Source organism: Cryobacterium sp. M91, assembly GCF_002929615.1.
GTDB lineage: Bacteria > Actinomycetota > Actinomycetes > Actinomycetales > Microbacteriaceae > Cryobacterium > Cryobacterium levicorallinum.
In genome coordinates this window covers 284,329-341,999 of sequence record NZ_PJJT01000090.1, presented here as the reverse complement: position 1 = coordinate 341,999, position 57,671 = coordinate 284,329, and the positions used below count along the sequence as shown (strand labels likewise).

Annotated in this window: 54 protein-coding genes and 2 tRNA genes (2 of these 56 only partly in view); 4 read left to right on the top strand and 52 right to left on the bottom strand. The window is 64.7% G+C overall.

From position 1 onward, the window contains the following. The 14 genes from CXY80_RS17280 to CXY80_RS17215 form a co-directional block, all read right to left on the bottom strand. Positions 1-796, bottom strand: partial view of a fumarylacetoacetate hydrolase family protein gene (locus CXY80_RS17280; protein WP_104133187.1) — the 5' portion only. Its footprint begins 62 nt before the window's first position; the window shows 796 of its 858 coding nt (coding positions 1-796); the start codon lies at positions 794-796; the stop codon falls past the left edge of the window. A 20-nt stretch (positions 797-816) separates the two neighbouring features. Further along, positions 817-1,998, bottom strand: a complete 1,182-nt coding sequence (rhmD, locus tag CXY80_RS17275; protein WP_104133186.1) for an L-rhamnonate dehydratase — start codon at positions 1,996-1,998, stop codon at positions 817-819. A 34-nt stretch (positions 1,999-2,032) separates the two neighbouring features. After that, positions 2,033-3,061, bottom strand: coding sequence for a zinc-binding dehydrogenase (locus CXY80_RS17270; protein WP_104133185.1), 1,029 nt, complete (start codon positions 3,059-3,061; stop codon positions 2,033-2,035). 6 nt (positions 3,062-3,067) lie between these two features. Further along, complete coding sequence (locus CXY80_RS17265; protein WP_104133184.1) at positions 3,068-4,417, bottom strand: MFS transporter; 1,350 nt, start codon at positions 4,415-4,417, stop codon at positions 3,068-3,070. A gap of 148 nt (positions 4,418-4,565) precedes the next feature. Further along, on the bottom strand, positions 4,566-5,348 hold the full coding sequence (locus CXY80_RS17260; protein WP_104133183.1) for an IclR family transcriptional regulator: 783 nt from the start codon (positions 5,346-5,348) through the stop codon (positions 4,566-4,568). Positions 5,349-5,517: 169 nt separating this feature from the next. Continuing rightward, positions 5,518-6,036 (bottom strand): DUF6578 domain-containing protein, encoded by a 519-nt coding sequence (locus CXY80_RS17255; protein ID WP_104133182.1) that lies wholly within the window; start codon positions 6,034-6,036, stop codon positions 5,518-5,520. Positions 6,037-6,113: 77 nt separating this feature from the next. After that, positions 6,114-6,473, bottom strand: a complete 360-nt coding sequence (locus tag CXY80_RS17250) for an SdpI family protein (protein WP_146070761.1) — start codon at positions 6,471-6,473, stop codon at positions 6,114-6,116. A gap of 5 nt (positions 6,474-6,478) precedes the next feature. After that, the gene (locus tag CXY80_RS17245; protein WP_104133181.1) at positions 6,479-7,285 is read right to left on the bottom strand and encodes a GIY-YIG nuclease family protein; all 807 of its coding nucleotides are present in this window, start codon (positions 7,283-7,285) and stop codon (positions 6,479-6,481) included. A 67-nt stretch (positions 7,286-7,352) separates the two neighbouring features. Continuing rightward, positions 7,353-8,231, bottom strand: coding sequence for a phospholipid scramblase-related protein (locus CXY80_RS17240; protein ID WP_104133180.1), 879 nt, complete (start codon positions 8,229-8,231; stop codon positions 7,353-7,355). Between the two features lie 69 nt (positions 8,232-8,300). After that, positions 8,301-9,836 (bottom strand): hypothetical protein, encoded by a 1,536-nt coding sequence (locus CXY80_RS20850; RefSeq protein ID WP_104133179.1) that lies wholly within the window; start codon positions 9,834-9,836, stop codon positions 8,301-8,303. Then, positions 9,836-10,072 (bottom strand): AlpA family transcriptional regulator, encoded by a 237-nt coding sequence (locus CXY80_RS17230; RefSeq protein WP_104126671.1) that lies wholly within the window; start codon positions 10,070-10,072, stop codon positions 9,836-9,838. The genes CXY80_RS20850 and CXY80_RS17230 overlap by 1 nt, the downstream gene beginning before the upstream one ends. Before the next feature lie 171 nt (positions 10,073-10,243). Further along, positions 10,244-10,317, bottom strand: a tRNA-Ile gene (locus CXY80_RS17225). Positions 10,318-10,355: 38 nt separating this feature from the next. Next, the gene (locus CXY80_RS17220; RefSeq protein WP_369828716.1) at positions 10,356-11,627 is read right to left on the bottom strand and encodes a glycosyltransferase; all 1,272 of its coding nucleotides are present in this window, start codon (positions 11,625-11,627) and stop codon (positions 10,356-10,358) included. Between the two features lie 159 nt (positions 11,628-11,786). Then, positions 11,787-12,701 (bottom strand): DMT family transporter, encoded by a 915-nt coding sequence (locus CXY80_RS17215; RefSeq protein ID WP_104133178.1) that lies wholly within the window; start codon positions 12,699-12,701, stop codon positions 11,787-11,789. A 40-nt stretch (positions 12,702-12,741) separates the two neighbouring features. Between CXY80_RS17215 and def the strand changes: the two genes are divergently transcribed. Next, a complete protein-coding gene (gene def, locus CXY80_RS17210; RefSeq protein WP_104133177.1) occupies positions 12,742-13,314 on the top strand; it encodes a peptide deformylase in 573 nt (190 codons plus the stop codon). Here def and CXY80_RS17205 read toward each other — a convergent pair. From CXY80_RS17205 to CXY80_RS17060, 29 genes are all read right to left on the bottom strand, one after another. Further along, complete coding sequence (locus CXY80_RS17205) at positions 13,311-13,616, bottom strand: AzlD domain-containing protein (protein ID WP_092449078.1); 306 nt, start codon at positions 13,614-13,616, stop codon at positions 13,311-13,313. The two genes, def and CXY80_RS17205, sit on opposite strands and share 4 nt — an antisense overlap. Beyond that, on the bottom strand, positions 13,613-14,377 hold the full coding sequence (locus tag CXY80_RS17200; protein WP_092449079.1) for an AzlC family ABC transporter permease: 765 nt from the start codon (positions 14,375-14,377) through the stop codon (positions 13,613-13,615). Before CXY80_RS17200 ends, CXY80_RS17205 begins: the two co-directional genes overlap by 4 nt. A 9-nt stretch (positions 14,378-14,386) precedes the next feature. Next, positions 14,387-15,262, bottom strand: a complete 876-nt coding sequence (locus CXY80_RS17195; RefSeq protein WP_092449080.1) for a sensor histidine kinase — start codon at positions 15,260-15,262, stop codon at positions 14,387-14,389. A 124-nt stretch (positions 15,263-15,386) separates the two neighbouring features. Further along, positions 15,387-15,459 (bottom strand) — tRNA-Asn (locus CXY80_RS17190). A gap of 230 nt (positions 15,460-15,689) precedes the next feature. After that, positions 15,690-16,604: an ATP-binding cassette domain-containing protein gene (locus CXY80_RS17185; RefSeq protein WP_104133176.1), complete on the bottom strand. Its 915-nt coding sequence runs from the start codon at positions 16,602-16,604 to the stop codon at positions 15,690-15,692. 5 nt (positions 16,605-16,609) lie between these two features. Further along, complete coding sequence (locus tag CXY80_RS17180) at positions 16,610-18,313, bottom strand: ABC transporter ATP-binding protein (RefSeq protein WP_104133175.1); 1,704 nt, start codon at positions 18,311-18,313, stop codon at positions 16,610-16,612. Next, positions 18,313-19,395: an ABC transporter permease gene (locus tag CXY80_RS17175; protein ID WP_092449083.1), complete on the bottom strand. Its 1,083-nt coding sequence runs from the start codon at positions 19,393-19,395 to the stop codon at positions 18,313-18,315. The genes CXY80_RS17180 and CXY80_RS17175 overlap by 1 nt, the downstream gene beginning before the upstream one ends. Positions 19,396-19,397: 2 nt before the next feature. After that, positions 19,398-20,471 carry an ABC transporter permease gene (locus CXY80_RS17170; protein ID WP_369828720.1) on the bottom strand — a complete coding sequence of 358 codons (1,074 nt, stop codon included), beginning with the start codon at positions 20,469-20,471 and terminating at the stop codon, positions 19,398-19,400. A gap of 114 nt (positions 20,472-20,585) precedes the next feature. Next, the gene (locus CXY80_RS17165) at positions 20,586-22,220 is read right to left on the bottom strand and encodes an ABC transporter substrate-binding protein (protein ID WP_104133174.1); all 1,635 of its coding nucleotides are present in this window, start codon (positions 22,218-22,220) and stop codon (positions 20,586-20,588) included. A gap of 182 nt (positions 22,221-22,402) precedes the next feature. Then, positions 22,403-24,268 (bottom strand): DNA primase, encoded by a 1,866-nt coding sequence (gene dnaG, locus CXY80_RS17160; RefSeq protein ID WP_104133173.1) that lies wholly within the window; start codon positions 24,266-24,268, stop codon positions 22,403-22,405. A gap of 42 nt (positions 24,269-24,310) precedes the next feature. Then, entirely contained in the window at positions 24,311-25,807 is a 1,497-nt protein-coding gene (locus CXY80_RS17155; protein WP_092449087.1) for an RsmB/NOP family class I SAM-dependent RNA methyltransferase, read from the bottom strand. Beyond that, positions 25,804-26,721: a methionyl-tRNA formyltransferase gene (fmt, locus tag CXY80_RS17150; protein WP_104133172.1), complete on the bottom strand. Its 918-nt coding sequence runs from the start codon at positions 26,719-26,721 to the stop codon at positions 25,804-25,806. The genes CXY80_RS17155 and fmt overlap by 4 nt, the downstream gene beginning before the upstream one ends. Beyond that, positions 26,722-28,893 (bottom strand): primosomal protein N', encoded by a 2,172-nt coding sequence (locus tag CXY80_RS17145; RefSeq protein WP_158251697.1) that lies wholly within the window; start codon positions 28,891-28,893, stop codon positions 26,722-26,724. A gap of 14 nt (positions 28,894-28,907) precedes the next feature. After that, on the bottom strand, positions 28,908-30,101 hold the full coding sequence (metK, locus tag CXY80_RS17140) for a methionine adenosyltransferase (RefSeq protein ID WP_092449089.1): 1,194 nt from the start codon (positions 30,099-30,101) through the stop codon (positions 28,908-28,910). A gap of 82 nt (positions 30,102-30,183) precedes the next feature. After that, positions 30,184-31,410, bottom strand: coding sequence for a bifunctional phosphopantothenoylcysteine decarboxylase/phosphopantothenate--cysteine ligase CoaBC (coaBC, locus tag CXY80_RS17135; RefSeq protein ID WP_092449090.1), 1,227 nt, complete (start codon positions 31,408-31,410; stop codon positions 30,184-30,186). Between the two features lie 24 nt (positions 31,411-31,434). After that, positions 31,435-31,695, bottom strand: coding sequence for a DNA-directed RNA polymerase subunit omega (gene rpoZ, locus CXY80_RS17130; protein ID WP_092107764.1), 261 nt, complete (start codon positions 31,693-31,695; stop codon positions 31,435-31,437). Positions 31,696-31,789: 94 nt separating this feature from the next. Beyond that, positions 31,790-32,710 (bottom strand): guanylate kinase, encoded by a 921-nt coding sequence (gmk, locus tag CXY80_RS17125; RefSeq protein WP_104133209.1) that lies wholly within the window; start codon positions 32,708-32,710, stop codon positions 31,790-31,792. Then, positions 32,703-33,596 (bottom strand): orotidine-5'-phosphate decarboxylase, encoded by an 894-nt coding sequence (gene pyrF, locus CXY80_RS17120; protein WP_233195437.1) that lies wholly within the window; start codon positions 33,594-33,596, stop codon positions 32,703-32,705. The genes gmk and pyrF overlap by 8 nt, the downstream gene beginning before the upstream one ends. A gap of 14 nt (positions 33,597-33,610) precedes the next feature. Next, entirely contained in the window at positions 33,611-36,898 is a 3,288-nt protein-coding gene (gene carB / locus CXY80_RS17115; RefSeq protein ID WP_104133171.1) for a carbamoyl-phosphate synthase large subunit, read from the bottom strand. Further along, positions 36,898-38,031: a glutamine-hydrolyzing carbamoyl-phosphate synthase small subunit gene (gene carA, locus CXY80_RS17110; protein WP_104133207.1), complete on the bottom strand. Its 1,134-nt coding sequence runs from the start codon at positions 38,029-38,031 to the stop codon at positions 36,898-36,900. Before carA ends, carB begins: the two co-directional genes overlap by 1 nt. 88 nt (positions 38,032-38,119) lie before the next feature. Continuing rightward, positions 38,120-38,653 (bottom strand): hypothetical protein, encoded by a 534-nt coding sequence (locus CXY80_RS17105; RefSeq protein WP_104133170.1) that lies wholly within the window; start codon positions 38,651-38,653, stop codon positions 38,120-38,122. Beyond that, positions 38,646-39,998 carry a dihydroorotase gene (locus CXY80_RS17100; RefSeq protein WP_092449187.1) on the bottom strand — a complete coding sequence of 451 codons (1,353 nt, stop codon included), beginning with the start codon at positions 39,996-39,998 and terminating at the stop codon, positions 38,646-38,648. Before CXY80_RS17100 ends, CXY80_RS17105 begins: the two co-directional genes overlap by 8 nt. A 4-nt stretch (positions 39,999-40,002) precedes the next feature. Next, positions 40,003-40,965 (bottom strand): aspartate carbamoyltransferase catalytic subunit, encoded by a 963-nt coding sequence (locus CXY80_RS17095; RefSeq protein WP_092449093.1) that lies wholly within the window; start codon positions 40,963-40,965, stop codon positions 40,003-40,005. After that, positions 40,962-41,504, bottom strand: a complete 543-nt coding sequence (gene pyrR, locus CXY80_RS17090; RefSeq protein ID WP_104133169.1) for a bifunctional pyr operon transcriptional regulator/uracil phosphoribosyltransferase PyrR — start codon at positions 41,502-41,504, stop codon at positions 40,962-40,964. Before pyrR ends, CXY80_RS17095 begins: the two co-directional genes overlap by 4 nt. A 105-nt stretch (positions 41,505-41,609) precedes the next feature. After that, positions 41,610-42,548, bottom strand: coding sequence for a thioredoxin domain-containing protein (locus tag CXY80_RS17085; RefSeq protein ID WP_158251696.1), 939 nt, complete (start codon positions 42,546-42,548; stop codon positions 41,610-41,612). Between the two features lie 49 nt (positions 42,549-42,597). Beyond that, positions 42,598-43,017, bottom strand: a complete 420-nt coding sequence (gene nusB, locus CXY80_RS17080; RefSeq protein WP_092107754.1) for a transcription antitermination factor NusB — start codon at positions 43,015-43,017, stop codon at positions 42,598-42,600. Continuing rightward, on the bottom strand, positions 43,014-43,577 hold the full coding sequence (gene efp, locus CXY80_RS17075) for an elongation factor P (protein ID WP_092107753.1): 564 nt from the start codon (positions 43,575-43,577) through the stop codon (positions 43,014-43,016). The genes nusB and efp overlap by 4 nt, the downstream gene beginning before the upstream one ends. Before the next feature lie 228 nt (positions 43,578-43,805). Then, entirely contained in the window at positions 43,806-44,240 is a 435-nt protein-coding gene (locus CXY80_RS17065; RefSeq protein WP_092449097.1) for a type II 3-dehydroquinate dehydratase, read from the bottom strand. Between the two features lie 9 nt (positions 44,241-44,249). Further along, positions 44,250-44,654: a hypothetical protein gene (locus CXY80_RS17060; protein WP_134441007.1), complete on the bottom strand. Its 405-nt coding sequence runs from the start codon at positions 44,652-44,654 to the stop codon at positions 44,250-44,252. Positions 44,655-44,949: 295 nt separating this feature from the next. Here CXY80_RS17060 and CXY80_RS17055 point away from each other — a divergent pair, with 295 nt between their 5' ends. The 3 genes from CXY80_RS17055 to CXY80_RS17045 all read left to right on the top strand — a co-directional run bounded on the left by CXY80_RS17055 (position 44,950) and on the right by CXY80_RS17045 (position 48,506). Beyond that, positions 44,950-46,302 (top strand): GAF domain-containing protein, encoded by a 1,353-nt coding sequence (locus tag CXY80_RS17055; RefSeq protein WP_233195436.1) that lies wholly within the window; start codon positions 44,950-44,952, stop codon positions 46,300-46,302. A gap of 58 nt (positions 46,303-46,360) precedes the next feature. Next, a complete protein-coding gene (locus tag CXY80_RS17050; protein ID WP_092449099.1) occupies positions 46,361-47,884 on the top strand; it encodes an aldehyde dehydrogenase family protein in 1,524 nt (507 codons plus the stop codon). Between the two features lie 142 nt (positions 47,885-48,026). Further along, entirely contained in the window at positions 48,027-48,506 is a 480-nt protein-coding gene (locus CXY80_RS17045) for a DUF779 domain-containing protein (protein ID WP_104133166.1), read from the top strand. A 3-nt stretch (positions 48,507-48,509) separates the two neighbouring features. Here the strand turns inward: CXY80_RS17045 and aroB are convergent, their stop codons facing one another. The 9 genes from aroB to CXY80_RS17000 all read right to left on the bottom strand — a co-directional run. Then, entirely contained in the window at positions 48,510-49,598 is a 1,089-nt protein-coding gene (gene aroB / locus CXY80_RS17040) for a 3-dehydroquinate synthase (protein ID WP_092449101.1), read from the bottom strand. A gap of 19 nt (positions 49,599-49,617) precedes the next feature. Continuing rightward, entirely contained in the window at positions 49,618-50,139 is a 522-nt protein-coding gene (locus CXY80_RS17035) for a shikimate kinase (protein ID WP_199182285.1), read from the bottom strand. Positions 50,140-50,146: 7 nt separating this feature from the next. Then, positions 50,147-51,355 (bottom strand): chorismate synthase, encoded by a 1,209-nt coding sequence (gene aroC, locus CXY80_RS17030; RefSeq protein WP_092449103.1) that lies wholly within the window; start codon positions 51,353-51,355, stop codon positions 50,147-50,149. A gap of 5 nt (positions 51,356-51,360) precedes the next feature. Then, on the bottom strand, positions 51,361-52,269 hold the full coding sequence (locus CXY80_RS17025; protein ID WP_104133165.1) for a shikimate dehydrogenase: 909 nt from the start codon (positions 52,267-52,269) through the stop codon (positions 51,361-51,363). Further along, positions 52,262-53,650, bottom strand: coding sequence for an endolytic transglycosylase MltG (gene mltG / locus CXY80_RS17020; protein WP_104133164.1), 1,389 nt, complete (start codon positions 53,648-53,650; stop codon positions 52,262-52,264). The genes CXY80_RS17025 and mltG overlap by 8 nt, the downstream gene beginning before the upstream one ends. A gap of 2 nt (positions 53,651-53,652) precedes the next feature. Then, complete coding sequence (ruvX, locus tag CXY80_RS17015; protein WP_092449189.1) at positions 53,653-54,123, bottom strand: Holliday junction resolvase RuvX; 471 nt, start codon at positions 54,121-54,123, stop codon at positions 53,653-53,655. Between the two features lie 101 nt (positions 54,124-54,224). After that, positions 54,225-56,879, bottom strand: a complete 2,655-nt coding sequence (gene alaS, locus CXY80_RS17010; protein WP_104133163.1) for an alanine--tRNA ligase — start codon at positions 56,877-56,879, stop codon at positions 54,225-54,227. Between the two features lie 63 nt (positions 56,880-56,942). Continuing rightward, entirely contained in the window at positions 56,943-57,173 is a 231-nt protein-coding gene (locus CXY80_RS17005) for a hypothetical protein (RefSeq protein ID WP_092449107.1), read from the bottom strand. A 133-nt stretch (positions 57,174-57,306) separates the two neighbouring features. Next, on the bottom strand, positions 57,307-57,671 hold the 3' portion of the coding sequence (locus tag CXY80_RS17000) for a DUF948 domain-containing protein (protein ID WP_092449108.1). The gene runs 7 nt beyond the window's last position; the window shows 365 of its 372 coding nt (coding positions 8-372); its start codon lies off the right edge, out of view — the gene reads right to left on this strand; the stop codon is at positions 57,307-57,309.

The following is a 57,671-nucleotide window of genomic DNA, read 5'->3' as shown; positions in this document are numbered from 1 at the left end:
TGAAATCGTCCGCCCTGAGATAGGGGAATCGTCCGGATAACGCGACGCCTTGCGGTGTTCCGGTATTGATCAGGTCGCCAGGTTCCAGAACGACGTACTGAGACAGGTGGTGGATGATCGTGGCCACGCTGAAGATCATGTCGGCTGTGCTTGAGTCCTGGCGGGGCTCCCCATTGACTTTCGACCAGAGTCGTAGCTGCTGGGGGTCTCCCGCCTCGAGCGCAGGCACCAGGGCCGGCCCGAGCGGGTTGAAGGTCTCACTGCTCTTGCCTTTTGACCATTGACCACCGGACTGAGCTACTTGATAGTCGCGCTCTGAAACATCGTTGCTCGTGACGTAACCGGCCACGTAGTCGAGGGCATCCTCTGGCGAGGCGAGGTATCGGGCGCGCTTGCCAATGACGACGCCGAGTTCAATCTCCCAGTCAACCTTGGTCGCATTGGGGGGCACAGCGACATCGTCGTACGCGCCGACAACCGTATTGGGGTGCTTGTAGAAGAGGATCGGTATTTCGGGCGGCAAATCGCCTGATTCTGCGGCGTGCGCGGCATAGTTCTGACCGATGCACAGCACCGCCATCGGCCGGGCAATCGGCGAACCGATGCGAATACCATCCGGCGCGATGAACTCGGCCAACTCCCCGGCAACATGTGCGGTACGGGTTCGTTCGATACCGTCGTTCGCCAGGAAGGCACCGTCAATATCGGCGGTCAGCGAGTCGAGTCGAAAATAGTGGCCGTTCTCGCGAATCACCGGCACTTCAGCGCCCGGCTCGCCCAGTCTCATGAATTCCATCGTGTTCTGTCCTTCGGGTGTTAGTGGGTGTAAGGGCGGAACTTGGCAATGTCCGGGTTGAGTTCGACGCCGAATCCGGGAGTCTCCGGCACCTTCATGCGCCCGTTCACCGGTACGGGTTCGTTGAGCAGCAGCGGTGAGAACATCGGTACGACTTCCTCGGCAGTCTCGTGCATCATCAGAAATTCGGCGAAGGGGCTGTTCGTGCGGGTGGTCACGAAGTGGTAGCTATACACCGATGATCCATGTGGAATGACAAGGGCTCCGTGAACATCAGCCAGGGCAGAAATCTTGAGCAGCTCAGTCATACCACCGCACCAACCGACGTCCGGCTGGATAATATCTGCGGCGTTCATCTCGAGCAGGTGTCGGAACCCCCACCGAGTCGCTTCGTGTTCCCCGGTCGTCACCAGTATCGTCGGCGGAACTTGGCGTTTCAGCTGCGCATAGCCCCAGTAGTCATCCGGCATGAGCGCTTCTTCGATCCATTTGAGGCCGAACTCGGCCGCGCCGTGGGCGAGCCGGGTTGCGTAGTCCACGTCGAGGGACATCCAGCAGTCGAGCATGAGCCAGAAGTCCGGCCCTACCTTCTCCCGCATGTCGCGGATCATCGCGAGGTTTTTGCGCATCCCCTCATCACCCTCGGCTGGCCCATGGTGCAGGGGCATCTTTCCGCCAATGAACCCAAGTTCCTTGGCTCGGTCTGGGCGTGCCCCGGTCGCATAGAAGTCGAGTTCCTCGCGCACCTTGCCGCCGATCAGAGCGAAGACCGGCTCCTGGCGAATGCGCCCGAGCAGATCGTAGAGCGCCAGGTCGACCCCGCTGATGGCGTTGAGCACCACGCCCCGACGCCCGTAGAAGATCGTCGACTTGTACATCTGGTCCCAGATGCGCTCGATGTCCGTCACCTTGGCGCCTTCGAGGAAGCGGGCCAGGTGCTTCTCCACGATAAAGGCACCCAGCTCGCCGGCCGTGGTCACCGAGAAGCCGACCGTGCCGTCATCCGCTTCAATCTCTACGACCAGTGTGCCGAGCACATTGATTCCGAAACTCTGTCTCGATTGACGGTATTCGGGGTACATCGACATGGGCGTGGCGATGTGGTCGTCGATCCAGTGGCCAGGAGCCTGGTCGTGATAATCAGCGCCGCCGCCGCGCAACGTGTACGCGCGTACCTGACGAATGGTTCTTTCATATGCCATGAAACTGCCTTTCAAACAAACGGATGCGGGATGGTCACGAAGCGAAGCGCACGAGCACCTTACCGGCAGTACCATCACCCCGCGACAACGCAGCGAAAGTAGCGTTGGCTTCGTGCGGGGTCACCTCGCGACTGATCAGCTCGGCAATCTCGGGAGCGCCGGAGGCAATGTAGGCAGCAGCGTCAGTGAAGTCCTGCGCAGAATACGTGAAGCTACCCACGAGGCTTCGCTCCTCGGTACTAAGGCGGAAGGCCTCCAGATTGAGCTGGGGCGAGCCCATCCCCACGAGGCAGATGTTCCCGCCGAATTTTGTCGCGTTCAGAGCGTCGGACACCGTTGGTGTAATTCCGACAGCGTCGATGGTGATGTCGACCAAGCCTCCGTCGGCTACAAGGGCGTCGACGAGTGAACTTGTCGTCGGGTTGAGCACCGTAGCGCCGAGCCGCGAACATAGTGCGCGGCGGGCCGGGTCGACCTCGCTGACATAGACCGTTTTCACACCTTCCATCCGAAGAGCGAGTACGGCGGATTGTCCGATGGGGCCACCGCCGATGACAAGTGCTCGCTCATCGGTACGTTGCAATATCCGGCGCACCGCGTGCACGGCAACGGCGAGGGGCTCGACGAGGGCGCCGTACTCGATGGGGATTGTGGCGGGAAGTGGCACGACGTTTCGGGCCGGCACAACCACGTACTCTGCAAAGGCTGCGGGAATATGGGGCGCCACCCCGATGACGGTCTTGTTCGGGCTGTGCTGCTCCCTGCCGGCGAAGGAATCAGCGTCGGATACCGGGATGACCACCGGGTTGAAGGTGACCACCTGGTCGAGAGTGAGGCCGGCGCTCTCGGCCCCCGCACCCAAGGCCGCTACACGACCAACGGATTCGTGGCCCATGATCTGGCCGGGAATGCGGCGACCATTCTCCCCCGTATAGCCGTGGATATCGGACCCGCAAATGCCCGTGTAACTCACCCGAATCAGCACTTCTCCTTCGGCGGGCGTGGGGTCTTCTCGTTCTTCGACGCGGAATTCGCCGATTTCATGCAATACCAGTGCGAGCATAATTGCCTACTTTCCTGCGTTGACCAGCTGGCGTGCGCCGGTCGTGTTGCCGTCTGTGGCTCGAATGGCAGGAACGATCCACTTGCTTGCGAAGATCAGCACTGCCCCGCCGAAGGCGATCGCGGCGAGCATAATGAGGCCGGCCGTCGGCCCGAACTGCTCCTCGACGAAGTTCTTCGCAATGGGGGCGACGAAACCTCCCAAGCTGCCGATCGAGTTGATGAATGCGATACCCGATGCTGCGGCGGCACCAACAAGAAAGGATGTCGGCAGCGTCCAGAAAACTGGTTGGACTGAAATGAAACCGGCAGCCCCGAGAGACATCGCGGCGAGGGCAAGGATCGGATTGTCCAGGACCCCGGAGAGAACGATGCCGACGCCGGCCGCGCCTAGAGCACTTGCAGCGATGAGGCGTCGCTGTCCGGTGCTGTCGGCAAGTCGGCTCAGCACGAAGGTAGCAATGAGCGCACAACCCCACGGGACCGCGGTTAGCAGTCCCACCTTGAGACCGACTCCGCTGCCCACAATCTCGGCGATCTGGGTGGGCAGGTAAAAGGTGATGCCATACACGCTCATCTGAATGGTGAAGTAGATGCCGGCGAAGTACAACACTTTAGGGTTCGTAATAGACCGCATGGCCCCGTCGGGCGAGTGCTCGGCTTTGGCTGCGTTTTCGGAGTCGAGTGCACTCATCAGAACAGTGCGTTCGCCCTCAGATAGCCACTTTGCTGTGGTGGGCCCGTTATCCAGGTAGAAGAACGCCCAGATTCCTACAATGATCGTGAGTAGCCCCGTGACCACGAACATGAGCTGCCAACCGGCCAAACCACCCAAGCCGTCGAGATCGAGCAGGAGCCCTGACATCGGGCCACCAAGGATGAAGGCGAGCGGGGCCCCGAAGTAGAACAGCCCGTTGACTCGCCCGCGATAGTTGAGCGGAATCCAATACGTGAGGAACATGATGACACCGGGGAAGAATCCCGCTTCTGTGATGCCGAGAAGAACCCGCAAGGAGTAGAAGGCCCATTCTGTCGTCGCGAACATCATCAGGGCAGAAACGATTCCCCAGGTGACCATGATGCGGGCCAGCCAGATCTTCGCGCCGACCCGGCGCATGATCAGGTTGCTCGGAACCTCAAATGCGGCATATCCCAAGAAGAAAATGCCGGCGCCGAGCGCGTACGCGGCGTCGGAGAGGCCTGTATCAGCTTGGAAGGCTGCTTTGGCAAAGCCGAGATTGGCGCGATCCAGGAACGCGAGAATGTACATCAGGAGCAAGATGGGAATGAGGCGCCGCGTCACCTTGCGAACGATGGCGGCCAGCGCGGGGTCGTGCGCTGAATTCTGTGTGGACATCGGCTATCTCCATTGATTAGCAACTTGCAGTCAAGCTCCCACACATGAATTCATATATGTGAACTGCGGTTCATTCTGATGAACGCGGGGAAGTATTACACGCCACATCCACAGAAGCAAGCGCGGATGCCCGTGTGACTACTGGGTTTTACGGCAGTCCCATACCGGAACGGATTTCCCGGGCGGCGAGGGAAAGTGGCGCGTACAGGGAATGCGGCCACCCTGCATCCGTTCGCCCGGACGGCATTGTGATGCTGATCGCCGCCGAGATACCGGTGTCGTGCTCGCTTGTGACGGGAATCGCTACGCAGCGACACCCTTCGATAAACTCCTCATCGTCGATGGCAAACCCGGTGAAGCGCGCCTTCTCGATCACTCGCATGAGGTCAGGAACGCTGGTCACAGTCTTCGGGGTGAGACGGGGTAGAACGACATCGCTGAGCCGACGCTCGGCCTCGACGGGATCAATCGTGCTGAGTAGCGCCTTGCCGATACCCGTCGCGTGCGCATGCAGGCGCATGCCCACCGTCGACGCCATGCGCATCGGGTTCGGCGACAAGCTGATAGCGATATAGACGTTCTCGACTCCGTCGAGGCGGGCGAGTTGCACGGTCTCACCCGTTTGCTGCGCGAGCCGATCCATCACCGGCTTCGCCTTCTCGATCAACAGCCTGTGCCCGTCATAGCGCTGGCCGATCTGCCAGGAGTGCAGGCCCAGAGTGAACCGACGGGTGAGCGGATGCTGTTCCAGCCAACCCGACGCCACCAACGTCTGCACCAGGCCGTGGCCGCTGGAACGCGGAAGTTCCATACCCTCGAGGATCTGAGCGAAGGTGGCGGAGCTGTTCTCGGCCACAAAGTCGATAATTTCGAGAGCGCGGTTGGCAGACTTCACTGGCTTTTTCGGGCGGGCCTGCTCGACATCGGTCATGGGGGCATCCCTACGGTTGAACTTGGATGGTGTACCCAGACTACGACCTGACCTACCCAATTCAGCTAGACGCCTACCGTGCAGCGCACCGGTGGCGACTCTGACGGCATGAAGGACGCTAGTGAGCTTTGCTTCTGGACCGACACTCGCCGATCAAGCACTGCGGATACTACGTCCGAACGCGAACAATCCAGCCGACGACCGTTCCGTGGTGGGCCCGCAGCTGGCGCAGACTCAGCACACTGTGCTGCATGGCTCCCCCAGTCAACGGCACCAGGCCGCGCACAACTGGGCCCGTCGACATTTCGTACCGCACGGATACCTGATCAATGCGAGCCACACGCCCGGCGACCAGTGTGCGCTTTGCAAGATCGGAGGCCTCGCAGCCAGCGTCAGCGTAGGTGTCAAGTTGCAACGGAACCGTTCGGCGACCGGCAAACAGGCGCGCAACCCAGTCCTGATCCATCGGCACGAGATCCCAGCGCACGCGTTCGTCGAGCTCAACGTTCAACCCGTCTTCGGCTACCTGCCACTCGGTGAACCACACATCGATGTCTTCAGCCTCGACCGTTCCAACGTGCTGCCGCTGGAACGATTCGTACGACGCGGTGCTGTACACGTGCATCTCAGGATCCTGACTGGTCACCGCGTCATTCTCCGGGGAGGGCTCGTGCGCGGGAATCGTCATGTCACCACAGTAGGAATTCCTGAGGTCACGTGCGAGTCGGCTCAACTATGGAAAAGTCGCAAAACTCGATTTTTGACCTACGTCTGCTCAGTTATGGCCTTCGCCGCACAATCCGCAACCCGCCAGACCACGAGTGCAACCGCAACGATGACGACGTACCCGGTCACAACGACAACATGGCCGGCACCCTCGGGAAGACCGGCCAGCTGAATAGTCAACAGAGCGAAACCAAACGCGACAGCGACGACCGCCATAGCCACCATGTACGGACTCGCCGCGGCATGCGCCGACGCCCACGCCTCGCCCGACGCCAACGTGTGCCGGGTTCGAATACCGATGGCACTATTCCTCTTCAGACGTCCCTGCTGCTGCACGACCGCCAGGCTCACCATCACGCCGGCCAAGACGAGAAATCCCGCGATCGGCGGATAGAACACGTCGGCTAATTCCGGTTCAGACCATGGCGGCGCGTGTCGAGCGCGACCTTGAAATGGCTCTCAGCGGCGTCGATCTCGGGCGTCGGCGTAGCAGGATCAAACACGCGCAGCAGCGAGAAACGAAAGCTGGCCGGTTGAAGATTGCGCAGCTCGACATTGCCTCCGTGCCCGTTAGTCGCATACGTGCCCCACCGCTGACGGATGCTCTCGGCGCCGTCTGCCTTGCCGACGTACTGGCGTCCGTCGCTGGTATCAGTGATCAGGTAGATCCCAACAACCGACCCGAGTGCGGTGCGCCACGAGGCGTATCGATGTTCGCGCATGACCGCCTGAAGTTTCGCGTGGTCAAGCACGAGTCGGTCGAAGCCAGGGAACGGCACCGGCTCGGCGTCGGCGATGCCCATCACCGGGTTACTCGCGGCCGTGCTGGCATGCATCCACCAGGCGCGGGGCGAACTCCAACCGATCACAAGGCGACCTCGAAGGTCAGCCATGTGCTCCGACTCGACCAAGTCAAAGATTCGGCACTGCCCATCGTTGGAGATCTCGCCGCGATTCTCAATAACGCACCAGAGCCGGGCCTGGTCGCCGCCTTCCTTGATGAAGACGATCCAAAAGCGGGGCGGAACGTTCGGGAATCGTTGTGTGGACTGGTTCCGCGTGTACTCGAGAATCTCCGCCGTCGTGGAATCCGCGTGAATGCCTGGTAGGCCACTGTCCTCGTGCTCCCGCACATACGCATGGCGGATCACGATAGCGTCAGACAGATCGATACCGGCGTCAAGCAGAATCGGGCTGAGGGTCAATGTCATTCGCAGTTCTCTCCTTCGCTCCGTTTTCAGTGTGCGCCGACATTCCCAAGAGGCCGGCCGGCGACTGTCAGTGACTTCCCCGGCCGCCGTCCTGCTTCAGTACTGTGTCCACTGCGAGCGCCGCGGAGACCACGAGTGAGAGCAGAGGATCTTCGAGCGGTCGATGTATCTGCAGCACATAGTTGTCGGCTTTCGTGAACATCTCCGTGCCGAGCCCGGCCCACGTTTTGGTGATCCGTGCAATCTCGGTGCCCTGCGGGTCTTGAATGCTGAAGTCCCAGGCACGCGAACTCTCGGCGTTGATCGTGCCAAGCGTCACCCCGGCTGATTCCATGCGAAAGCGAATGTTGAACCGACCGCCAAGCACGGATGCCATCACGCCGAAGTTCTCCTGCACGATCTGACCCACGGGAGTGCCATCTTGACGCATGACGGTCACCTTTGATTTCATAACCGTGGCCGGCCTAGTGAGGGTCAAAATCGGACGCCCCTCGGCGTCGACAATTTGGAGTCGCTTGGTCTCATTCTCCCGCCCCACGACGAGGCGCGACATGCTGATACCGAACTGCCGCACACCGCCGACCTTATGGCCTTGCTGATTGAAGACCGAATACTCGGCCTTCGTCTCGAACAACTTGGCCGTCTGGTTCACGATCAGGATCTGCTCAGTGAATAGCGTGCCACCACCTGCAAGTGCGGAATCCGCAACGCCAAGCTTCCGCACCTGCCGCTGCACATTCTTGTTGACTGGTACACGCGCAACAGCCACTGGGCTCACTTGGGCCAGGCGAGCGACGGCCTGCGTCGGTGGGGCAACAACCGGTGCATCAATCGTCTGACCGCCCGCCGAGCCGACGTGTTCGGTCCACAACTGACCGTCCCACCATCGGTGCTCATATCGGCCGAAAGGGTCTGGGAACCAACCCTGTGTCGATTGCTGACTCATGAATGCAGGCTAGCAGCGCAGCCACTGCCTGAAACGGCATCACAGATGGACCCGTGGCCAACGACCTATCTACCGAGTCAGGGTTTGCGTGACCGCCCGTCTCGGTGCATCTGGCCAGGAGTCGTCTGAGAGACGCCGTGCCCTTTGAAGAGCGGCACGTGCACGAGCGGCATCGAGCTTCTGCGCCGTCGACTCCGGTACCGCACCGAGAGGATTCGCACCGACGATGCCGTAGCGGTCTCGGTAGGCCGCGACGGCGCATCCCTTTTGGTGCCAGGCAGTGGCGGTCGACCCGCGTGGCGCAGCACCAAGGGCTCGCGTCCACGGCTCCCCCGCACGCAAAGCCTGGTCGAGCACAGCAGCCGCTCGCGACTCGATCAGGTCGGCGCGCTCGGCCAACGCCTGGTGCATGGCGGCATCCATCGGCCCGATCGCCCAAGGGATGAGCCCGGCAACCAGACGCGGAGCCCGGCGCGAACGACCCGCATTACTATACCGAGACACCGCCGCGGCGACCCGGGCGCGAAGAACAGCCGCAATGTCCTGAGCATCCTCGAACCCGCGGGCCGCAACCACCCTCGGCAGCAGACTCGCCACGTCAACGAACTGGGCTTCGGCTCGCCGCAGCTCCGCGGTCAACGGGCCAAAGGCATCCGAGTTGATCACGTCTGAAGCCTGGCCAGGCGAGAGACCGCTCGCGCGCACCAGCGCGGCCCACCGGTCGTGCTGCGCGGACGCCGCAAGGGTCTCGTACTCCGCCGCGAGTTGCGCCACCGATCCCCAGGCATCCTGCTCCGCCGCGATCGTCTCGTGCGCGGATAGCTCGGCGCCGACGTGCTGCAAAATGCCAAAGAGGATGCTGCGCGCCGTTACGTCCACAGCGTCACCCGGCCGCGGCCCCACGTGAGCAGCATCGGGCCGGTCGATGGCGACGTAGGCCGTGTTCGCCTCGATGATGTCCCGCACCTGCCCGTCGGATCGCGGGCCCATTCGGCCCTCCTCCGTGCGCCATTCGCTGGCCGCGAGGCAAATCGCAGCGATCTGATCCGTTGTGAGGGCCTTCGGCGTGTGCGGGGGCTTCTTCATACGCGACGTCTCCTTCATCGGATTGCGCGGAATGATCTCCCGCCGCACTGCGAACGCCAAGATCATTCCGAGGATCGTACGGGAGTGCTTTGCTCGCGTATACGATTTCTCCCTCTGCTGCCGAAGAAAGAGCTCAATGCGCCCAACGGTCACTTCACGAATCGTGAAATTCTCAAAGAACGGCACGACAAGCACGCGCAGTTCACGCTGATAGGTGTCTTTCGTACCCTGGGAACGGTCGACATCGAGCATCACGTCCTCCATCCATGCCTCGGCGAGCAGCGGAAACGGCGAGCTCGCGGTCAGCGAGTCCCCTGCCCCACCGGTGCGCAGACGCGCGGCCAGATCGACCTTGAGCGCTGCCTGCGCCGCGTTGCGGCTCTCACGCGTCGCCCCGACCTGGCGGGATTGTCCGTCCCAGTCACGGAAAACGGTCGTCGCCCTGAACCGTCCTGGGCCGAGCTTGACGGTTGTGATCGATCCGAACGTGCTGATCGGCAGGCGTGGTCGCCCCGCCACTAGCGCTCGCCCCCACGATCGCCCAGAGCCGGTTCAGGCTCGTGCAGACTGTCGAGCCATCGCCGAACATCTGAGATACGGTAGCGAATCTCTCGCCCGACTCGAATGCCGGAGGGTCCGCGACCGTCGGTGCGCAGGTCATAGATGGCCTGCACCTGCACGCCGACATATTCGGCGAGCTCGCTTGTCGTCAAAACGGGCTCGAGACCGAGCCCCAAGAGTTTTTCAGTGTCCATAACCCGTAGGTGTTCGAGGTCATCCCAGATGACTCGAACCGGGTCGTGCACCTTCTCTACGAGGACCTGAGAAAGCCGTAAATTTTTGAATAAACAATGGATAAACAATGGGTGCGTCAAGTCTTGCCCTTTCGGTACAGACAAGAAGCCCTGATCAGATCAAATTTACAGTAGGGCGGCCGGGACTTGAACCCGGGACCGACGGATTATGAGTCCGCTGCTCTAACCAGCTGAGCTACCGCCCCAAAAAGCGCGACCAAAACGTCCCGCCAGAACTACGTGACTACTCCGGCAGATGCGCCGAGGCCCCGTTGGTGACCAAATCGCCCACCGGCTCCCCACGATACAGGCATTCGAATGTGCTCAACGTGCGCTTGATGTCGTGCGCGGCAATGAGCTTGAGCGACTCGCGCTTGAGCGCCTCCAGGAGCTCTGGCGTCGCCGTGAGCACGAGAGTGAGTTTGTCGGCGAGATCTTGCGCATCGCTCGGCTTGAACAGGTACCCGTTCGCCTGGTCATGCACGAGGTGCGGGAGCGCCATGGCGTCAGCGGCGACGATCGGTAATCCGGAGGCCATGGCCTCCATGGTGGCGATGCTCTGCAGCTCGGCGATCGACGGCATCGCGAAAACCGTCGCCCGCGAGTACGCCGCGCGCAGCTCCGCATCCGTCACGTACCCGGTAAACGTGACCCGTGAGCGGATGCCGAGGGTGTCAGCCAGGTGCTCCAGGTTGCGTCTCTGGTCTCCCCCGCCCACGATTTCGACCTGCACATCGAGATCGGGATTCAACTTCGCCACCGCTTCGAGCAGCACGTCGATCTGCTTCTCGCCGGTGACCCGCCCCACAAACAGAATGCGGTTCTCCGTGCGTGGTTCAAAATTCGGCGAGTAGTTATCAGCGTCAATGCCGCAGGAAATGGCGTGGACACCGGTCAGCCCGGTGTATTTTTCCAGGAACTGGGCGGCCCGCCGGGTGGGCGTAGTCACCGCTGCGGCACGTCCGAACGTGCGCCGGGCCGCTCGCCAGGCTGCCTTGATCACGCGATCCTGAAAACCCAACGGAACCAGGGAAAATTTCACCATGTTCTCGGGCATGAAATGGTTCGTACCAACCAAACGAATGTCCCGCTTCGCCGCCTCGATCGACACGCCACGCCCGACGTTGATGTGCGACTGAAAATGCACGACGTCTGGGCGGTAGGAATCGAGAATGCGACGGCTCTGGCCGCGAACCAGCCACGGCAGCGCAAACCGCAGCCAGTCGTGCGGATACCAGCGCCAGCTGTGCAGGCGGTGCACCACCATGGGCTGGCCCTCGTGCATCTCGGTCCGGCTGCCGTGCTTGCGTGATGCAGCGGGCGCCATGATCTGCACCTCGTGGCCCCGTTCCACCAGGCCGGCGGCAAGCCGCTCGGCGAAACGCGCAGCCCCGTTCACGTCGGGAGCAAACGTGTCCGCAGCGATGAGCACCCGAATCGGCGGTTTTTTCGCCGAGGCATTCGGGCCACGCTGTGGCGCAACGCCCGGAGTCGGGCTGCTCTGCAAGTCGGTCACATCTGACAAGTGGAGTGGTCCCTACGTTGGTGGGCCGGGAACATCGTCCGGCAGAAAGTCTCGGGCGCGCTCGGTCGTTGACGCGGCGTACACGACCCTATTCTAAACCGAGCATCGCGAGACGCGCCCGCACCGTGAAACACCAAAATTCTTCACGTATCAGCGATCCAACTGGGGATGATACCGTGCGAGCAAGAAGACACCCCAAATCGCGATGGCGCCCGCCACGACGAAGGCGACGGCCGCTGCCGGCGGTGCCTGGCTGGCTTCGCCGAGCACAATGATGCCGATTCCCACCGCAACCAGAGGATCGACGACGGTCAGCCCCGCAATGACGAGATCCGGTGGCCCGAAGGCATACGCGTTCTGCACAAAATAGGCCCCGAGCGCAGCGGCGAGCAGCAACCCAAGCACACAGGTCAGGGTCAGCCACTCGAAATTTCCGTTCTGGGTGCGGTTGATGACGACTTTGGCGAGAGTCGCGACAAATCCGTACAGCACCCCGGCGCCGAGAATATAAAAGACTGCCTGCGAACGGTGACGGAGAAAGCCGAACGCCAGCGCGAAGAGCAAGAGAACGACCGTGAGCACGATAAGAATCGTGGTCAAATTGCGGTCGGTGACCGGTTTGTCGATGGCGGTGAACGCAGCTACGGTCACAAACAGCCCGACACCCCCCACGCACATCGAGATCGCGATGATACTCGCTCGGTTGAGGCTGACCCGGCTGACCCGGGCATTCAGAATTGCCGTGATCACGAGGGCAACCGCGCCAAGCGGCTGCACGACGATGATGGGCGCAAAGGCGAGGCTCGTGAGCTGAAACACGATCGCCAGGCCGAGCATGATGGATCCGAACACCCAGGAAGGTCGCGCGAGCAGTAAGGTCAGCTGCCGAACGTTGAGTCCACCGGTGACCGCTTCAGTGTGCGCTTCGACCTTGGTGACGCCGCGATGCTGAAACTGAGCACCCAGCGATAGGAAGACCGCGCCGACCAGGGCCAGCGGAATTCCGATGGCCTGCCTGGGATCAATGGCGATTTCACTCGCCAGATCGGTTAGGTCAGAGGTCACTTCATGACCCTACCCACAAGCTTGCCGATATTCTGGAGAAATGCCCGTACGCGCGATAGTAATTTCAGGTGACCCCGTTCTCCACTCCCCCGCAGCTCCCGTCGTCGATTTCGACGACAATCTGCGCGACCTGGTGCGAGACATGTTCGAGACGATGGATGCTGCGCCGGGGGTGGGATTGGCCGCCACGCAGGTGGGTGTCGGGCTGCGAATTTTTACTTACAGCTATCAGGACGACGACGAAGTGACCTGGCGAGGCGTCGCGATCAACCCGGAACTCTGGATCACCCCGGTCTCCGCCGAACCGGTCGACGATGAGGATGCCGACGAGGACGAGGGCTGCCTGTCCTTTCCCGGTGAACGTTTTCCGCTCAAACGAGCCGAATCAGCCATTCTGCGAGCTATCGACGCTGAGCAACAGCCCTTTGAAATTCGAGCTGATGGCTGGCTCGCCCGCATCTTCCAGCACGAGTTCGATCACCTCGACGGCACGCTCTACGTTGACCGTCTGCAGCACGTCTACGCCAAGATGGCCGCCAAGGTCGTACGCAAGAAGAGCTGGGGCGTTCCGGGCCTGACCTGGATCCCCGGCGTCGACAACCTCGAAGGCTAGGTCAGCGCGCGCAGCCCGGCCGCGACCAAGGCTGCCACAAGCACCACCACGATGAACGGCGTCTTGATCGCAAACAGGCCAGCCGCCACGATGACCGCTGGAATGCGAGCATCCAGCACCAGCGCCTGACCGTTGCCGAGCGTCTGCACCGCGATCAACGCGGCCAGCAAGGCCACGGTCAGCAGATCGGCGATGCGGGCCGGCGTTGGCTTGTGCAGCAGAGCCGGAGGCACCAGGTATCCGGTGAGTTTGAGCGCCAGCACAGCGATCGAGGCGGCAATGATGATCTGCCAGAGTGTCATGAGTCCAGCCCCGATCCATCGCTCGGTCGGCGAGTGGATGCCCCGCCCGGCACGCCGGGTGTGCCCAGCCAGTTGAACAAGCCGACCACGACCGCGACGAGCGCTGCGACCAGCACGGGCAGGCCCGGCATGAGCACGGGGGTGAGCGTCGCAGCGACGACCGCAGCGGCGACGGCCACCGCGACCGCCTGCATCCGCTTCAATCGTGGCCAGAGCAGGCCGACGAAGGCCGCCGCGGCCGCCGCATCGAGGCCGTAAGCCCGAGTGTCTCCGAGGGCATCACCGAGCAGGGCGCCGAGCAGGGTTGTGATGTTCCAGCCGATGAAGACGGCGAGACCGGTGACCCAGAAGCCGACCCGCCGACTACGCGGGGTGGGCTGGGCCAGGGCGACCGCCGTCGATTCGTCGATGGTGATCCAGGCGGCGGCGAACCGTTTCCAGAGCCCGGTGCCGACAACGGGTGCGGTGCGCATGCCATAGATGCCGTTTCGCACGCCGAGGAGGGCCGCGCTCGCGATCGCCGCCGGGCCGGCCGCGACACCGCCGGCGGCGAGCACTCCGACCAAGGCGAACTGGGAACCACCGGAGAACATCACGATGCTGATGAAGCAGGTCTGCCAGATGTCGAGTCCGGCGGCGACCGACAGAGCGCCGAAGGACACTCCGTAGGCGGCGGTCGCGAGTCCCACGGCGATGCCTTCGCGGGTCGCCAGTCGTTGCTGACGCTGTTCGTCAACTTTTTTTGCGAGAATTTCGCTCATGCCGCTGGTCTACCGGGACAGGTCGACGCCGTGCACGCCGTTGTGAAAGCGCAGCGATGGGAACACGGCCGACACGGAGAACCCCAGGCCGGGCACGGTTCCAGCATTGAACACGCCGCCGAACAGCTGGGCACGCTCGCGCATCTGGGTGATGCCGGGACCGGCAATGCTCTCGCTGAGGGCCTTGAGGTCGTCTTCGATCGAATACGGGGTGCGCGCCGCCTGTTCGTCGGCCTCCTTGCCGTCACGACGGGCGGCGGCCCGAATGCCGTCATCATCGACGAGTAGCTGCAGGCCGTCCTGCGTCCAGGTGAACGACACACGGGCCTCGGTGCCGACCCCACCATGCTTGAGCGCGTTCGACAGGGCGCTCTGCAGAATGCGGAAAATGGCCAGTTCGGCGCCCGCCTTGAGGGCGAAGCGCTCGCCGGATTCGCTGAAACTGACTACCAGTCCGGCGTCGCGCATGACCCGAAACAGGTCGCGGGTGGACTGCGGGCCGGGCTGTAGTGCGCCGACGGTTTCGCCTTCGCGCACGATCGTCAGCACCCGGCGCATGTCCGCGAGGGCCACTCGGCCGTCGTCGACGAGCGCGGTGGCGGCACGTACGGCCGTGGAGGGATCACTTTCGGCGGTGTACCGTGCGCCTTCAGCCCGGGTGATCAGGCGGGCAATGGTGAGCACGGCGCCGTCCTGCAGCTCACGGATGATAGCCAGGCGCCCCTGTTGCTCGGCGAGAGACAGTTCCAGCTCGATGCGCACGCGCTCGGCGGCGTTGCGGTCAAAGATGATCCGGCGAGAGCGCAGCAGGCCGATCACCCAGAGCACCAACAACGCACCACACAGTGCTCCGAGCGCCGGTACCAGAAGTTGCGCGAACTCCACTGCTGACCGCCGTCTCTTGTGCCGAAGTCCTGGCGCACGTTGAAAATTGAGGAAGACCTTTTTTGTCAGCCGGAATATACCGACAAAAAAGGCCACCCGGGGTGGAGCCCTGAGTGGCCTTTCGCTCCCCGACTTGGACTCGAACCAAGAACCTGCGCATTAACAGTGCGCTGCTCTGCCAATTGAGCTATCGAGGAATGCTTGAGCAGCGTTACGACTTTACCAAGTTTTCTTGCGGGGCCCAAACCACAACGGGTTCTGTTCGCCTCCGCTGGCGCCATTTGAAGGGTTCAGAACCCGTTCAGCCCCGGAAAGTCGGGCCGACGCAACAGTTGCGCAGTCTCACGCACCAAAGTACGGTCGGGCGTGTCGGCGCGGGTCACGATTACTCCGACCCGAAATCAGGAGGGACGGGCCGGCATCGGTCTCAAAAGCCGACTGCGGTATCCGTTTCATCGCCGCTATCGGCGGCATCGGGCGCGCCGGCCTCGTAGACGTCGGCGTGAACGTTCCGTTCGACTTCGGCTGGCTGCAGGGCGGCGGCAAGTCCCTTGACATACGGGTGCCACGGGTCCCGAAAGACCTCCTCAATGGTGCCGAGGCCGACCAACACACCCTGATGCATGACACCGATACGGTTGGCGACCTGCCTCAGCACGGCCAGGTCGTGACTGATCACGAGCCCCGAGAAAGATCGCTCCAGCTGCAGCTCGCTGATCAGGTCGATAATGGCGCCCCGCACCGTAACGTCAACGCCCGCTGTAGGCTCGTCAGCGATCAAGAGCGACGGTCCGAACACAAGGGCGCGAGCCAGCGCCACGCGCTGACGCTGGCCGCTGGAGAGCTCATAGGGGTACTGGCCGAGAACGACCAGTGGCAACCGCACCGCATCGATCAGGGTGGCGACCCGTACCCCGAGGGCACGACGGTTGTAGCGTCGATCGCGTTCGAGCACCGGTTCGGCGACAATCTCGGCGACCGTCATGGTCGACGGCAGGGTATCGGCCGCGTCCTGGGCGAGCAGGCCGACGCCGAAGGTGAGCCGCGCCAGCTTGCGTTTGCTGATACGGCGGAGGCCGAAGCCGAGCACGGTCGCCTCGCCCCCGGTGATCTGGGGACGGATGCCGGTGCTCTCGCTGACAAACGCGTCACCGGAGAGCACCCGGGCCAGAGTGCTCTTGCCGGAACCACTCTCGCCGAGCAGCCCGACGACTTCGCCGGGAGCGATGCGCAGGGTGAAGCCGTGCACCGCGACATACGCCGGGCTCGCCCCGTGCGGCGGGTATTCGATGGTCAGATCACTGGAATTGATCGGGGAAACGGATGCCGCGCCTTGCTTCATACGGTCTATCTTGCCGCACGCAGAAGGCGAAGCTCGTCTCGGCGCAAGGCCTGCGTGGCCGGGTCGGGCACCGGAAGCGAGGCGAGCAGCCGCTGCGTGTACGGATCTTTCGGAGCTCCGAGCACCTCGGCGCCGGTGCCTTCCTCGACCAATTTTCCCTTGTACAGCACGGCAATGCGGTCAGCGAGAATGTCGACGACGGCAAGATCGTGACTGATAAATAAGGCCGCGAACCCGAATTCCGCCTGGATCTCGGCGAAGAGTTCGAGCACCTTCGCCTGCACGGACACGTCGAGCGCGCTGGTCGGTTCATCGGCGATAAGCAGGCTCGGCTCGAGCGCGAGCCCACGAGCCAGGCTGGCCCGTTGCCGCTGGCCACCGCTGAGCTCGTGCGGGTACCGGCCGCCGAAAGCTTTGGGCAGCTGCACGGCTTCAAGCAGTTCGTCTACCCGCTTGCGGGCGGCCCGGGTGTTCGCTGCCCGCCCGTGCACGACGAGCGGCTCGGCGACGCATTCGGCAATGGTGAGTAACGGGTTGAAGCTCGAAGCCGGGTCCTGAAAGACAAATCCGATGTCGCTGCGCACCTTCTTGAAGGCGCGTTCCCTGAAACCATTCATCTCATGGCCCAGTACCGTCAGCGAGCCGCCGGTCACCTTGGTGAGACCGCCCATGGCCCGACCGATGGTGGTCTTGCCGGATCCGCTCTCGCCGACCAGGCCGAGTACCTCGCCTGGGCGGATGCTGAAGCTCACCCCGTCGACGGCGGTGAAACCGGGTTTGCCGAGCCGGCCCGGGTACTGGATCTTCAGATTGTTCGCGACGACGACCGGGGTCTGATTCACCCAATCGGACTCCCGAGCCTGCAACCGTGCGGTTGCCCGTACCGTGCCGTGGCCAACGCGGGGCACAGAGCCGAGCAGTCGCTTGGTGTATTCGTGTTTGGGGTTGGAGAACAGATCCTGGGCTGGAGCTTCTTCGACGACTTTGCCCTCGTACATCACGACGACGCGGTCGGCGAGATCGGCGACGACACCCATATTGTGGGTGATCAACACGATGGCGGTGCCGAATTCGTCGCGGCAGCGGCGGAGAAGGTCGAGGATTTCGGCCTGCACGGTCACATCCAACGCCGTGGTCGGCTCGTCGGCGACGATGAGCCCGGGGTCGAGTACGAGGGCCATGGCGATGACGACCCGCTGCTTCTGGCCGCCGGAGAACTGGTGCGGGTAGTAGTCGACGCGGCTCTCTGGGTCGGGGATGCCGACCCGGCCGAGAATCTCAATCGCCTTGGTGCGGGCTTCCTTGCGGCTGAATTCACCGTGGGCGCGGATGCCCTCGGCAATCTGCCAACCGACGGTGAACACGGGGTTCAGGGCCGTTGACGGCTCCTGGAAGACCATGGAAACATCCGTTCCCCGCAGTTGACGCAGTTTCTGCTTGCTGACGGAGAGCACGTCGTTGGAGTTGGAACCGTCCTTGCTGCTCAGGATGACGGCACCGTTGGCGGTAGCCGTCTCGGGCAGCAGGCCGAGGATGGTCTTCGCGGTGACGGTCTTGCCGCTGCCGCTCTCCCCCACGATGGCGAGCACTTCTCCGGGAGCGACGCGCAGGCTCACGCCGTCGACGGCCTTGACCGCGCCACCGTCGGTGGCGAAGGTCACATTGAGGTTGTCGATGCGTACGACGTCGGGAAGGGACTGCGCGTTCATTATTTGGCCTCGAATGGGTCGTCGTTCACGTGTTGGTCGTGCGCCGGCAGGCCGGCTTCGAGCCCGTCGATACCGCCAGGACCGCCAGCCAGGGTTCCACCGGGAATGACGCTGGTCGCTGCGACGATGCCGGCCGTCTTTCCGGGGGCACGGCGACTGCGCAGGCGCGGGTCGGCGAGGTCGTTGAGGCTCTCGCCGACCAGGGTGATGCCGAGCACGACGAGAACGATGGCCAGTCCGGGGAACAGGCTGGTCCACCAGATGCCACTGGTGACGTCGGAGAGTGACTTGTTCAGGTCGTAGCCCCACTCGGCGGCGGAGGAGGGTTCGATGCCGAAGCCGATGAACCCGAGGCCGGCCAGGGTCAGCAGGGCTTCCGAAGCGTTGAGCGTGAAGATCAGCGGCAGGGTGCGGGTGGCGTTGCGCAGAACGTGACGGAACATGATGCGGCCGTTGCTCGCGCCGAGCACGCGGGCCGATTCCACGTAGGCCTCGGCCTTGATGCGCACAGTCTCCGCACGAATCACCCGGAAGTACTGCGGGATGAAGACCACGGTGATGGAGATCGCGGCAGCGAAGATTCCACCCCACAGGCCGGAGCGACCGCCGGAGATGACGATCCCCATGACAATGGCGAGCAGCAGCGCCGGGAAGGCGTAGACGGCGTCGCAGACGACGACGAGTACGCGGTCGAGCCAGCCGCCGAAGTAACCGGAGACGAGGCCCAGGGCCACACCGGCGAAGATCGACAGCACGACGGCAATGACCATGACGGTGATCGCGGTCTGCGAGCCCCAGATGACCCGCGACAGCACGTCGTAGCCGCCGACGGTGGTGCCAAGCAGGTGGTCGCCGCCGGGCTCCTGCTGGGCGCCGAAGGGGCCACTGTCATCGCGCAGCTGGCTGTAGCCGTACGGCGCGAGCAGCGGTGCGAAGATTGCGGTGAGAATGAAGATGCCGGTGAGGACGAGGCCGACCACGAGCATTCCCCGTTGCAGGCCGACGCTCTGGCGGAGTTGATGCACGACGGGCAGCCGAGTCCATAGCGGAGCCTTGGGGGCGTGAGTGGTGTCAATAGTCATGGCTAGTACCGCACTCTCGGGTCAATGAGCGCGGCAATGATGTCCACGATGAAGTTGGACAGGGCCACGATCACAGCGAGGAGCGCCACAATGCCCTGAACGGCCACGAAGTCACGTGCCTTGATGAATTCAATGAGCATGAAGCCCAGCCCCTTCCACTCAAAGGTGGTCTCGGTCAGTACAGCGCCGCCGAGCAGCAGGGCCACCTGCAAGCCGATGACGGTGATGATCGGGATGAGCGCGGGGCGGTAAGCGTGCTTGCTGACCAGCCGAAACTCATTTACACCACGCGAGCGGGCGGCATCCACATAGTCGGTGCCCAGGGTACCGATGACGTTGGTGCGCACCAGGCGGAGGAAGACGCCCGCGGTGAGCAGTCCGAGTGCCACCGCGGGAAGCACAGCGTGCAGCAGCACATCGCCGAAGACGGCGGGATTGCCCGTTTTCAACGCGTCGATGAAGTAGATCCCGGTCTTGTCGGGCAGGAACCCCATCTCCAGTTCCGAGCTGACGGTCGCCCGACCGGCGACCGGCAGGACCTTGAGCCAGACAGCGAAGACAAGTTTCAACAGGAGTCCGGCGAAAAACACCGGGGTGGCATAGAAGAGAATGGCGGCCACGCGCAGGAAGGCATCGGGCGCCTTGTCCCGCCAGTACGCTGCAACCATGCCGAGGGGAATACCGACGATGAACGCCACGATGAGCGCGTAGAACACGAGCTCGGCCGTAGCGGATCCGTAGGTGAGCAGTACCTCGGACACCGGACGGTTGGTGCTGATTGTCGTGCCGAAGTTGCCGGTGAAGACCTGCCCGAGGTACTCGAAATATTGGATGAGGATGGGTCGATCATAGCCGGCCTCTTTAATGAGGACGGCGAGCTGGTCGGGACCGAGCTTTCCGCCGAGCGCGGCGGTGATCGGGTCTCCCGTCGTGCGCATCAGCCAGAACACCATCGACACCAGAATAAAAATGGTGGGGAAGATGAGGAGGAATCGTACGAGGAGGTAACGGCCTATGCCACCGCCCGGGCTGGTGTTCTTCTTGGAACGCCCGGCCGCCGGCATGGGCGGCTTCATCGCCACAGTGGTCATTACTACCTCACAATTGCACAAGAATCGGGGGTATCCAGCGCTATCAGCACTAGATACCCCCGGTGATCAAACTAGAGAAAACTCTAGCCGTACTACGTTCTAACCTTTGGCAAGCGCGCCATAACGGAACTTGAAGGACGCGTCGAGCGTGTCTTCGGTCCCGGTGATGCTCGGCCCAGTGATAGCGACCTGTGCTCCCTGGAGCAGCGGAACGGTGGAGAGTGCAGCCGCGACCTTGTCCTGGATTTCCTCGATGAGCGCGGTGCGCGCCTCGGGGTCATTCGTGACGGCCTGTTCTTTGATCATGGCATCGACCTCGGCGTCGTCGTAGTGGTTCTGGAGAAAGTTGTTCTGGGCGAAGAACGGCGTCAGGTAATTGTCAGCGTCGGAGTAGTCCGGGAACCAGCCAAGCTGGTAAGCGGGGTAGACGTCAGCTACTCGGTCTTTGGAGTACTGAACCCACTCGGTGGACTGCAGGCTGACCGTGAACAGGCCGGAAGCATCCAGCTGGTCCTTGATCAGCGCATACTCGTCGCTCGAGCCGGGGCCGTAGTGGTCCGCGTTGTACTGCAGGTTGAGTGCGACCGGGGTGGTCACGCCGGCTGCGGCGAGGTCTGCCGCGGCCTTCTCAATGTCCGGTCCGCCCTCACCGTCGCCGTAGAGACCCTTGAGCGACTCGGTGGCACCGGTCATGCCAGCGGGAACGTAGGAATACAGCGGGGTGTAGGAGCCCTTGTAGACCTGGTCGGCGAGTTCCTCGCGGTCAACGATATCGGCAACGGCCGCGCGCACTGCGAGTGCCTTGGCCGGGTCGGCGTCAGCGGTCGTCGTGCCGAAGGGCTGCGTGTTGAAGTTGAAGGTGATGTAGCGGATCTCGCCGCCGGGGCCGTCAACGACGCTGACAGCGTCGTTGCCGCGAAGGTCGTCAATGTCGGTCGCCGACAGGCTGCGCCATGCGACGTCGATGTTGCCTTCCTGAATGTCGAGCTTGAGGTTGGACGCGTCGGTGTAGTACTTGACGTTGATGACGTCGGTCTTGGCGGCGCCGAGCAGGCCCTGGTAGCCCGCGTAGGCCGTATACGAGAGCAGGTTGTTGAAGTCGTAGCTCGTCAGCACATACTGGCCGGCAAAGGCCTCGGCTGCGACAATGTCGTCGTCGGAAGTAACCTCCGTCGCGGAGAAGGAGTCCTCATCCACGATGACGCCGGCGGGGCTGGACAGGATCTGCGGGAAGATTTGGTCGTTTCCGGCCTTCAGGGTGAAGACGACCGTGGTGTCGTCGACGGCCTCAGTGCTCTCGAGGTTGCCCAGGAGGGTGGACGGGCCCTTTTCGTCGGCGATGGCCAGCTGACGATCGAAGCTGAACTTGACGTCGGACGCGGTGAGCGCGTTGCCGTTGGCCCATTCGAGGTCGGGCTTGAGGGTGACGGTGTATTCCGTCGGTGAGGTGAACTCGGCGCTGACGGCGATGTCGGGCTCGACATCCGCTGTGCCGTAGGCGCTGTTCATCAGGAACGGGAAGACCTGGGTCTGCACCGAGAAGGAACCGGAGTCATACGAGCCGGCCGGGTCGAGCGTGGTGACCTTGTCTGTGGTGCCGATTGTGATCGGGCCGCCTGCGTTGTCGGTAGTCGTGCTGCCGCCCGCTGAGCAACCGGCCAGTACCAGCGCCGCGACCGCGAAGCCTGCTGTGGCAGCGAGAGCGCGCTTGCCGTTAGTGAATGCGGATGTCATATCCGTCGTCCTCTTCCTGTAGAAGTCTCATGACCAGGAGAACCCGAGAATGGGCGCAGCTGTTCATTGCTGTTAGCCAAGAATTAGCACAGAATGCGCGGATTGCCATGATCAGCCGCAGCTTCTTTACGTATCTGCAACAAAGTCGTTGCTCATGCACTGACTCAGAAGTTGCGCGTGGGTCACTCGTCGCGGAGGGCGCGTCGCTCGGCCTCGACGCGCACGAGTTCGCGCTGGAGCGTGCGGTATATCTCGGTCTCGCTGGCATCCGCTCGTTGCAGTCGGCCGAGCAATTCGGCCTTGAGGCGCAACAGGTCTTTGTCAATGAGCACGATGGTGATCTCGCGCACGTAGCGGGTGACATCTTTCTCGGTGCGCTCGGGCAGATTGGCCATGGCGAGCTCCTGAACAAGGTTCTTCAGGGTGTCCGGAACCTCCGCGACGACGCGATCGAGCCAGTCGGGCGCCTCGAAGTGCGGCAAGCTCGAGGCGATCGCGTCGCGCACCACTGCGAGAGAGCTATTCGCAAAGGATGTCTGCACCGCGCTGTCGAGGATGTCCCGGCCGATCAGCGTTGGGCGCTGCAGCATGGCCATGAGGCCGTCGCGCTCGAGTCGGGTGACCGGGTCGCCGGGCAATTCGACCAGCGAGAAGGGGCGCTCCGGCAGCACTTCGACCGCGCCGGCATGCCGGGGAGCGTTTGGCCCGCCGCTCGCCGAAGAGCGCGCTCCGGACTGGGCGTTGGTGACGGCCCTGGCAACCTCGCCCAAATCGACGCCGAGCATGCGCGAGAGTTCCCGGGTGTAGCCGGGTCGCAGCACCGGGTCGCGAATATCGCCGACGATGGGGGCTGCGGCACGCAGGGCGGCCGTGCGACCCTCGACCGTGTCGAGGTTGTACTGGGAGAGGATCTGCCGAATCATGAACTCGAACATCGGCTTCTTCGCGTCGACCATTCTCCTGACCGCATCATCGCCGCGCTGCAGGCGCAGGTCGCAGGGGTCGAGGCCCTCCGGGCCGACCGCGACGTAGGTCTGAGCGGAGAACCGCTGCTCCTCACTGAAGGCGCGCATGGCGGCCTTCTGACCGGCAGCGTCGGGGTCGAAGGTGAAGACGACTTCGCCGACACCGGAATCATCGCCGAGCACGCGGCGTAACACCTTAATGTGGTCGACGCCGAACGAGGTGCCGCAGGTAGCGACCGCGGTGGTGATGCCGGCCAGATGGCACGCCATCACGTCGGTGTAGCCTTCGACCACGACGACCTGGTGACTGCGCGAGATGTCGCGCTTGGCGAGGTCGAGGCCGTAGAGCACCTGAGCCTTGTGGTAGACCGGGGACTCGGGGGTGTTGAGGTATTTCGGGCCCTTGTCGTCGTCGAGCAGCTTGCGCGCTCCGAAGCCAATGGTCTGCCCGGTGATGTCGCGAATCGGCCAGACCAGGCGCCCACGAAAACGGTCGTAGATGCCGCGATCGCCGCTCGAGACCAGACCGGACAAGGTGAGTTCCTCGGTGGTGAAGCCTTTGGCGCGGAGGTGGTTGGTCAGTTCGTCCCAGCTCTTGGGCGCAAACCCGACGCCGAACCGGGTCGCGGCGGCAGCGTCAAAACCGCGCTGCCCCAGAAACGCCCGGCCGACCTCAGCGCCCGCGCTGCCGAGCTGGTCGATGAAGAAATCGGATGCCACCTGGTTGGCCGCGAGCAGGCGGGCACGATTGCCGTGGTCCGGGGCCGCTCCGGAACCGTCTTCGTAGTGCAGGTCGAGGCCGACCCGACCGGCAAGCCGCTCAACGGCCTCACTGAAGCTGACGTGGTCCATCTTCTGCAGAAAGGAATAGACGTCGCCGCTCTCGCCGCAGCCGAAGCAGTGGTAGAAGCCAACCTGCGGACGCACGTGAAAGCTGGGGCTGCGTTCGTCATGGAAGGGGCAGAGACCCTTCATCGAACCGACACCGGCGGACTTCAGGGTGACATAGTCACCGATGATGTCCGCGATATTAGTACGGGCCTTGACCTCTTCGATGTCGCTTTGTCGAATCAGTCCAGCCATAGGTAAATTGTATCGGTGCGCGCCGACAGCACCGACGCGAGGCTAGAGGGCGCGCTGCAGCAGCGTGATGAACATGGCGTCGGTGCCGTGGCGGTGCGGCCACAGCTGAACGCTGCCGGTACCGGCGGGCAGATCGAGGTTGGCGGCGCTGAACGACTGCACGACGGCAGCCGTGTCGAGCGCCGTCACGGTTCCGCCGGCCTTGCGCACCGCCAGGGCGACGATCGCGCGGGTCTCGGCGGTGTGCGGCGAGCACGTCACATAGGCCAGGATGCCGCCGGGCTTGAGCGCGAGCAGGGCCGCGTCGATGAGTCCGGACTGCAAACCGGCGAGGTCGGCAACGTCCTTGGGCTGCTTGCGCCAGCGCGCCTCTGGCCGGCGGCGCAGAGCGCCGAGGCCCGTGCACGGCGCGTCGAGCAGAATGCGGTCGAAGGTGTCCGGGTGCGTCTGGCCGATGGTGGTGCCATCCACTTCCCACACCGGAACCGTTTCGGGCAGAGCCGCGAGGGCGGTGCGCACGAGGATTGCCCGGGCCGGTACGAGCTCGTTCGCTACGAGCACAGCTCCCCCGGCGCGTGCTTCGGAGGCGAGCAGGGCGGCCTTGCCGCCGGGGCCGGCGCAGAGGTCGAGCCAGCGCTCCCCCGGAATGATGGGCCGCGCCCGGCTGAGCGCCAGGGCGGCGATCTGCGAGCCCTCGTCCTGCACCCGAACGCGGCCTTCCGTCGCGGTCACCAGATGGTACGGGTCGCCGGAATCCAGCACGAAACCGACCGGCGAGAACTCGTCGGCGAGGCCGAGGCGTTCGCGATCTGCGGCGGTCGCGAGACCGGGCAGCGCCACCATGTTGACCTTGGCCGCCATATTGTCGGCGGCGAGCAGGTCCGAGAGCTCGCTTTCATGGCCCTCAGCCTGCAGAGCCTTGCGAAAAGCGCGCACGATCCAGGCCGGGTGGGAGAATTCGGCGGCGAGCCGGTCATCGGCGTTGACCGAGCCCTCCAGCACCAGATCGCGCCATTCCTCAGCGCTCGAGCGGGAGATGGTGCGCAGCACCCCATTGGTGAATCCCGTCGCGGAGCGTGAGCCGACCTGCTTGGCGAGCGAGACCGATTCGTTGACCGCGGCATGGGTGGCGACCCGCGTGGCGAGAAGCTGGTGGGCGCCGAGGCGCAGCACATCGAGAATTGCGGGATCGATCGCGCTGACGGGACGGTTCGCGGCGAGGGCGATCACGCGGTCGTAGAAGCCCTGCATGCGCAGGGTGCCGTAGGTGAGCTCGGTCGCGAGGGCGGCATCCGCTGTATTGAGAGCGGCACGCTGAATACGGGTCGGCAGCAACAGGTTCGCGTAGGCGTCGGACTCGCGGACGGCGGCGATCACCTCGTAGGCGATGCGGCGGGCCGGCTGCACGAAATCGGCCGGGGCCTGGCGCGCGCGCGGGACACCGCCAGAGTACGCAGATTCGGCGGCGCTGTCGCCAGCCGACCCGCCAGAACGCGCCGCGCCGGCATTGCCTCTTCCCCCCGTGCGATCGTCGCTCATAATGCGATCACCGATTCTGCTGCCACTCCGCGCCACCAGTCATTCGCTGTCATTGCTGTCTTTCCGGCCGGTTGCACGCGCAGCAAAACCAGAGGTTCGGTCTGCGTGCCCACGAGCACTGTTTTATCACGCTGCAGAACAGTTCCGGCAGGCAGGTTCGGCTCGTCGACGCTCGGAGCGACCTCGAGAAGTTTGAGAACGGCACCGTTCACCGTGGTGAACGCGCCGGGTTCGGGGGTCACGCCGCGAATACGGCTATAAACGGATGCTGCCGGCTGGTCGAAATTGATGCGCGCGTCGTCCCTGGTCAGTTTCGGCGCGAGGGTGACTTCGCCGGTCTGCGGCACGGCCACGGCAGTACCGGCCGCGAGCTCGCCCACGACCCGCAGCAACAGTTCGGCGCCACTGTGGCTGAGCTCGTCGAGAAGTATTCCCGATGTGGAATGTACGCCTAGGGGCCGGGAAAAGCTTCCGAACACATCGCCCGCATCGAGCTCGGGCACCAGCTGGAACACGGCAGCACCGATCAGCTCGTCCCCGGCGATCACGGCGCGCTGAACCGGAGATGCCCCCCGCCACCGCGGCAGGAGGGAGAAGTGCAGGTTGATCCAGCCGAGGCGCGGCACCGAGAGCAGTGGTTCGCGCACGATTCCGCCGTAGGCGACGATGACGCCGAGGTCGGGCTGCAGAGCACGGATAGTCTCGGTCGCCTCGGCGTCGAGCCGGTTGGTCTTGAGCACCGGGTACCCCCGCTCCGCGGCAGCCAGCGCGACCGGCGACGGGGTGAGGGTGCGCTTGCGTCCGAGCGGGGCATCCGCTCGGGTGATGACGGTCACAATCTCGTGATCGGTACCGGCCAGGGCCGTGAGGCTGGGTACGGCAACCTCCGGCGTGCCGGCAAAGACGATTTTCATTTAGAGCAGCTCCGGGTCATCGAATCGAACTTTAAGTGTAGGTGCCGGTTGGAACGAACCGGACTTCGGCTTGCGGCGCTTGGCGGCGTTCCGAACGACCGCGGCCTTGAGCGCATGGGCCACCTCATCGCCGCGGGCATAGCCGAATCGAACTACCGCACGAACCAGTGGCGCCTCGGTGTCGACTGGGCCGAGCACATCGAGGCCGGCCACCGCACCGAGATCAGCGAGGGCGGCGTCGACATCGGCGGCGGTTCCGGTGACGGAGGCGACGCGCACTGCCGGCGGAAACCGCAGCTGGCGGCGGTCGGCGAGCTCACTCGCAGCGAAGATGTCCGGGTGCCAGGCGTTGAGCGCGCGGGCGAGCGCCCCGCCGACTCCGGCGAGGATCACGGGAGCGCCAGGGGCGGCGAGGGCGGCGGCGTTGGCCCACCAGCGCAGGCAGTCCTCGCCGACGCGCAGGGATTCCCGGGCGAGCATGCGTTCGCCATCGAGAATGAGAATGGCGCGATAGCCTCCGGTCGGAACCGGTTCGGCGCCGCGGGTCGCGATGACCAGGGCCGGCTCGGCCCCGAGTGTCTGAATGGTGTGGTCGCCGTCGGCGACGATCACCCGGGCCCCCGGGAAAGCTCGGCCGAGCTCTTCGGCGGTGCGTCCGGTGCCGAGCGTCACCACACGCAGTTTGGTGCCCTCGCAGTGCGCGCAGGTCCAACCGGCCGCGAGTGCGCCGCACCAGCGGCAGGACGGCACGGCCGACGCCGATTTAAGCCCGAGCGGGCCCTGGCAATGCGTGCAGCGGGAGGCCTTCTTGCAGCTTTGGCAGGCGAGCATGGGCGCATAGCCGGGGCTCGCGACCTGCACGAGCACGGGGCCGTGGTCCAGCGCCTCGCGGGCGGCTTGCCACGCCGCCGAGGGGATGCGGGCTGCGCGGGTCTGCTGGTCGGGCTCGGATTGAAAGTCGGTGGGGATAATGCGCGGGTGCCGGCCGGCAGCCGGATTCACGTCGGCGAGGTAACCCAGCTCGACCAGCCGCTGGGTTTCGACGCTGCGCGAATGGCCGAGAAAGACCAGGGCGCACTCGGTGTTCTGCTGACGCACCAGGGCCGCGTCGCGGGTGTTCACGTAGGGGCTGAGCGGCTCGGTGTAGAGCGGGTCGCCGTCGTCCCAGACGGCGATGAGGCCCAGGTCCTGCGCCGGGGCGTAGACGGCCGAGCGGTTGCCGAGGATGATGCGCGGTTCCGGTTGCAGGCAGGCGAGGAAGGCGCGGTAGCGGTCGGGGTTCGGCTGGCGGGCGTCGACCCGGCTCAGCGGCAGGGTCGGGGCGAGCTGGGCCACGGCGGCCTGCACCTGGTCCTGGTCGCGAAAGTCGGGAACGCAGAGGATGGCGCTCTGCCCGGCACCGAGGGTGGCGACGGCGAGTTCGGCGAGGGTCTGCGCCCAGCGGCCGATGGTCGTGCCGTCGTCGAGCTGCGTGAGTTCGGGGATCGCGGAGACGGCAACCCGGTGGTGCTCCATAATGACGCTGTCGAGGCGGCCGGTCGGGTAGCCGACGAACGCGGGAGTCGCCAGGGCAATCGAGACGGGCGACGGTGTCGGAATGGCGGTCTCGACAGGCTCGACCAGCGGATGGTTCGGTGCCGAAGCGGGTGGCGGTATCGGGACGGCGGTCTCGGAAGGCGCGGCTGGCATAACCGGTGCGTCCGGGACGGCAGGCTCCGGAGCGGCCGAGAAACCAGGCTGCCGTGCAACGGGTAGAACAACGGCAGCAGCAGCCCGCGCCGCCAGCCAGGCCTTTTCAACTCGCACTTGGCGCGGCGGCACGGCGAGACGGATGATGTCACTCGCGTTCCCCGCCGCCCGATCCGCTAGTCGGCGCGCTAGCTTCCAGACGGCCGGCGTGAGTACGACCGCCGTGGAAACGACCGAGTCAAGCGGGCTGAGCGCGCCCCGGTAGGCGGCATCCGTTGTCGAAGCGGACTCGACGCAAGGATCAAACAGCTCGATCACATAGGCGTCGACGACCCGCCCACCGGAGCGAAACGGCACCTTGACCCGCACCCCGACAGCCACCTGCCCGACCAGTTCGGCGGGTACGCCGTAGTCGAACAGGTGGTCAAGCTGCGGCAGCGGGGAATCGATCAGCACCCGTGCGATCAGGCCGGTGTGCGTCATGATGAGGCCAGAGTTCAGAGGCCGGCGGCGCTGCGCAGGTCGTCGACCTTGTCGAGGCGCTCCCAGGTGAAGTCGGGAAGCTCCCTGCCGAAATGGCCGTAGGTGGCCGTCTGCGCGTAAATGGGACGCAGCAGGTCAAGGGAGTGGATGATGGCGGCCGGGCGCAGGTCGAACACCGCACGAATCGCCGAGGTGATCTCCTTGTCGGGCAGTACGCCGGTGCCGAAGGTTTCGACGTAGAGTCCGACCGGGGAGGCCTTGCCGATCGCGTAGGCGACCTGCACCTCGAGGCGCTCGGCCAGGCCGGCCGCAACTGCGTTCTTGGCGACCCAGCGCATGGCATAGGCGGCCGAGCGGTCGACCTTGGACGGGTCCTTGCCGCTGAACGCTCCGCCACCGTGTCGGCTCGATCCGCCGTAGGTGTCGATAATGATCTTGCGACCGGTGAGGCCGGCGTCGCCCTGCGGGCCGCCGATTTCGAAGCGGCCGGTGGGGTTGATCAGGGTCGACAGCGATGACGAGTCAAGGTCGATGCCCGCGAGCACCGGGCGAATCACGAGCTCTTCAACCTCCGCGCGCAACCGCTCCGTGGTCACGGACGGCGCGTGCTGGGTCGAGACCACGACGGTCTCGACCGTACGCGGAATGATGCCGTCGTAGCCGATGGTGACCTGGGTCTTTCCGTCGGGGCGCAGGTAGTCGAGCTCGCCGTTTTTGCGCACGAGGGCCAGTCGTTCGGCCAGCCGGTGGGCGATCCAGATCGGGATCGGCATGAGTTCGGGCGTCTCGCGCGTGGCGTAACCGAACATGATGCCCTGGTCGCCCGCGCCTTGCCGATCGAAGTCGTCGAGGCTGGACTGCTCGCGCGTCTCGAAGGCATTGTCAACGCCCTGGGCGATATCGGGCGACTGGCCGCCGATGGAGATTTCGACACCGCAGGAGCGGCCGTCGAACCAGACGTCCGACGAGTCGTAGCCAATGTCGGTGATGCACTTGCGCACAATCAACGGGATCTCGACGTACGCCTCGGTGGTGACCTCACCGGCCACGTGCACGAGGCCCGTGGTGACGAGGGTCTCGACGGCGACCCGGCTGTGCGGGTCGTCGGTGAGCAGGGCATCGAGAATGCTGTCGGAGATCTGGTCGCAGATCTTGTCGGGGTGACCCTCGGTGACTGATTCCGAGGTGAAGAGGCGAAGATCGCTCATCTGGCCCGTCTCTGTAGATGTTGATGAACTACGTGTAAAAAACGTAGAAGTTGAATGTGGAGCCGGTCTGTCGAAGCCGCGGCTAACCGATCAGGTCAAGTATGCAATTGGCCACCGACATTTTGCTTCCGGAGGCCTCGTTCACTATAACTCCGCCGTGATCGAGCACCGTGACGGTGTTACGTTCCGTGCCGAAACCGGCGTCCAAGCCGACCCGGTTCACCACTAGAAAGTCGCAGCCCTTGCGGGCGATTTTCCCGCGGCCGAGCGCGATCAGCCGGTCGGCATCCGCTTCGGTTTCGGCAGCGAAGCCGATGATCTGCTGACCCGGTCTGCGGGAAGCGGACAGTCCGGCCAGAATATCCGGGTTTTTGACCAGTTCGAGCGTGAGGGTGTCGCCGACCTCGTCTTTCTTGATCTTGCCGAGCTGGACGCTCTTCGGCCGGTAGTCGGCGACGGCGGCGGCCATGATGATCACGTCGGCCGATGCAGCGGCCGTTGTCATGGCCTTCAGCATCTCCTGGGCGGTGCCCACCAGCACGCACGACACGCCAGTCGGAACCGGCACCTCGAGGTTGGCCGCGACCAGAGTAACCCGAGCCCCACGGGCGAGCGCAGCCTGGGCGAGCGCAACACCCTGCTTGCCACTGGACCGGTTGCCGAGGTACCGCACCGGGTCGAGCGGTTCCCGGGTACCGCCGGCGCTGATCAGCACGTGTCGTCCAGCGAGATCCTGCCGAGCAGATGCCGCGGCCTCCCCCGCAGGCGGCTCCCGATCAAGAATGGCCAGAGCCACCGCAACGATGGTCTCCGGTTCCTCCATCCGGCCGGCGCCGGAGTCGGTGCCGGTCAGGCGGCCGACACCGGGGCCCACGATGGTGATGCCGCGCGAGCGCAGCACCGCCACGTTCGCCATGGTCGCCGGATTGTTCCACATTTCGGTGTGCATGGCCGGTGCGATCACGAGCGGCGCGGTGCTGGCCAGGATGGTATTACCGAGCAGATCGTCAGCGAGGCCGGCGGCGAGCTTGGCGATGCTGTTGGCGGTGGCTGGGGCGACCACGATAAGGTCGGCGCCCTGGCCGATGGCCACGTGGCGTACCTCGGCGACCCCCTCATAGAGGTCGGTGTGCACCGGATTGCGGGAGATCGCCTCGAGCGTCGGCTTACCGACAAACCGCAGGGCGGCCGCGGTGGCGACGACGTGCACGGAGTCGCCGTGCAACACAAAAGCGCGCACAATGTTAACGGCCTTGTACGCTGCGATGCCGCCGGTGATACCGACGACGATCGTGCGAGGTGTCTTCATTCTGCGCGCTTTAAAAACTGTGGGCTAGGCCTCGACGATCGGGCGGGAAACGAGCTTGTCGTCGTTGATCTCGCGCAGGGCCACGGAAAGCGGCTTGTCTTCGACGGTCGAGTCGACGAGCGGTCCGACATTGTCGAACAGGCTGCCTTCGTGCAGGTCAGCGTAGTAGTCGTTGATCTGACGCGCACGCTTGGACGCAAAAATCACGAGGGCATACTTCGAGTCGACCTTGGAGAGCAGGTCGTCGATGGGCGGGTCAATGATGCCAGTGGGCTTGTTCGCCATTGGTGTCAACTCCTAATAGAGCACGCGGCCTGAGGCCTGTGCGAGCTTGCGGATACGTGTCGTAATACACGTATGAATTCAACAGAAACGGGCGCTACGACAGGCTCGTGGCAGCGCGGATCTCCATCAAGTCTACGACCTCGCGAGCGGCCTCGGCGACATCGTGGTTGATCACGCGATAATCGAACTCTCCCTGGGCGGCCAATTCGAGCTTTGCGGTCTCCAGCCGACGGGCCTGCTCGGCCGAATCTTCGGTGCCACGACCGATCAGCCGACGCACCAGTTCATCCCAGCTCGGCGGCAGCAAAAACACCAGGCGAGCTTCGGGCATGGCTCGGCGCACGGCGCGAGCACCCTGCAGGTCGATTTCGAGCAGCACGCTGTTGCCAGCGGCGATAGCCGCGTCGACCGGGCCGCGCGGGGTTCCGTAGCGGTACGCATTGTGCACCTTGGCCCACTCGAGCAGTTCGCCGCCCTCCACCATGCGGTCGAATTCCTCGTCGGAGACAAAGTAGTAGCTGAGGCCCTCGGTCTCCCCCGGGCGCGGCGCGCGGGTCGTCGCCGAGACGGAGAGCAGCACGTCGGGATAGTTCTCCCGAATGTACCCGGCGACGGTTCCCTTGCCGACCGCGGTGGGTCCGGCGAGAACGATGAGTTTGGAGTCGGCGATGTTCCTGCGCAGGGTCGGTCGTTCGGACAAAAAATCCCGGAGCCGATCGCGCTGGTGCCGGCCGAGGCCGCCAAGGCGCTTGGACGGTGAGATTTCGAGGCGGTGGATGATGCGCTGCATCTTGGTGACGCCGATCGCCGGGATACTCACGAGCAGCTCGGTCACTCTCAAGCGGCCCTCGACCCCGATCGGGTCGGCGATGGCCGTCGCGAGAACTTCGAGCGCGGTGCGTTGACCGGAGGCGACCTCGGCCTTGACCTTGGCACGGGCGCGACGGGCCGCGACGGCGGCCCGCGACGCGGCCACCCGATCAACCTCGGGCGGGGTGGGACGGTTTTCAGCCACGGACGGCACCTACTTCGGCTACTCGGCGCTCAATGGCTTCTTCGATCCGGTGGGGTCCGGCCGAGAGCACACTGCGCGATTCACTCACGATAACCCCTCCGGCGTATCCACCATATATCGCGGTCAGATCCATAATATGCCCACCCTGGTGTCCGAAGCCGGGCGCGAGCACCGGTGTGCGAAATTCGGTCGGTGCGGCCTGCAGATCAATGCCGAACGATGACAAGTCGAGGGTGGCGCCCAGCACTACGCCGACCGATCCCAGACCAGTCGTCAGGCGAGCGGATGCTGCCCGCGCGTTGCGATCCGCAACGTCGTCCAGAATGGCGCGGGCGACGCTCGAACCGGCATAGGGCCCGTCGGCGACGATGGCCCGCTGAATGTCGGCAGCTTCCGGGTTGGAGGTCGCGGCGAGCAGGAAGACTCCCTTGCCGTTCGCAGCCGCGAGGGTGAGTGGCGAGTCGAGCGAACCGACGCCCATGTACGCGGCGAGGGTGAGGGCATCCACTTCGAGCGGAGATCCGGACGAGAGCCAGGCTTGCGCGTAGGCCAGGGCGCTCGTGCCGACGTCGCCGCGCTTGGCGTCGCCGATCACGAGCAGGCCGGCCTGCCGTGCATCGGCCAGCACGCGTTCGAGGGCGACGAAGCCGGCCGAGCCGAATCGTTCGTAGAAGGCGACCTGCGGTTTGACAATGCCGACTCGGCCGGCGGCAGCGGCGACGACCGTGCGACCGAAGGACTCCGCTCCAGCAGCCGTGTCGGGCAGGTTCCAATCGTCGAGCAGCCAGGAGTGCGGGTCGATGCCGACGCACAGCTGGCCGCTCTCGGCGAACACCCGCTCGAGGCGTTCGCCGAAGGACAGCACGGTCGCAGGGCCGCCTTTCACAGCAGGGCCGCCGTTCACAGTAGGGCCGTGCGGGCCGTGGCGTATTCCTGAAGGGAGGTCACCTCGAACCCGTCGCGAATCGAATCGATCGAAGCGACCGCAGCGCTAAGCTCGGCGATCGTGGTGAACAGGGGAAGGTCTCCGGCCACGGCGGCGGCGCGAATCTCGTACCCGTCGGCCCGGGCGGTGCTGCCACCGGGGGTGTTGATGACGATCTGGATCTCTTCGCGGCGAATGAGTTCGACGATTGAGACGTCGTCCTCCCCCGCCTTCTCGCTGAACTTGGTCACCACGCGCGCACGGATCCCGTTTCGCTGCAGCACCTCGGCGGTGCCGATGGTTGCGGCGATGTCGTAGCCGAGCTGCTGCAGGCGTAGCATCGGCAGAATGATCGAGCGCTTGTCCCGGTCGGAGACCGACACGAAGACGGTACCGGAGAGCGGGATTCCCCCGTACGCCGCGAGCTGGCTCTTAGCGAAGGCCCGCGGAAAGTCACGGTCGATGCCCATGACCTCGCCGGTGGAACGCATCTCCGGGCCGAGGATCGAGTCGACGACGAGGCCCTCCGGGGTGCGGAACCGATTGAACGGCAGCACGGCTTCCTTCACAGCAACCGGCGATTCGATCGGAACCCGGGAGCCGTCGATGAGCGGTAGCTTGCCCGCGGCCTTGAGTTCGGCGATGGTCGAACCGACCATAATGAGCGCTGCGGCCTTGGCCAGCGTGATGCCGAGGGCCTTGGCCACGAACGGCACTGTGCGGGAGGCGCGCGGGTTGGCTTCGAGTACGTAGAGCACGCCAGCGCCGATGGCGAACTGCACGTTGAGCAGGCCCTTCACGCCTATACCGCGGGCAATCCCGAGGGTGGCTTCGCGTACTCGGTCGATTTCGGCCCGACCGAGGGTGACCGGCGGCAGGGTGCAGCTCGAGTCCCCGGAGTGGATGCCGGCCTCTTCGATGTGCTCCATGACGCCGCCGATGTACAGCTCGTGGCCGTCATAGATGGCGTCGACGTCGATTTCGATTGCGTCGTCAAGAAAGCGGTCGACCAGAAGCGGATGCCCGGCGCCGATGATTCCCTGCCCGGCCATGCGGGTGAAGTAGTCCGCGAGTGAGGGGGAATCATAGACGATCTCCATGCCGCGGCCGCCGAGGACGTAGCTCGGACGTACCAGTACCGGGTAGCCGATTTCTTCGGCCACCACGACGGCGCCGCCGAAGTCGATCGCGGTGCCGTTGCGCGGCGCGAGCAGGCCGGCGTCGTCGAGAATCTTCGAGAACAGTCCGCGTTCCTCGGCGAGGTCGATCGCGTCGGGGGTGGTGCCGAGAATGGGGATACCGGCCGCTTCAAGGCCGCGGGCCAGGCTCAGGGCGGTCTGGCCGCCGAGCTGCACGACCACACCGACGAGTTCGCCGCTCTGGCTTTCGGCGTGGATGACCTCGAGCACGTCTTCGAGCGTGAGCGGTTCGAAGTAGAGCCGGTCGCTCGTGTCGTAATCGGTGGAGACCGTCTCCGGGTTGCAGTTGATCATGATGGTCTCGTAGCCGGCCTCGGACAGTGCGAAAGAGGCGTGTACGCAGGAGTAGTCGAATTCGACGCCCTGGCCGATGCGGTTCGGCCCGGAGCCGAGAATGACGACCTTGCGGCGGTCGCTGGCGACAACCTCGGTCTCATCGTCGTAGCTGGAGTAATGGTACGGCGTGAGGGCCGGGAACTCCCCCGCGCAGGTGTCAACGGTCTTGAAGACCGGACGCACGCCGAGAATGTGACGTACGGTGCGGACATCCGCTTCGCCGAAACCGCGCAACTCGCCGATCTGAGCGTCGGAGAAGCCGTGGTCTTTGGCGAGGATCATCACGTCACGGTCGAGGCGGTCGGCAGCCCTGACCTGCTCGGCGATCTCGTTGATCAGCACGATCTGGTCGATGAACCACGGGTCGATCTTGGTCGCGGTGAAGACCTGGTCGATCGTCGCGCCGCGGCGCAGGGCCTGCTGCACGGTGACGATGCGGCCGTCGGTGGGAATCTCGGCGGCGGCGAGCAGTTCGTCAATAGAACGGGTTTCTTCGCCCCAGTGAAAGCTCGATCCGCGCTTCTCCAACGAGCGAAGGGCCTTCTGCAAAGCGGATGCGAAGCTGCGGCCGATGGCCATCGCCTCACCGACCGACTTCATGGTCGTGGTCAGTCGCTGGTCGGCAGCCGGGAACTTCTCAAACGCGAAGCGCGGCACCTTGACCACGACGTAGTCGAGGGTCGGTTCAAAGCTCGCCGGGGTGACGCCGGTGATGTCGTTGGGAATCTCGTCGAGGCGGTAGCCGAGGCTCAGCTTCGCTGCGATCTTGGCGATCGGAAAGCCGGTCGCCTTGCTGGCCAGGGCGGACGAGCGCGAGACGCGCGGGTTCATCTCGATGACGATGACCCGGCCGTCGGCCGGGTTGATGGCGAACTGAATGTTGCAGCCGCCGGTGTCGACGCCGACGGCACGGATGATGTCGATTGAGATGTCGCGCAGGTGCTGGAACTCGCGGTCGGTCAGGGTCAGCGCGGGGGCGACGGTGATCGAGTCGCCGGTGTGCACACCGACCGGGTCGACGTTTTCGATGGAGCAGACGACGACCGTGTTGTCGGCCGTGTCGCGCATCATTTCGAGCTCGTATTCCTTCCAGCCGAGGATGGATTCTTCGAGCAGAACCTCGGTGGTCGGGCTGTGGTGCAGGCCGTCGGTGACGATGCGGCGCAGTTCCACCTCGGTGTGGGCGAAGCCCGAGCCAAGGCCACCCATGGTGAAGGAGGGGCGTACGACGAGCGGGTAGCCGAGGTCTTCGGCGTAGCCGACGGCCTCCTCGACCGTCTTGGCGATGAAGGAGCGGGCTACGTCGGCGCCGGCGTCGAGCACGAGCTGCTTGAAGATCATGCGATCTTCGCCCTTGTTGATGGCGTCGAAGCTCGCGCCGATCAGCTCAACGTCGTACTTTTCGAGGATTCCGCGTTCGTGCAGCTGGATCGCCGCATTGAGCGCAGTCTGCCCGCCCAGGGTGGGCAGAATCGCGTCCGGTCGTTCCTTGGCGATGATCGTCTCAAGAATTTCGGCCGTGATCGGTTCGATGTAGGTCGCGTCGGCAAAGTCGGGGTCGGTCATGATGGTGGCCGGGTTGGAATTGACCAGGATGACGCGCACGCCCTCTTCGCGCAGCACGCGGCAGGCTTGAGTGCCGGAGTAGTCGAATTCGCAGGCCTGGCCGATAACGATCGGGCCGCTGCCGATGACAAGAACACTGTTGATATCGTCGCGCTTGGGCATTATTTGGTTTCTCCTGCAACGGCTGACTGCGCAGCCAGAACAACGTCTCTGAATCGATCGAAAAGGTGGTTGGCGTCGTGTGGGCCGGAGGCGGCCTCCGGGTGGTACTGCACCGAGAAAGCGTTGATATCGAGGCAGCGGATGCCCTCGACCACTTGGTCATTGAGGCTGTAGTGGCTCACCTCGACCCGACCGAATCCGGTGCGAGAGTCATGCACGCCCTCAATCGGCATATCAACGGCGAAGCCGTGGTTTTGCGAGGTGATCTCGACCCGCCCGGTGGTCTTGTCGAGAACCGGCTGGTTAATACCACGATGCCCGAACGGCAGCTTATAGGTGCGAAAACCGAGGGCACGGCCGAGTAGCTGGTTGCCGAAGCAGATACCGAAGTAGGGAATGCCCGCACGGAGTACTTCCTGCAGCAGATCCACGTGGGCGTCGGAAGCGGCCGGATCGCCGGGTCCGTTCGAGAAGAACAGGGCGGAGGGTTTCAGCGACAGAACGTGTTCGGCGGTGACCGACTGCGGAAGGACGAGCACCTCGAAGCCCCGTTCGGCGAGATAGGTCAGGGTGCTGGTCTTCACACCGAGGTCGAGCACCGCGACGGAGCCGATGCGTTCGCCCTGTGCGGGAATGGAGAAGGGTTCAACGGTCGAGACCTCGAGCGACAGGTTGCGGCCGCGCATAGCAGCTTCACCGAGCACGCGTTCGAGCTGTTCGCTGTCGGACAGGCCGAACAGGTCGCCCGAGAAGATTCCACTCTTCATGGCGCCCGCCGAGCGGATGTGGCGGGTGATCGCACGGGTGTCGATGCCGCTGATGCCGACGACGCCGTTTGCTTCGAGGTCATCGTCGAGGGTGCGGGTGGCGCGAAAATTTGAGGCCATCCGAGCGGGTTCGCGCACGATGAAGCCGGCCACCCAGATCTGCCTGGATTCCATATCTTCGTCGTTCATCCCGGTATTGCCCACGTGCGGGGCGGTCATCAGCACGATCTGACCGGCGTAGGACGGGTCGGTCAGGGTTTCCTGATAGCCGGTCATACCGGTGGCGAAGACGATCTCGCCGAGCGTCTGCCCCTCGCTCCCGTAGCTGCGGCCGACGAATCGGCGGCCGTCTTCGAGCACGAGCACGGCCGGGCCGGGCTTGTCGGTAACCAAGAAGGTGGGCGTCAGTGCAACGGATGCTTCTGCCTGGTCTGGTGCGGTCGAGTCGGGCACGTCAGGCCTCACTTTCGTCTTGATGGGCCGGGGCCGTAATGGTTCGGATTGAATCGATGAGACGGGCTCGATCGTTCGGGTCGATGATGCGGAAGAAGCTGTCAACGTCGCGGCGGTCGGTGCCGGGCGTGTTCAGGCGCCAGCTCAGGCGAACCAGCCCGTCGGTTTCGACGACGCGATCGATGGCGAGCTGCGCTGCACCGACCTGGTCGATGGCGGCGCCGGGCACGTACAGGGGCGCGTTGCCGTCTAGGTCGAGGGTGATGCCCTGCGCGGTCACGGTCAGGGCGGCGCGGGCCCGAAAACCCAGGCCGGGAATGGCCAGTCGCTCCAGCGAAGCGTCCCGCGGGGTAGTGGCCACGTAATAGGCCTCGGCGGTCGCCAACACGTCGGCGGCAGCGCCGCCCTCCGGCCGGGGGTAACCGGCGGTGAGCGTACGGTCACGTTGGCTGCGCTTGTGCCAGCTGCGCCACATCAGTACGAGTACGCCCAGCAGAAAGAGCGCCGTAATGATGGCGGGAATGGACCTATCCATGGGTGGGGACTCCGCGCGCGTGGCCGGCTATTTCGAGGTTGCTGCGCGCGATTTCGCCCTGCACAGTTCCGTCGAGCACCGTGGCGTAGCCGCGGTGGAAGGTCGCCCGCACCTCGCCGGGCAGCGTCATCGACAGGTACGGCGAGTTCACGCTCGTGCCCGACAGGTCGGCGCGACCGAAGACGCGGGTGGCAGCGGGATCGTACAGGGTCAGTTCGGCCGGCGACCCGACCGCGATCGGTTTGCCCTGACCGGTGATCCGGCCGATTTGAGCGGGCGTGCGGGAGAGCACGCGTTCGATGTCGGACCAGTTGAGCATTCCGTTCGCGACGACCGCGGCGTGCACGACCGACAGGGCTGATTCCAGCCCAACCATGCCGTTGGCAGCGGCATCCCACTCGCAGTCCTTGCTTTCGGCCGGGTGCGGAGCGTGGTCGGTCGCGACGATGTCGATCGTGCCGTCGGCGAGTCCGGCTCGCAGCGCTTCGACGTCTTCACGGCTGCGCAACGGAGGATTGACCTTGAATCGGGCGTCGTAGCCGCGCACGAGATCTTCGGTGAGCAGCAAGTGGTGTGGGGTGACCTCGGCGGTCACCTGGATGCCGCGGGCCTTGGCCCAGCGGATGACGTCGACGGAGCCGGCGGTGGAAACGTGGCAGACGTGCAGGCGGGAGCCGACGTGTTCGGCCAAGAGTACGTCGCGGGCGATGATCGATTCCTCGGCGACGGCCGGCCAGCCCACGAGGCCGAGTTCGCCGGAGAGGGCACCCTCGTTCATCTGGGCTTTTTCGGTCAGTCGTGGTTCCTGGGAGTGCTGCGCGATGACGCCGTCGAAGGACTTGACGTATTCGAGGGCGCGACGCATGAGGAGCGGGTCCGAGACGCAGAATCCGTCATCGGAAAATACCCGCACCCTGGCCCGACTCGACGCCATGGCGCCCAGTTCGGCGAGTTGTTTGCCGGCCAGCCCTACGGTGACCGCGCCAATCGGCTGCACGTCGACGTATCCGGCGCTTTCGCCGAGCGCGAGCACCTGTTCGACCACCCCGGCGGTGTCTTGGGCCGGCAGAGTGTTGGCCATGGCGAACACACTCGTGAACCCGCCCCGGGCAGCGGCACGGCTGCCGCTCAGCACGGTTTCGCTGTGCTCGTACCCGGGTTCACGCAGGTGGGCGTGCAGGTCGACGAGGCCGGGCAACGCTACCAGGCCGGCGGCGTCGATCACGCTCGCGCCGCTCTGGGACAGTCCGGTTCCCAGCTCAGCGATGCGCGCACCATCCAAACGGATGTCCGTGCTCGTGCCGTCCGGCAGGGTCGCCCCGCGTATGAGCCAGCGTTGGGCCATTCCGTCAATCGGCATTCTTCGATTCCTTCCGGTCACCGGATAAGAGCAAGTAGAGCGCGGCCATTCGCACGGAGACGCCGTTGGTGACCTGTTCGAGCACTGTCGAGTTGGCGGAGTCGGCCGCCGCGGATGAGATCTCCAGACCGCGATTCATCGGACCGGGGTGCATAACAATGCTAGCCGGACCGAGCCGACCGAATCGCGCGTCATCCAGCCCCCAGACCCGGGAGTACTCGCGGGTGCTGGGGAAAAAGGCCGCGCTCATCCGTTCAGTCTGAATGCGCAGCATCATGACCACATCCGGGCCGGCATCGATGGCGTCGTCCAGGTCGAAGCTGAATCGGGCGGGCCAGAGCGAGGTATCACTCGGCAGCAGCGTCGGCGGGGCGACGAACGTGACCTCGGCGCCGAGGGTGGTGAGCAGCCATAGGTTGGAGCGGGCGACGCGGGAGTGCAGCACGTCGCCGACGATCGTGACGGTGACGTCATCGAGTCCCTTGCCGCGGGGTGCCGCTCCGTGAATGCGGCGCCGGATGGTGAAGGCGTCGAGCAGCGCCTGGGTGGGATGTTCGTGGGTACCATCGCCGGCGTTGATGATGCCGGCATCGATCCATCCGCTGGCGGCGAGCACCGCGGGGGCGCCGGAGGCCGGGTGGCGAATGACAACGCCGTCGGCGCCGATCGCGGCGAGGGTCTGCGCGGTGTCCTTGAGGCTTTCGCCCTTGGAGACGCTGGATCCCTTGGCGCTGAAGTTGATCACATCGGCGCTGAGCCGCTTCGCGGCGGCCTCGAACGAGATGCGGGTGCGGGTGGAGTCTTCGAAGAACAGGTTGACGACGGTCTTGCCGCGCAGGGTCGGGAGTTTTTTGACCTCACGCTGGCCGACATCCGCCATGTCCTCGGCAATGTCGAGCAGGTTGATGACCTCATCGCGGGCGAGGTCCTTGGTCGAGAGCAGATGCCTCATTGCTCACTCCGCCCATCGATGGAGACGAATTCGTCGCCGTCAACCTCGTCGATGTGTACGTTGATGCGCTCGTCGGCAGCCGTGGGCAGGTTGCGACCGACGAAATCAGCGCGGATCGGCAGTTCGCGGTGGCCGCGGTCGACGAGCACGGCCAGCCGCACGATGTTCGGGCGGCCGTGGTCGCCGAGCGCATCCAGAGCACTGCGGATGGTGCGCCCCGAGTAGAGCACGTCGTCGACGAGGACCACCGTGGCGCCGTTGATGCTGCCGGGGATCTGGGTGCGCGAGGGGGTGCGCGTGCGGCCGTGCGCGAGGTCATCGCGGTACAGCGTCACGTCCAGGGAACCGACCCGCACCGGGTTCGCGGCCGGTTCGATCCGCTGGATGATCTCGGCAATCCGGTGGGCCAGAATGACGCCGCGGGTCGGAATGCCGAGGATGACGAGGTTGTCCGGGCCCCGATTGGACTCCAGGATCTCGTGGGAGATTCGAGTCAACGCGCGGGTGATGTCAGCCTGAGTGAGCACAATGTGCGCCAAATGCCGACCTCCTTCCCCGTCTCACAGGACGGATCATTAAAGGATGTCTGAATGGGATTAGCTTAGCCGTTCCCGAGCCGGAAGTCTGTCTGGAGTGCGAGGCAGCTAGAAGGCGCCGGCGACGAAGGCGGAGAATTCGGCCTGATTGGTGAGGCTGCCCCGATATTGCGCGCCGTCAACAAGCACGGTCGGGGTGCCGGATACGGCCTCGATCTCGGCTCCCGCGATCGGACCGGTCAGTGCGGACTCGGTGTTCTGCTGCGACCAGGCCTGATAGTCCCCGCTTTGAACACAGTCGGTGATGCTCGCATCACCCCCAGCCAGGTCGGCGAGCTCGGCGTCGCTCAAGCCAGGGGTGTTCTCGAGCGGCTGGTTCGCGAACAGCTCCGACAGAAAATCGAGGGTCTCGCCGGGGTTGAGCGTGGCCTGGCAGGTCAGGGCCGCCGAAGCCCGACTCGAGTAGTTCGTGCCCTGCGATTTGCTGTCCAGAAAGGCCAATGAGTGCACGCGCAGGGTGATGACGCCGCTCTCGACGCCGGCTAGAAGCAGCTCCCCATTGGTCTGCTCGAACTGGGCGCAGAACGGGCACATCGGATCGATGTATTCGTCGATAATGACCGGACCGGCACCGAATTCGAGATAGCCGCCATCGAAGTTGGCGGCGCCCAGCTCACCGGTCGGCAGCGGAGCTGACGACGAGCTGGACGAGCCCGCGTTGGATCCGACGTTCACCAGAAATGCTGCGAGAGCGGATGCGAAGATGACCGCGAGTGCCACCAGGATCACGAACACCGCGGTGCTGACGTACCCGATGATGAGGCCGGCCAGGGCGAAACCGCGGCCGACCTCACCGCGAGCTCGAATCTGCCCGAGGGCGATGTGACCCGTGATGATGCCGACGAGCCCGATCACCAATGACGAGACGAACGACACGATCGCCATGGTGTTGGTCTTCGGCGCCATCGCAAAGGGGTTTATCGGCTCGGCCGGCGGTGCGTAAGGGTTCGGCCGGTTCGGCTGGGCGCCTTGTCCGGTGCTGGTCATCTTCGTGCCCTTCGTTGACGGTGCGCGCTGGAAGCGGCGATTCGCCGAGTTAGGCCGACGGAGCGGTCTGAGCGATCTTGCCGAGCAATCCGTTGACAAACCCGGCCGAGTCATCCGTTGAGAGAATTTTCGCCGCTTCAACGGCCTCATCGATCGCGACGGCGTGCGGAACGGCGTCGTTGTACAGAATCTCCCAGATTCCGATGCGCAGAATGGCGCGATCAATGTTGGGCATGCGCGCGAGGGACCAGCCCTGCGAGTACGTTTCGATCAGTTCATCGATCTCTTCGCGGTGGTCGACGACCCCATCGACGAGCTCACGGGCGTACAGCCAGGAAGCGAGACGTGCCGGCTCGCTCGCGGCACGCTCGGCCTCGGTTGCAAGCGACTCCGGAATGCTGATCTGACGCACATCGGCGGCATACAGAATGTCGATGGCGCGCTTGCGGGCCTTGGTACGAGCGCTCATTCGTTGACGCGACCGAGGTAGTCGCCGGTGCGGGTGTCGACCTTGACCTTGGTGCCCTGCTCGAGGAACAGCGGAACCTGAATCTGGTAGCCGGTCTCCACGGTAGCCGGCTTGGTGCCGCCGGTGGAACGGTCGCCCTGCAGGCCCGGCTCGGTGTAGGTGATTTCGAGGGTAACGGATGCCGGCAGCTCGACATAGAGCGGGTTGCCGTTGTGCAGCGCCACGGTCACGGCCTGGTTTTCGAGCATGAAGTTGCTCGCATCGCCGACGACGGCGGCGGAGACGGTGATCTGGTCGTAGTCGGCCACATCCATGAAAACGTAGGCGTCGCCGTCGTTGTAGAGGTACTGAAAGTCGCGGCGATCGACGTTTTCGGTCTCGATCTTCGCGCCGGCGTTGAACGTGCGGTCAACGGTCTTGCCCGAGACGACGTTCTTCATCTTGGTGCGAACGAAGGCGCCACCCTTGCCCGGCTTGACGTGCTGAAACTCGACGACGGCCCAAAGCTGGCCATCCATGTTGAGTACGACGCCGTTTCTGATATCAGCGGTAGAAGCCATGGGAGGGGTGTTCCGTTCAATTGATAAGGTGCGCGGGTGCAAATGGCACCTTATCGAGTCTACGTGTCCAAGCCACAGGTTTCAAAGGCGCAGGCTCCAGAGGCACGGGTTTCAGAGGCACGGGTTTCAGAGGCACGGGTTTCAGAGGCACGGGTTTCAGAGGCACGGGTTTCAGAGGCACGGGTTTCAGAGGCACAGGCTCCAAAAGCAATGCCGAGCAATTGTCGATTACGGCTGGGTGACGAAGTCGAGCGCCAGGCGATACGAGTCGAAGCCGAGGCCCGCGATCACGCCGGTCGCGATGGCGCTCACGACGCTGGTGTGGCGAAACGTCTCGCGCGCGTGCGGGTTCGAGATGTGCACCTCGATCAGCGGCAGGCCGGCCTTGGTCACGAGGGCCGCGGCATCCCGCAGGGCGTAGCTGTAGTGGGTAAACGCGGCGGGATTCAGGATCACCGGCATCCGCTCATCGACGGCCTCATACAGCCAGTGGATGAGTTCGGCCTCGTCGTCGGTCTGCCGCAGGTCAATCACGACTCCATCACGAGCGGATGCGACGAGCAGCGCACGCAGATCGTCCAGGTTGGCCGACCCATAGACATCGGGTTCACGACTGCCCAGGCGCCCGAGGTTCGGACCGTTCAGAACCAGCACTGTATTCATCGCCTCAGCCTAGGGTGTGAGAACCGCGACTCCGTCGTCGTGCGCGACGAACAGGCCCGTGATGCGCATGAGCTTCCCGAAGGACTGGGTCAATTCGGCGGCCCAGGCCTGGTCCGGTGCGGTCAGGGCGGCGGAGCCCGGCCGCTCCAGAGTCAGAATGATGCTGCCGCCAGGGGCCTCCTGGGCGAGCATGTCGTTGATGCGCACGGCGAAGGGCTGGGTTGACCCGGGCTCGGGCCGCACCGGAATGCCGTCAATCGGGATTAGCACGGACAACTGCTGGCCATACGGATCGAGCAACATGAGCCAGAGCTGCGGCCGGATGGCGTGACCGACCAAGTCGAAGACTCGCGTGCGGGCCTCCTGCAGTGTGGTCACGGGCGGGGCGTCTTCGAGTTTCGTTGTCATTGTCATGCGCCCAGAATGGGCGGGGCATCCGCCTGCACCGAGGTAATGCACAGAAAATATGTGCCACTCCTCGCCTGTGGATATCTTCCGGCGACGAGATCGGGGCCGTCGCTCCCGTGGCAAATTCGTAGACCTCGCGCCTGTCGGCGAATCGAACAACCGTCGTTCAGACTCCAAAAGGGCAGAGACTGCCCAGCACTCCGGGAAATCTCTGGCAGCTACCCTAGACTGGCATCGACGCCGGTCTCGGCAGCACGAACCCGTCCACTGCTAACGGAGGCAGACGCTCATGGGATACGGCTTGAAGAGTTCGTCGTCGGTCCCGACCGGCGATGCGCGGGAGAGCATTGTCGCCCTGGAGCGGGCCCACGAATCCGCCATCACCGATCGGGTCTTTCAAACCGGCGTGCGCCAGCTCGTGCAGGACTCCTGGCAGCGTTCGCTGTCGCTGAGCCTCGACCCGTCGAGTGTGGCTCCTGAGCGGACGCTGACCGACAGCGAACTGCGCGACCTGCGCAATCAGCATCCGCTCGCCGCAGTGCTACCCGTCGTGCACAACCTGCTCATCCGCCACGCCATCGACGCCGAGCTGATCGTTGCCATCGGTGACGAATCCGGTCGGCTGCTCTGGATCGACGGCGATCGAGTGCTGCGCCGTCGGGTTGAGGAGATGCTCTTCGTCGAGGGCGCCGACTGGTCGGAGAGCCGGGTCGGCACGAGCGCACCGGGAACGGCACTCGCCCTCGACCGCGGAATCCAGATTCGGCGCGCTGAACACTTCAACGCTCTGGCGCACCCGTGGAGCTGCACTGCGGTGCCCATTCACGACCCGGACACCGGCAAGATCCTGGGGGTCATCGACATCACCGGCGGCGACCAGGCTGTCGCACCACAGACCCTCCCTCTGGTCGAGGCGGCCGTCGCCGCGATGGAAGCGGAGCTGCGCATCCAACGCCTCGACCAACCGGCCGATCCACCGCCCGCCCCGCGGTCGCGGGCATCGGTGTCGGTGAGCGTGCCGCGACTGGCGCCGGCCGGCCTGAGCGTTCTCGGCACCGATCACGGCCAGCTGCACTGCGGCACCAGCACAGTGGATGTCTCGCCCCGCCACACCGAGATTCTCACGCTCCTGGCCTGGCACCGCGAAGGACTTTCCGCCGATCGCCTGGCCAGCTTTCTCTCGGACCAGGACACTGCGGTGGAGACGCTGCGCGCCGAAATGGTGCGGGTACGGAAGGTACTCGCGCTCCTCGACTTCCCCATCACGATCACGTCCCGCCCGTATCGGTTGGAGTCCAAACTCGAACTCGATGCCCAACGCGTGCTGGCCTTCCTCGAGCGCGGCGCCCACCGCGTCGCCCTCGGCGCCTACCGCGGAGCTGTGCTGCCGGCATCGTCAGCGCCCGGTATCGTCGAAATTCGCCAGGAAGTGAGCAGCCGGCTGCGCGAAGCCATGCTCGCCGATGCGTCGGTCGACCTGCTGCTCAGCTACGCGCGCACCGAAGCGGCCACCTGGGACACCGAGGTGTGGCGTGCCTGCCTGGAGCTGCTCCCGGCCCGTTCACCCAAACGCGCAATGGTCGTGGCGCACCTGGCGCGCATTGAAGACGAAATCGGCGGGCATCGCAACATTCTGCAACGTTCCCGCTCCTAGAGTCGAAGCAGGCCGCAGCATTGCGAGCCCGACACCGTCGTCGATATATAGGAGTGACATGACCGTCTATGCAGTCCCCGGAACACCCGGCTCCAAAGTTACCTTTAAGTCGCGGTACGAGAACTGGATCGGCGGCGAATGGGTCGCCCCGGTCAAGGGCCAGTACTTCGAAGACATCACCCCCGTCACCGGCAAGCCGTTCGCCGAGGTCGCTCGCGGAACGGCCGAAGACATCGAGCTGGCCCTCGACGCCGCGCACAAGGCCGCACCGGCCTGGGGCAAGACCAGCCCCGCCGAGCGCGCAGCCGTGCTGAACAAGATCGCGGACATCATCGACGCCAACACCGAAATGCTCGCCGTCGCCGAGACCTGGGACAACGGCAAGGCCGTGCGCGAGACCATCAACGCCGACATCCCCCTCGCCGCCGACCACTTCCGTTACTTCGCCTCGGCGATCCGCGCCCAGGACGGCGACCACGCCCAGCTCGACGGCGACACCGTCTCGTACCAGTTCCACGAACCGCTCGGCGTCGTCGGCCAGATCATCCCCTGGAACTTCCCCATCCTGATGGCCGTCTGGAAGCTCGCCCCGGCCCTCGCCGCCGGCAACGCCGTCGTCCTCAAGCCCGCCGAGCAGACCCCGGTCTCGATCCTCGTGCTGCTGGAACTCATCGGCGATATTCTCCCCCCGGGCGTTGTCAACGTCGTCAACGGTTTCGGCCTGGAGGCTGGCAAGCCGCTCGCCTCGAGCAACCGTATCCGCAAGATCGCCTTCACCGGTGAGACCACGACCGGTCGCCTCATTTTGCAATACGCCTCGGCCAACATCATTCCGTCGACCGTTGAGCTCGGCGGCAAGAGCCCGAACATATTCTTCAGCGATGTTGCGCAGGAGAAGGATGCCTTCTACGACAAGGCCCAGGAAGGCTTCGTGCTCTTCGCCTTCAACCAGGGCGAGGTCTGCACGGCCCCAAGCCGCGCCCTGCTGCAGAAGCCGATCTACGACAGTTTCCTCGGCGACGCTGTCACCCGCGCTAAGAAGATCATTCAGGGCAACCCGCTCGACACCGACACCCAGATGGGCGCGCAGGCCAGCAACGACCAGCTTGAGAAGATCCTCTCCTACATCGACATCGGAACCAAGGAGGGTGCCAAGCTGGCCCTCGGTGGCGAACGTGCCGACCTCGGCGGCGACCTCACCGACGGCTACTACGTGCAGCCGACCATCTTCGAGGGCCACAACAAGATGCGCCTGTTCCAGGAGGAGATCTTCGGACCGGTGCTCGCCGTGACGAGCTTCACCGACTACGAGGATGCCATCTCGATCGCCAACGACACCATCTATGGTCTCGGTGCCGGGGTCTGGTCGCGCAACGGCAACGTCGCCTACCGGGCTGGCCGTGATATCCAGGCCGGTCGCGTCTGGGTCAACAACTATCACGCCTATCCGGCCGGTGCCGCTTTCGGAGGCTACAAGAGCTCAGGAATCGGCCGCGAAAACAACAAACTCGCCCTCGGTCACTACCAGCAGACCAAAAACCTGCTCGTGTCGTACTCCGAGAACAAGCTCGGCTTCTTCTAAACCGAACCGTCAGACCAGAGGATTCCCACCCGTTCGGTGGGAGTTCGCTGAAGGTCTGGCCCGGGGGCTGTCGACGACGTAACGTCGTAGGCAGCCCCCCTTCAGCAGTAGAAGGGTCCGCCATGAGCAGAAAGTCCCGTCAATGTCGACTACCACAATAACCGCGTCGGTCACGATCGCCGGCGAAACCGTTCCCCGCGTCGAGCTCACACCCGTCGCCGTTGACCTGCTCCGCAGCCTCTGGGAGGAACACGGCCCGCTCATGTTCCACCAGTCCGGTGGCTGCTGCGACGGCAGTTCGCCGATGCTATTCATGGCCGACGAGTTCATCACCTCCGACCAGGACGTGCGGCTCGGCCAATTCGATCTCGCTCCGGCCGGCGACCCCGCCCAGCCGCTCGACTTCTGGATGTCAGCCGAACAGTTCAGCTACTGGAGCCACACCTTTCTCACGGTCGACGTGGTGCCCGGCCGCGGCAGCGGCTTCAGTGCAGAGGCCCCGCGCGGCGTGCGCTTTCTGATCCGTTCCGAGCTCATGACCACGATGACCCCGTTTGCCGGCACTGACCAGATCGAAGCGGATGCCGAAGCCCCGCCCGCGCAGGCGACAATCCCGGCGTAACGGCTACTGCCCGATCGCCTGGTAGGCGCTGAACAGCAACGAGGCGTCCGGGCCTTCGAGGATGGTGGGCTTGCCCACATCGTCGAGGACCACGAAGCGCAACATCCCGCTGCGGGTTTTCTTGTCGCGCTGCATGGTGGCCAGCAGGGTGGGCCAGCGTCCGACCGGGTAACCGGTCGGCAGGGTCAGCGATTCCAGGATGCTGCGGTGCCGGTCGACGACCTCCACCGACAGCCGTCCGCTGAGCGCGGCCAGTTCCGCAGCGAACATCATGCCGACGGCGATGGCCGCGCCGTGGCGCCAGCCATAGCGTTCGGCGTGCTCGACGGCGTGGCCGAGGGTGTGACCGTAGTTGAGGATCTCGCGGAGGCCGGCTTCCTTGAAGTCCTCCCCCACGATGCGCGCCTTCATGGCAATCGACAGTTCGATCAGCCGGCGAAATTCGGGAGTGGTCGGGTCGGTGGCGCGCTCGACATCCGCTTCGATGATGTCGAGAATTTCGGGAACCTGGATGAAGCCGGCCTTGACGATTTCGGCGAAGCCCGCGAGGATCTCGTTTTTCGGCAGGGCGTCGAGCAGGTCGAGGTCGCACAATACGGCGGCAGGCGCGTAGAAGGTGCCGACGAGGTTCTTGCCCTCGGCGGTATTGATGCCGTTCTTGCCGCCGACGGCCGCGTCGACCATGCCGAGTACGCTCGTGGGAATCTGCACGAGCTTCACGCCACGCAGCCAGGTAGCGGCCACGAATCCGGCGAGGTCGGTCACTGCGCCACCGCCGAGGCCGATCACGGCGTCGGTGCGGCTGAAGTCGGACTGGCCCATGACGCCCCAGCAGAACGCGGCAACCTCAACCCGCTTGGCCGCTTCGGCGTCGGGAATTTCGGCCAGCAAAACCTCGGCGTAGGTTTCGAGCAGGCTGTCACGCAGGGCGACCGCGCGGGCGCCGACGGTCGAGGTGTGCACGATGAGCACCTTGTTGACACCGGTGCCGAGCTGCTCGGCGACGGTGTTGACCAGGCCACGCCCCACGCTGACCGGATAGCTGTCGACCCCGGTCACGGTGATCACGGTGGTACTGGTCTGTTCGGTCATCTGTGTTGTCCCTGACTTCTCAATCATCATTTCTTTCTTGTACCCAATTTACGATCTCATCGGCGATTCCGGTGATCGGTCGGTTGGAGGTGTCCAGGCGAATCGTCGCCAGGGCCTCATAGATGGGGCGGCGCTGGTTATAGATGCGTTCCCAGTCGCCGATACCGCCGGCCAGGAGAGGCCGTTTGCTGCCGCCGAGGCGGGCCTCGACGGCCGCGGTGGTCACGCTGAGGTACACCACGGTCGCGGATTCGAGGTCGGCCTGCGTCTCGGAGTGCAGCACTGCTCCCCCGCCGAGGGAGATGACGGCCGGCTCGCCGAGGGCCCAGTCCACCGCTTCACGTTCGACGATGCGAAAGTACTCTTCGCCCTCACGCGCGAAGATCTCCGGAATCGGACCGTAACTTTCGACGATGCGCTTGTCGGTGTCGATAAACGGCAAATTCAGGTCGCGCGCCACACGTCGACCGATCCTGGTCTTGCCGGCGGCCATCGGACCGATGAACACGATCGGCAACAAGGCGTTCCGCAGAGTCAGCATCGCAGGTCTAGAGCGACGCGTCGCTCGACGCGCCCGTGCGCAGGTTCGCCGGAATGTTGGCGAGGTACGACTCCAGGTTGCGCCGGGTCTCCCCGATCGAGTCGCCGCCGAACTTCTCCAGCACCGAGTTCGCGAGCACGAGCGCCACCATGGCCTCGGCCACAACGCCGGCCGCCGGAACCGCACAGACGTCGGAGCGTTGGTGGTGCGCCGGGGCCGGCTCGCTCGTGGCGACATCGACGGTGCGCAGCGCCCGCGGAATGGTCGCGATCGGCTTCATGCCGGCCCGCACGCGCAGCACGGTTCCGGTACTCATGCCGCCCTCGGTTCCGCCGGCCTTGTCGCTGACTCGCTGAATGGCGCCATCCGCTTGTACGAGTTCGTCGTGTGCCTCGGAGCCGCGGCGGCGCGTGGTCTCGAAGCCGTCGCCGACCTCGACCCCCTTGATCGCCTGGATCCCCATGAGCGCGGCGGCCAGCTGGGAATCCAACCGACGATCCCAGTGCACGAAGGAGCCAAGCCCGGGGGGAAGATTGTAGGCGAGCACCTCGACGACGCCGCCGAGGGTGTCGCCGTCGTGATGGGCAGCATCCACTTCAGCCACCATCAAAGCGGATGTCGCGGCGTCGAAACAGCGCAGCAGATCAGAATCGAGCGTGTCGACGTCCTCAGGCTCAGGAAGCGGCGCGCCGTCGGGCACGCGGACCGGCCCGATGGCGATGGTGTGGCTGACCAGGTGGATTCCGAGTTCGTTCAGGAATGAGCGTGCGACGGCGCCGAGCGCGACGCGGGCGGCGGTCTCGCGGGCACTCGCGCGCTCCAGCACGGGGCGCGCCTCGTCGAAACCGTACTTCTGCATGCCGGCGAGGTCGGCGTGACCCGGGCGGGGCCTGGTCAATGGTGCCCCGCGGCCACGCGTCAGGGTGGCCGGGTCGACCGGGGCGGCACTCATCACATCGACCCATTTGGGCCATTCGGAGTTGCCAATGCGCAGTGCGACCGGGCCGCCGAGGGTGAGGCCATGCCGAACGCCGCCGGAGAGGGTGAGCTCGTCTTCTTCGAATTTCATGCGCGCGCCCCGGCCGTAGCCGAGTTTGCGGCGCGCGAGATCGAGGCGGATCGAATCAAGGGAGACCGGGATCCCTGCGGGCAAACCCTCGACAATAGCGATGAGTTCGGGGCCGTGGGATTCTCCGGCGGTGAGCCAACGAAGCATAGTTCCTATCTTTCCACAGCATCGTGCGAGCCAGTGTCACCGGGGGCTGCGTCGCGGGTCAGGGCACTACGCATGGCGGCGAGCACGTCCGGCTCGCCGGGGAGTGGTTCGAAGGGGTCAGCGGTCACGAACACCCGCACCTGGATGAGCGCCTGGTGCAGCAACATGCCGAGGCCGTTCAGCACAGTTCCGCCGGCCGATTCCCACTCGCGTGCCACCCCGCTTGGCCACGGTGAGTAGGCAACGTCGAACAGCGTCGCACGCTCGCGCAGTTCGAGCGGCAGCGGGGTCGGCAGCACCGTCCCGCCGGGCAGAGTGCTGATCACGAGGTCGCTTCCGTTGCCGCCAGACCCGCTGAAATCACTGAGGTCGACGACGACTCCGAGCGACCGACCGAGTTCAACGAGCGGCTGCGCCTTCGGCAGGTCGCGCACGAGCACGCTGACGAACTCAGCACCGAGTTCCGCGGCGGCCATCAGAGCGGATGCCGCCGTCGCGCCGGCTCCGAGCAGGGTCACGTGCTTCGCCCGGGTGACGCCGCCCTCGGCCAACGCACGCACCAGACCAGCGACATCCGTGTTATAGCCGGTGAGGGTGCCGCGCCCGGCCACCTGGCGCAGCAGCACGGTATTGACGGATCCGGTCAGCCGTGCCACCCGGTCGCAGTCGTCGATGAACGGAAGCACCTCGTGTTTGAGCGGCATGGTGAGCGAAAGACCACGCCAGTCCGGCCCGATGGAGCTCAGAAACATGGCGAGCGAACCGGCCTTCACCTCAACAGCATCGTAGGACCAGTCGAGTCCCAGCTGCCGGTAGGCGGCCCGGTGCAGCAACGGCGAACGGGAATGCTTGATCGGCGAGCCGAGCACCGCGAGCCTGTTTGATGGGGCCCCATTTAGCGTCAGATCAACCATATTCGGGGTGCTCCCTCATCCAGTTCTGCCAAACGATAACGGCAGCATCGTGTTCCTTGACCGTGGTGGAAAAAGCCGTCTCACCGGAGTCGAGGTTGATCGTCACAAAGAACAGCCAGGATCCGTCGACCGGGTGCAGGGCCGCATCGATCGCGAGGTCACCGGGATTCGAGATCGGGCCGACGACCATGCCGGGGTGCACATAGGTGTTGTATAGGTTGCCGGCATCGGCACGTTCGGCGTCGGTCGTGGTGACCAGGTGGGTTTTGCCCGTGCCATAGGCGACGGTCGCGTCCGATTGCAGCAGGCCGCTGTCCCATTGGGCCGGGTCGAGCCGGTTCTGAAACACCCGCGACACCTTGTAATAGTCATCACGCAGGCCGGCTTCACGCTGGATCAACGAGGCGAACACGATCGTCGACCAGCGGTCTGCGACGGCGACACCGGCCGCATCGAGGGCCTCATACTGCCGGTTGACCATGGTCTGCAACGCGACGGCGGCGGTGGCCTCCGGCGAGAAGGTGTACGTCGCGGGAAAGAGAAAACCCTCAAGGGTGGTCGCTTCGGCGGGCAGGCCGAACTGGGCCACATTGGCGGCCGCGGCCTGCAGGTCCGCCAGGGGAATGTCGGTTCCCTCGGAGATCGACGCCAGCACGTCAACGGCCGCGGTCCCCTCAGGCACGATAACGGTCTGGTTCAGTCGAGTGTCCTCATCGAGCAGGGCGTCCAGCGCAGTGCTCGCGACCATCTTCGTCTTGAGCTGGTACGCACCGGGCTGAAACACCGGCTCCGGGGCCGTCTGCAACAGGATGGAATAGAACGCATCAAAGCTCTTGACCACGCCCTCTTCGACGAGTGTCGCGGCGATCTCCGAGCCACCGTTGCCGTCGTGAATCATGACGATCACGTCTTCGCCGGTCGCCGCTTCCTCCGCGGTGAAGTCGGCCGGCCCCTGCGTGGCAGCAATGATCTGGGAGATGGGTCCCTGCAGAAACAGCGCAACTCCGGCCACGAGAGCGGCAAGAACGACAAAGACGATCAGACAGCCCCAGGCTCCCTTGTAGCTCCTCTTCTCCCGCGGCGGTTCGTCCGCCAGCAGTGAGCGACGGTTCGTGCGTCCCCGACCGGAGCCGCCGACGTCGCTCGCCGTCAGGAACGCGACGGCATCATCGCCCGGTTCTGCCGACTCGGCCGTTTCTCGCGGCAGCAACGGCGGTTGAACGGATGCCGTCCCCCCGGACGCTGCTGCCGGCTCGGCTCCGAATTGCTCGGAGCCAGTTCGCTCCGTCGCGCCCTGTTCCGCGGCGGACTGCTCCGCCGCGGCCTGTTGCGCGCGTAACTGGCGTCGGCTCGGCAGGGGCTCTTCCGGGGTACTGGGCACGATTACGGCCTCTCGGTCGGTTCGACGGGCGACCCTGGCGGTCGCCCGGAGGAACGCTCACTGTCGAGCGCATGTTGCAAAATAATAGTCGCGGCCACCTGGTCGATTACTGGCCGCTGCGTTTTCGCGGCACGACCGGATGCCCGCAGCGCGGATTGCGCCGACACCGTCGAGAGACGTTCGTCGACGAGCCGCACCGGCACGGCGAGAGTTGCGGCCAGGCGCGCGGCGAAACCGACCGCGTCGTCCGTGGAGGCGGTCTCAGTGCCTGACAACGCCAACGGCAGGCCAACGATAACCTCGACGGCGTCAAGGTCGAGGGCCACCGCGAGAATGCGGGCCAGATCGGTCACTCCGGCCTCGTCGCGGGCGACGGTTTCCACCGGGGTCGCGAGCATGCCGTGGTTGTCGCTGCGGGCCAGGCCGATGCGCACCTTGCCCACATCCACGCCGAGGCGCACGCCTGAGCGCATCGTGCCGGCGACCGCACCCGGCGCGACCCCGCCGGTCAGCGCCGCCGAACGACCAGGGTCGGCGGAGCCAGAGCGTGAGCGAGCGCGGTCGGACCTCATCGTTAGCGACTGACCGCCGCGACAACCGCCTGGAGAGCGGCCGGGATGGCGTCGCCGTTGGGGCCGCCGCCCTGAGCCAAATCGTCCTTGCCGCCGCCACCACCACCGAGGATTCCGGCGACGGTCTTGGCAAGGGCACCGGCCTTATGGCCGGCATCTCTAGCTGCCTGGTTGGTGGCGACGATCACGACGGGCTTGTCCGCGGCTATGGCCGAGATCGCCACGACGACGGCGTCGGTGCCGAGGCGTTCGCGGGTCGCGAGGGCCAGCATCCGTGCGTCGTCCGGGGATCCGAGCACGCCGAGGTCTTCGGCCACGATCGTTACTGCACCGACCCGGCGGGCCGTGGCCAGCAGAGCGGGGACCCGGTCGGTCAGGGCACGGGCTTCGAAGGCCGCGATCTTCTTCTCGGCGCTCTTGAGGCTCGCGACCAGGTCGCTGATGCGTTCGGGAAGCTGCTCGCGAGGAGTTTTCAGGCTTGAGGTCAGCTGCGACACCAGCATGCGCTCGGCGGCGAGGTCACGGAACGCTTCGAGGCCGACGAGGGATTCGACGCGACGGTTGGTCGAACCGACCGACGCCTCGCTGATCAGGTTGATCATGCCGATTTCAGCACTGCTGCCCACATGGGTACCGGCGCAAAGTTCGCGCGACCACGGGCCGCCGATGTCGACGACGCGCACGACGTCACCATACTTCTCGCCGAACAGCGCCATGGCACCGAGCGCTTTCGCCTCCGCAATGGGCAGTTCCCGGGTGGTCACCGGCAGGTTGTCGCGAATGGCGTTGTTGGAGATTTCTTCGATCTCGGTGCGAGTCGCCGGCGAGAGCGCCTGGTTCCAGGAGAAGTCGAGGCGAAAGAAGCCGGCCTTGTTGTACGAACCGGACTGGTGCGCGTTCGGGCCGAGCACCTGGCGCAGGGCAGCGTGCAGCACGTGCGTGCCGGAGTGCGCCTGGCGGGCGCCGCGGCGCCAGTTTTCGTCGACCACGCTCGTGGCGCGCTCGCCCACGCCGACCTCGCCGGACTGCACGAGCACTTTGTGGCTGATCAGACCCTTAACCGGCTTTTGTACGTCGAGCACCTTGAGCTCGTAGCCGGGGCCAACGATAAGGCCGGCATCCGCTACCTGCCCGCCCGCTTCGGCCCAGAGCGCCGTCTCTGCGAGGATGACCTCGGCTGTTTCTCCGGCAACGGCGCTCGTCACCGACTCACCATCGACGATGAGACCGAGCACGCTGGACTCGTTCTGCAGGTCCTCGTAACCGGTGAACACGGTCTCGCCAAGGGCGCGGAACGCGCTGTAGACCCCGAGGTCGGCCAGGGTGGTCTTCTTGGACTTCGCATCAGCCTTGGCCATGGTGCGCTGCTTGGTCATGAGCACGTCGAAGGCGTCACGGTTGACGCTGAGGCCGGCTTCCTCGGCGATTTCGAGGGTGATCTCGATCGGAAAACCGTAGGTGTCGTGCAGCAGAAAAGCGGTCGGTCCGGCCAGTTCGGTCTTATCGGCCTTCTTAGTCTTGGCCACGGCGAGGTCGAGCACCGCGCTACCGCTCGCAAGGGTGCGCAGAAACGTCTCTTCCTCGGCGAACGCGGCCTGGCTGATGCGCCCGAAGTCGCTCTTCACCTCCGGGTAGGCGGCGCTCATGGCGTCGCGGGAGGCCGGCAGTAGTTCGGGCATGCTCACGGTGTCGACGCCGAGCAGGCGCATGGCGCGTACGCTGCGCCGCAGCAGGCGGCGGAGGATATAGCCGCGACCCTCGTTCGACGGCATGACGCCGTCGCTCATCAGCATGAGCGAGGAACGCACGTGGTCGGCGACGATGCGCATGCGCACGTCGTCGGCGTGGTCGGCGCCGTAACGTCGTCCGGAGAGCGCGGCGGCCCGGTCCAAGACCGGGCGCACCTGGTCGATCTCGTACATGTTCTCGACGCCCTGCTTCAAAAAGGCGACGCGCTCGAGGCCCATGCCGGTGTCGATGTTCTTCTTCGGCAGGTCGCCCAGAATCTGAAAGTCGCCCTTACCGTTGCCCTCGCCGCGCAGGTACTGCATGAAGACGAGGTTCCAGATTTCGACATAACGGTCGTCGTCGGTGGCCGGGCCACCATCGGCGCCGTAGGCGGGGCCGCGGTCGAAGAAGATCTCCGAGCAGGGGCCGGCCGGGCCGGGCTGGCCCGTGGACCAGTAGTTGGAGTCCATGCCGAGGCGCTGGATGCGGTTGTCCGGCACGCCGAGCGCGCGCCAGTAGCGGTGCGCCTCATCGTCGTCGAGGTAGATGGTGACCCAGAGGTCGCTCTCGCGAAAGCCGTATCCGCCCTGGTCTTCCGGGGTAGTCAGCAGTTCCCAGGCGAAGCCGATGGCCTCTTCCTTGAAGTAGTCGCCGAAGCTGAAGTTTCCGTTCATTTGAAAGAACGTGCCGTGGCGCGGGGTCTTGCCCACTTCTTCGATGTCGTTGGTGCGAATGCATTTCTGCACGCTCGTGGCGCGCGGATACGGTGCCGGAACCAACCCGGTCAGGTACGGCACGAACGGCACCATGCCGGCCACGGTGAAGAGAAGGGTGGGGTCGTCGCTCACCAGTGAAGCGGACGGCACAACGGTGTGTCCACGATCGGCGAAGAAGTCGAGCCAGCGCCCGCGAATGTCAGCAGTCTGCATGGTGTCCGTAGCTATTGAAGTGCATGAGTGAGGTGGAGCGTGGTGCCCTTATAAAGCGGATGCTCAGGACGCGCTTGGTGCCGGCGCGTCGCCAACGGCATCCGCAACGTCACCGAGCGCTGCGTGCAACTCGGCCTCGCGCTGCCGATACCCCTCGGAGATGGCCTCGCCGAACTCGCGCGCCTTGGTGTCGAGTTCGGTGAAGAACTGCTTACCCTGCTGAGTCTTGTTGACCTCGTGAGCAACGACGAAGCCAGCGGCCACACCGATGACCAACCAGATGACGTTCTTCATGGCACTTCTCCCTGAATCTGCGCGGCCTGTGCTTTCAGTCAATAGAACCGAATTGAATGGAGCCTGGCACCGCTAGCCGCAGCTATCGATAAGTCGGGCGCGAGAATATCAACGCCGTCTCCAGAGTAGCCGGTCAACCCCGATTTCGCCCGGACCCCGCCCGCCCGCCACGAAAGGCGGCTCGCACGCCGGCCGAGAATCCGGCGAGCTTGATCAGCGGACCGCCGACGGTGGCCGCGAACAGCGCGACGAGCGCTGAGACGTTACCGGTGACATCCGCTACGTTGCTGGTGATCGTGTCGACCCTCGCCAGCTGCTGATTCGTGGATCGGATGGTTTCGGTCGTCTCTGCAAGCATCGGGGTGATTCCCTCGCTGAGATCGTGGATGGCCGCGGTGGTTTCATCGAACACCCGGCCCAGCTTGACCAGCGGAACGGCGATGACCGCCACCAGAATCGCGAATACGCCGGCGGCGATCAGACCTGCAATATCTCCAC

What these genes read in the sequence shown, in the direction of transcription:
- CXY80_RS17005 (WP_092449107.1), bottom strand. Translation starts at nt 57,173, where the DNA reads ATGAAGAACGTCATCTGGTTGGTCATCGGTGTGGCCGCTGGCTTCGTC.
- aroB (WP_092449101.1), bottom strand. Translation starts at nt 49,598, where the DNA reads ATGACCGAACAGACCAGTACCACCGTGATCACCGTGACCGGGGTCGAC.
- CXY80_RS17105 (WP_104133170.1), bottom strand. Translation starts at nt 38,653, where the DNA reads ATGGATAGGTCCATTCCCGCCATCATTACGGCGCTCTTTCTGCTGGGC.
- CXY80_RS17170 (WP_369828720.1), bottom strand. Translation starts at nt 20,471, where the DNA reads ATGAAGCCGCCCATGCCGGCGGCCGGGCGTTCCAAGAAGAACACCAGC.
- CXY80_RS17165 (WP_104133174.1), bottom strand. Translation starts at nt 22,220, where the DNA reads ATGACATCCGCATTCACTAACGGCAAGCGCGCTCTCGCTGCCACAGCA.
- CXY80_RS17045 (WP_104133166.1), top strand. Translation starts at nt 48,027, where the DNA reads ATGTCGACTACCACAATAACCGCGTCGGTCACGATCGCCGGCGAAACC.
- CXY80_RS17155 (WP_092449087.1), bottom strand. Translation starts at nt 25,807, where the DNA reads ATGAGCGACGATCGCACGGGGGGAAGAGGCAATGCCGGCGCGGCGCGT.
- CXY80_RS17230 (WP_104126671.1), bottom strand. Translation starts at nt 10,072, where the DNA reads ATGGACACTGAAAAACTCTTGGGGCTCGGTCTCGAGCCCGTTTTGACG.
- CXY80_RS17145 (WP_158251697.1), bottom strand. Translation starts at nt 28,893, where the DNA reads ATGACGCACACCGGCCTGATCGCACGGGTGCTGATCGATTCCCCGCTG.
- CXY80_RS17260 (WP_104133183.1), bottom strand. Translation starts at nt 5,348, where the DNA reads ATGACCGATGTCGAGCAGGCCCGCCCGAAAAAGCCAGTGAAGTCTGCC.
- CXY80_RS17050 (WP_092449099.1), top strand. Translation starts at nt 46,361, where the DNA reads ATGACCGTCTATGCAGTCCCCGGAACACCCGGCTCCAAAGTTACCTTT.
- carB (WP_104133171.1), bottom strand. Translation starts at nt 36,898, where the DNA reads ATGCCCAAGCGCGACGATATCAACAGTGTTCTTGTCATCGGCAGCGGC.
- CXY80_RS17175 (WP_092449083.1), bottom strand. Translation starts at nt 19,395, where the DNA reads ATGACTATTGACACCACTCACGCCCCCAAGGCTCCGCTATGGACTCGG.
- CXY80_RS17270 (WP_104133185.1), bottom strand. Translation starts at nt 3,061, where the DNA reads ATGCTCGCACTGGTATTGCATGAAATCGGCGAATTCCGCGTCGAAGAA.
- metK (WP_092449089.1), bottom strand. Translation starts at nt 30,101, where the DNA reads ATGAGCGATCTTCGCCTCTTCACCTCGGAATCAGTCACCGAGGGTCAC.
- aroC (WP_092449103.1), bottom strand. Translation starts at nt 51,355, where the DNA reads ATGCTTCGTTGGCTCACCGCCGGAGAATCCCACGGCCCCGAACTCATC.
- nusB (WP_092107754.1), bottom strand. Translation starts at nt 43,017, where the DNA reads ATGAGCGCTCGTACCAAGGCCCGCAAGCGCGCCATCGACATTCTGTAT.
- CXY80_RS17085 (WP_158251696.1), bottom strand. Translation starts at nt 42,548, where the DNA reads ATGACCAGCACCGGACAAGGCGCCCAGCCGAACCGGCCGAACCCTTAC.
- ruvX (WP_092449189.1), bottom strand. Translation starts at nt 54,123, where the DNA reads ATGCGCTCAGGCGTGCGCCTCGGCGTGGATGTGGGCAAGGTGCGCATC.
- coaBC (WP_092449090.1), bottom strand. Translation starts at nt 31,410, where the DNA reads ATGAAGACACCTCGCACGATCGTCGTCGGTATCACCGGCGGCATCGCA.
- CXY80_RS17255 (WP_104133182.1), bottom strand. Translation starts at nt 6,036, where the DNA reads ATGACGATTCCCGCGCACGAGCCCTCCCCGGAGAATGACGCGGTGACC.
- CXY80_RS17025 (WP_104133165.1), bottom strand. Translation starts at nt 52,269, where the DNA reads ATGGTTGATCTGACGCTAAATGGGGCCCCATCAAACAGGCTCGCGGTG.
- CXY80_RS17060 (WP_134441007.1), bottom strand. Translation starts at nt 44,654, where the DNA reads ATGACAATGACAACGAAACTCGAAGACGCCCCGCCCGTGACCACACTG.
- CXY80_RS17185 (WP_104133176.1), bottom strand. Translation starts at nt 16,604, where the DNA reads ATGAAGCAAGGCGCGGCATCCGTTTCCCCGATCAATTCCAGTGATCTG.
- CXY80_RS17095 (WP_092449093.1), bottom strand. Translation starts at nt 40,965, where the DNA reads ATGAGGCATCTGCTCTCGACCAAGGACCTCGCCCGCGATGAGGTCATC.
- CXY80_RS17205 (WP_092449078.1), bottom strand. Translation starts at nt 13,616, where the DNA reads ATGACACTCTGGCAGATCATCATTGCCGCCTCGATCGCTGTGCTGGCG.
- CXY80_RS17245 (WP_104133181.1), bottom strand. Translation starts at nt 7,285, where the DNA reads ATGACATTGACCCTCAGCCCGATTCTGCTTGACGCCGGTATCGATCTG.
- CXY80_RS17200 (WP_092449079.1), bottom strand. Translation starts at nt 14,377, where the DNA reads ATGAGCGAAATTCTCGCAAAAAAAGTTGACGAACAGCGTCAGCAACGA.
- CXY80_RS17265 (WP_104133184.1), bottom strand. Translation starts at nt 4,417, where the DNA reads ATGTCCACACAGAATTCAGCGCACGACCCCGCGCTGGCCGCCATCGTT.
- CXY80_RS17100 (WP_092449187.1), bottom strand. Translation starts at nt 39,998, where the DNA reads ATGGCCCAACGCTGGCTCATACGCGGGGCGACCCTGCCGGACGGCACG.
- CXY80_RS17065 (WP_092449097.1), bottom strand. Translation starts at nt 44,240, where the DNA reads ATGAATACAGTGCTGGTTCTGAACGGTCCGAACCTCGGGCGCCTGGGC.
- CXY80_RS17180 (WP_104133175.1), bottom strand. Translation starts at nt 18,313, where the DNA reads ATGAACGCGCAGTCCCTTCCCGACGTCGTACGCATCGACAACCTCAAT.
- efp (WP_092107753.1), bottom strand. Translation starts at nt 43,577, where the DNA reads ATGGCTTCTACCGCTGATATCAGAAACGGCGTCGTACTCAACATGGAT.
- CXY80_RS17240 (WP_104133180.1), bottom strand. Translation starts at nt 8,231, where the DNA reads ATGAGTCAGCAATCGACACAGGGTTGGTTCCCAGACCCTTTCGGCCGA.
- CXY80_RS17035 (WP_199182285.1), bottom strand. Translation starts at nt 50,139, where the DNA reads ATGCTGACTCTGCGGAACGCCTTGTTGCCGATCGTGTTCATCGGTCCG.
- rpoZ (WP_092107764.1), bottom strand. Translation starts at nt 31,695, where the DNA reads ATGGCGAACAAGCCCACTGGCATCATTGACCCGCCCATCGACGACCTG.
- fmt (WP_104133172.1), bottom strand. Translation starts at nt 26,721, where the DNA reads ATGAAAATCGTCTTTGCCGGCACGCCGGAGGTTGCCGTACCCAGCCTC.
- alaS (WP_104133163.1), bottom strand. Translation starts at nt 56,879, where the DNA reads ATGCAGACTGCTGACATTCGCGGGCGCTGGCTCGACTTCTTCGCCGAT.
- dnaG (WP_104133173.1), bottom strand. Translation starts at nt 24,268, where the DNA reads ATGGCTGGACTGATTCGACAAAGCGACATCGAAGAGGTCAAGGCCCGT.
- def (WP_104133177.1), top strand. Translation starts at nt 12,742, where the DNA reads ATGCCCGTACGCGCGATAGTAATTTCAGGTGACCCCGTTCTCCACTCC.
- rhmD (WP_104133186.1), bottom strand. Translation starts at nt 1,998, where the DNA reads ATGGCATATGAAAGAACCATTCGTCAGGTACGCGCGTACACGTTGCGC.